Source organism: Nostoc sp. (genome assembly GCF_036916975.1).
In the GTDB taxonomy this organism is placed as follows: Bacteria; Cyanobacteriota; Cyanobacteriia; order Cyanobacteriales; family Nostocaceae; genus Nostoc.
Genome location: NZ_JBALFF010000015.1, coordinates 1 through 57671 on the forward strand (window position 1 = coordinate 1; position 57671 = coordinate 57671).

The 57671-nt window shown below is 41.9% G+C and carries 41 protein-coding genes, 1 tRNA gene and 1 pseudogene (1 of these 43 running past the window's edge); 22 read left to right on the forward strand and 21 right to left on the reverse strand.

The window, feature by feature from the left end; translation table 11 throughout:
* Positions 1-482: 482 nt before the first annotated feature.
* A complete protein-coding gene (locus V7K73_RS03405; RefSeq protein ID WP_334877147.1) occupies positions 483-929 on the forward strand; it encodes a Fur family transcriptional regulator in 447 nt (148 codons plus the stop codon).
* A 43-nt stretch (positions 930-972) separates the two neighbouring features.
* Here V7K73_RS03405 and V7K73_RS03410 read toward each other — a convergent pair whose 3' ends face one another.
* Positions 973-3987: a pentapeptide repeat-containing protein gene (locus tag V7K73_RS03410; protein WP_334877149.1), complete on the reverse strand. Its 3015-nt coding sequence runs from the start codon at positions 3985-3987 to the stop codon at positions 973-975.
* A gap of 143 nt (positions 3988-4130) precedes the next feature.
* Between V7K73_RS03410 and V7K73_RS03415 the strand changes: the two genes are divergently transcribed.
* Both V7K73_RS03415 and V7K73_RS03420 read left to right on the forward strand, forming a co-directional pair.
* Positions 4131-5897 carry a DUF3685 domain-containing protein gene (locus tag V7K73_RS03415; protein WP_334877151.1) on the forward strand — a complete coding sequence of 589 codons (1767 nt, stop codon included), beginning with the start codon at positions 4131-4133 and terminating at the stop codon, positions 5895-5897.
* Between the two features lie 133 nt (positions 5898-6030).
* Positions 6031-6738 (forward strand): diacylglycerol/polyprenol kinase family protein, encoded by a 708-nt coding sequence (locus tag V7K73_RS03420; RefSeq protein ID WP_334877153.1) that lies wholly within the window; start codon positions 6031-6033, stop codon positions 6736-6738.
* Positions 6739-7401: 663 nt separating this feature from the next.
* On the opposite strand, the gene V7K73_RS03425 is transcribed toward V7K73_RS03420, so the two are convergent.
* The 4 genes from V7K73_RS03425 to V7K73_RS03440 form a co-directional block, all read right to left on the reverse strand.
* Complete coding sequence (locus V7K73_RS03425) at positions 7402-8856, reverse strand: dihydrolipoyl dehydrogenase family protein (RefSeq protein WP_334877155.1); 1455 nt, start codon at positions 8854-8856, stop codon at positions 7402-7404.
* Between the two features lie 204 nt (positions 8857-9060).
* A complete protein-coding gene (cobD, locus tag V7K73_RS03430) occupies positions 9061-10119 on the reverse strand; it encodes a threonine-phosphate decarboxylase CobD (RefSeq protein ID WP_334877157.1) in 1059 nt (352 codons plus the stop codon).
* Positions 10120-10145: 26 nt separating this feature from the next.
* Entirely contained in the window at positions 10146-10430 is a 285-nt protein-coding gene (locus tag V7K73_RS03435; RefSeq protein ID WP_010998076.1) for an HU family DNA-binding protein, read from the reverse strand.
* A 391-nt stretch (positions 10431-10821) separates the two neighbouring features.
* A complete protein-coding gene (locus V7K73_RS03440) occupies positions 10822-11466 on the reverse strand; it encodes a Uma2 family endonuclease (protein WP_334877159.1) in 645 nt (214 codons plus the stop codon).
* A 108-nt stretch (positions 11467-11574) separates the two neighbouring features.
* Here V7K73_RS03440 and V7K73_RS03445 point away from each other — a divergent pair, with 108 nt between their 5' ends.
* Positions 11575-12252, forward strand: a complete 678-nt coding sequence (locus V7K73_RS03445) for a Uma2 family endonuclease (protein ID WP_334877160.1) — start codon at positions 11575-11577, stop codon at positions 12250-12252.
* Between the two features lie 1061 nt (positions 12253-13313).
* On the opposite strand, the gene V7K73_RS03455 is transcribed toward V7K73_RS03445, so the two are convergent.
* The 4 genes from V7K73_RS03455 to pilM all read right to left on the reverse strand — a co-directional run bounded on the left by V7K73_RS03455 (position 13314) and on the right by pilM (position 18692).
* Positions 13314-15836 (reverse strand): AMIN domain-containing protein, encoded by a 2523-nt coding sequence (locus V7K73_RS03455; RefSeq protein WP_334877162.1) that lies wholly within the window; start codon positions 15834-15836, stop codon positions 13314-13316.
* A gap of 195 nt (positions 15837-16031) precedes the next feature.
* Complete coding sequence (locus tag V7K73_RS03460; protein ID WP_334877164.1) at positions 16032-16808, reverse strand: pilus assembly protein PilO; 777 nt, start codon at positions 16806-16808, stop codon at positions 16032-16034.
* Positions 16805-17581 carry a PilN domain-containing protein gene (locus V7K73_RS03465; protein ID WP_334877166.1) on the reverse strand — a complete coding sequence of 259 codons (777 nt, stop codon included), beginning with the start codon at positions 17579-17581 and terminating at the stop codon, positions 16805-16807. The genes V7K73_RS03460 and V7K73_RS03465 overlap by 4 nt, the downstream gene beginning before the upstream one ends.
* Before the next feature lie 4 nt (positions 17582-17585).
* Positions 17586-18692 (reverse strand): type IV pilus biogenesis protein PilM, encoded by a 1107-nt coding sequence (gene pilM / locus V7K73_RS03470; protein WP_334877168.1) that lies wholly within the window; start codon positions 18690-18692, stop codon positions 17586-17588.
* A 154-nt stretch (positions 18693-18846) separates the two neighbouring features.
* Here pilM and V7K73_RS03475 point away from each other — a divergent pair, with 154 nt between their 5' ends.
* Entirely contained in the window at positions 18847-20145 is a 1299-nt protein-coding gene (locus V7K73_RS03475; RefSeq protein ID WP_334877170.1) for an ABC transporter substrate-binding protein, read from the forward strand.
* A 321-nt stretch (positions 20146-20466) separates the two neighbouring features.
* On the opposite strand, the gene V7K73_RS03480 is transcribed toward V7K73_RS03475, so the two are convergent.
* From V7K73_RS03480 to V7K73_RS03490, 3 genes are all read right to left on the reverse strand, one after another.
* Positions 20467-21765: a bifunctional folylpolyglutamate synthase/dihydrofolate synthase gene (locus tag V7K73_RS03480; protein ID WP_334877172.1), complete on the reverse strand. Its 1299-nt coding sequence runs from the start codon at positions 21763-21765 to the stop codon at positions 20467-20469.
* Between the two features lie 108 nt (positions 21766-21873).
* Complete coding sequence (locus V7K73_RS03485) at positions 21874-21999, reverse strand: photosystem II protein Y (protein WP_012411301.1); 126 nt, start codon at positions 21997-21999, stop codon at positions 21874-21876.
* Between the two features lie 236 nt (positions 22000-22235).
* Complete coding sequence (locus V7K73_RS03490; protein ID WP_334877174.1) at positions 22236-22763, reverse strand: gamma carbonic anhydrase family protein; 528 nt, start codon at positions 22761-22763, stop codon at positions 22236-22238.
* 242 nt (positions 22764-23005) lie between these two features.
* Here V7K73_RS03490 and V7K73_RS03495 point away from each other — a divergent pair, with 242 nt between their 5' ends.
* The 4 genes from V7K73_RS03495 to map all read left to right on the forward strand — a co-directional run bounded on the left by V7K73_RS03495 (position 23006) and on the right by map (position 29259).
* Entirely contained in the window at positions 23006-23515 is a 510-nt protein-coding gene (locus tag V7K73_RS03495; protein WP_442936731.1) for a TIGR02652 family protein, read from the forward strand.
* A gap of 488 nt (positions 23516-24003) precedes the next feature.
* Positions 24004-24447, forward strand: coding sequence for a VOC family protein (locus V7K73_RS03500; protein WP_334877178.1), 444 nt, complete (start codon positions 24004-24006; stop codon positions 24445-24447).
* A gap of 322 nt (positions 24448-24769) precedes the next feature.
* Positions 24770-27532, forward strand: coding sequence for a M16 family metallopeptidase (locus V7K73_RS03505; RefSeq protein WP_442936730.1), 2763 nt, complete (start codon positions 24770-24772; stop codon positions 27530-27532).
* An 899-nt stretch (positions 27533-28431) separates the two neighbouring features.
* The gene (map, locus tag V7K73_RS03510) at positions 28432-29259 is read left to right on the forward strand and encodes a type I methionyl aminopeptidase (protein ID WP_334877180.1); all 828 of its coding nucleotides are present in this window, start codon (positions 28432-28434) and stop codon (positions 29257-29259) included.
* Positions 29260-29767: 508 nt separating this feature from the next.
* On the opposite strand, the gene V7K73_RS03515 is transcribed toward map, so the two are convergent.
* Positions 29768-31033, reverse strand: a complete 1266-nt coding sequence (locus V7K73_RS03515) for a hypothetical protein (protein WP_334877182.1) — start codon at positions 31031-31033, stop codon at positions 29768-29770.
* Between the two features lie 247 nt (positions 31034-31280).
* On the opposite strand from V7K73_RS03515, the gene V7K73_RS03520 reads away from it, so the two are divergent.
* Entirely contained in the window at positions 31281-32678 is a 1398-nt protein-coding gene (locus V7K73_RS03520) for an amidase (RefSeq protein ID WP_334877184.1), read from the forward strand.
* A gap of 347 nt (positions 32679-33025) precedes the next feature.
* The gene (locus V7K73_RS03525; RefSeq protein WP_334877186.1) at positions 33026-33469 is read left to right on the forward strand and encodes an acyl-CoA thioesterase; all 444 of its coding nucleotides are present in this window, start codon (positions 33026-33028) and stop codon (positions 33467-33469) included.
* A 40-nt stretch (positions 33470-33509) separates the two neighbouring features.
* Here the strand turns inward: V7K73_RS03525 and V7K73_RS03530 are convergent, their stop codons facing one another.
* Genes V7K73_RS03530 through menA form a run of 3 tightly spaced genes read right to left on the reverse strand, consistent with a single transcriptional unit; the run spans position 33510 to position 36900 of the window.
* On the reverse strand, positions 33510-34904 hold the full coding sequence (locus tag V7K73_RS03530; protein WP_334877230.1) for a 2-succinylbenzoate--CoA ligase: 1395 nt from the start codon (positions 34902-34904) through the stop codon (positions 33510-33512).
* Entirely contained in the window at positions 34889-35962 is a 1074-nt protein-coding gene (locus V7K73_RS03535) for an o-succinylbenzoate synthase (RefSeq protein ID WP_334877188.1), read from the reverse strand. Before V7K73_RS03535 ends, V7K73_RS03530 begins: the two co-directional genes overlap by 16 nt.
* Before the next feature lie 41 nt (positions 35963-36003).
* Positions 36004-36900 (reverse strand): 2-carboxy-1,4-naphthoquinone phytyltransferase, encoded by an 897-nt coding sequence (gene menA, locus V7K73_RS03540; RefSeq protein WP_334877190.1) that lies wholly within the window; start codon positions 36898-36900, stop codon positions 36004-36006.
* Between the two features lie 331 nt (positions 36901-37231).
* On the opposite strand from menA, the gene V7K73_RS03545 reads away from it, so the two are divergent.
* Together V7K73_RS03545 and V7K73_RS03550 are read left to right on the forward strand one after the other, a co-directional pair.
* Positions 37232-38644 carry an isochorismate synthase gene (locus tag V7K73_RS03545; protein WP_334877192.1) on the forward strand — a complete coding sequence of 471 codons (1413 nt, stop codon included), beginning with the start codon at positions 37232-37234 and terminating at the stop codon, positions 38642-38644.
* Between the two features lie 493 nt (positions 38645-39137).
* Positions 39138-39248 (forward strand): annotated as a pseudogene (locus V7K73_RS03550) (hypothetical protein); the annotation flags it as partial.
* 313 nt (positions 39249-39561) lie between these two features.
* Here the strand turns inward: V7K73_RS03550 and V7K73_RS03555 are convergent.
* Positions 39562-40869, reverse strand: coding sequence for a glutamate-5-semialdehyde dehydrogenase (locus tag V7K73_RS03555; RefSeq protein WP_334877196.1), 1308 nt, complete (start codon positions 40867-40869; stop codon positions 39562-39564).
* A 412-nt stretch (positions 40870-41281) separates the two neighbouring features.
* On the opposite strand from V7K73_RS03555, the gene V7K73_RS03560 reads away from it, so the two are divergent.
* On the forward strand, positions 41282-43264 hold the full coding sequence (locus tag V7K73_RS03560; protein ID WP_334877198.1) for a zinc metalloprotease HtpX: 1983 nt from the start codon (positions 41282-41284) through the stop codon (positions 43262-43264).
* Positions 43265-43499: 235 nt separating this feature from the next.
* Here the strand turns inward: V7K73_RS03560 and V7K73_RS03565 are convergent, their stop codons facing one another.
* The 4 genes from V7K73_RS03565 to V7K73_RS03580 all read right to left on the reverse strand — a co-directional run bounded on the left by V7K73_RS03565 (position 43500) and on the right by V7K73_RS03580 (position 47910).
* A complete protein-coding gene (locus V7K73_RS03565; RefSeq protein ID WP_334877200.1) occupies positions 43500-43856 on the reverse strand; it encodes a hypothetical protein in 357 nt (118 codons plus the stop codon).
* 15 nt (positions 43857-43871) lie between these two features.
* Positions 43872-46166: a PAS domain-containing hybrid sensor histidine kinase/response regulator gene (locus V7K73_RS03570; protein ID WP_334877202.1), complete on the reverse strand. Its 2295-nt coding sequence runs from the start codon at positions 46164-46166 to the stop codon at positions 43872-43874.
* Positions 46167-46475: 309 nt separating this feature from the next.
* The gene (gene mazG / locus V7K73_RS03575; RefSeq protein WP_334877204.1) at positions 46476-47294 is read right to left on the reverse strand and encodes a nucleoside triphosphate pyrophosphohydrolase; all 819 of its coding nucleotides are present in this window, start codon (positions 47292-47294) and stop codon (positions 46476-46478) included.
* Positions 47295-47322: 28 nt separating this feature from the next.
* On the reverse strand, positions 47323-47910 hold the full coding sequence (locus V7K73_RS03580) for a metal-binding protein (RefSeq protein WP_334877206.1): 588 nt from the start codon (positions 47908-47910) through the stop codon (positions 47323-47325).
* Between the two features lie 292 nt (positions 47911-48202).
* Here V7K73_RS03580 and V7K73_RS03585 point away from each other — a divergent pair.
* From V7K73_RS03585 to V7K73_RS03620, 8 genes are all read left to right on the forward strand, one after another.
* Positions 48203-48275: transfer RNA gene (locus V7K73_RS03585), tRNA-Val, on the forward strand.
* A 158-nt stretch (positions 48276-48433) separates the two neighbouring features.
* On the forward strand, positions 48434-48583 hold the full coding sequence (locus V7K73_RS29775; protein ID WP_442936732.1) for a helix-turn-helix domain-containing protein: 150 nt from the start codon (positions 48434-48436) through the stop codon (positions 48581-48583).
* A gap of 257 nt (positions 48584-48840) precedes the next feature.
* Entirely contained in the window at positions 48841-49635 is a 795-nt protein-coding gene (rpsB, locus tag V7K73_RS03595) for a 30S ribosomal protein S2 (protein ID WP_334877210.1), read from the forward strand.
* Between the two features lie 217 nt (positions 49636-49852).
* The gene (tsf, locus tag V7K73_RS03600; protein WP_334877212.1) at positions 49853-50797 is read left to right on the forward strand and encodes a translation elongation factor Ts; all 945 of its coding nucleotides are present in this window, start codon (positions 49853-49855) and stop codon (positions 50795-50797) included.
* 315 nt (positions 50798-51112) lie between these two features.
* On the forward strand, positions 51113-51958 hold the full coding sequence (locus V7K73_RS03605) for a hypothetical protein (protein WP_334877214.1): 846 nt from the start codon (positions 51113-51115) through the stop codon (positions 51956-51958).
* A 137-nt stretch (positions 51959-52095) separates the two neighbouring features.
* On the forward strand, positions 52096-54591 hold the full coding sequence (recG, locus tag V7K73_RS03610; protein ID WP_334877216.1) for an ATP-dependent DNA helicase RecG: 2496 nt from the start codon (positions 52096-52098) through the stop codon (positions 54589-54591).
* Positions 54592-54635: 44 nt separating this feature from the next.
* Entirely contained in the window at positions 54636-55100 is a 465-nt protein-coding gene (locus tag V7K73_RS03615; protein ID WP_334877218.1) for a hypothetical protein, read from the forward strand.
* Positions 55097-57671: the 5' portion of a KGGVGR-motif variant AAA ATPase gene (locus V7K73_RS03620; RefSeq protein ID WP_334877220.1), read on the forward strand. The gene runs 206 nt beyond the window's last position; the window shows 2575 of its 2781 coding nt (coding positions 1-2575); the start codon lies at positions 55097-55099; its stop codon lies off the right edge, out of view. Before V7K73_RS03615 ends, V7K73_RS03620 begins: the two co-directional genes overlap by 4 nt.

Consider the following 57671-nt stretch of genomic DNA (forward strand, 5'->3'; position numbering starts at 1 on the left):
ATCTTTATCCGGATGCGCTAAAGCGCAACTACGAGCCAAATACAGAGATTTTACTTTTCGTTACATAGTTTGGTTTTATCTTGCCTACCTACTTAGGAATAAGAATTAAATAACATACAAATTATGTCCCTGGGTTACCTCACCCTCAATCCCTCTCCGATATATTGGAGAGGGAAGCTAGATAGAGGATGAAGTTTTGCATTTTATTTAATCTACGTTCCTTACTTGGGCAGGCGTTGCTTTTCCCAAGGTGGACATTTATAGCAATTTTAAGTTAAAGTTGTAATGAGTTTGTTTTAGATGAAGGTCTGTCAAAGTAGCCATCAATAATCCAAAAAATCATTATCGCAACCTGTAACTTCCGCAGCATCAAAAGCCAAAACACAATTACAGGTGAAAAAGTAGTGTGCAATATCATTGCATATAAATAAGCAATAAAGATTTAAATGGGAAAATTCCCTCAACAGTTAAGAAGCTGTAATATGCAAAAACAAACAATTTCTCCAAAACCAATTCGTTCTCTAGAAGATGCGCTTGAGCAGTGCCAAATACTGGGTATGCGCGTCAGCCGCCAGCGTCGCTTTATTCTGGAATTACTTTGGCAAGCAAATGAACATCTTTCTGCTAGAGAGATTTACGATCGCTTAAACCAACAAGGTAAAGATATCGGTCATACCTCTGTTTATCAAAATTTAGAAGCATTATCCAGTCAGAGCATCATTGAGTGTATTGAACGCTGTGATGGGCGTTTATACGGCAATATCAGTGATTCTCATAGTCATGTAAACTGTATAGATACAAATCAAATTCTTGATGTTCATGTGGAACTGCCAGAAGAGTTAATCCGCAAAATTGAAGAAGAAACAGGAGTGCGGATTACTGATTACAGTATTAACTTTATTGGCTACCGGAACCCGGAAGGGGGATGAGGGCGATGAGGGCGATGAGGGGAATGAACTGATTCCCGATTCCCTATTCCTCAATAGAATTATTGCCAAAAATTGTCTCATCATCGGTATGATTATCGTCATATAAATCTCCTGGTAAAATTGTGCCTTCAGAGCTTTCAATTAGTCCGATCGCAGGGAGTTTGTTCCAATTATTATCTGTGTTTGTGACAATTTTGACGGTATTTAAGAAAGGCTGCTGCAATCGCAAATGCTTCAATCTTTCAAACGATCCTTGGGAGAAGAAAGCATCATTATCGATGATTAATTTTTTGTCAGTCTCAGCGATAATGGCATCAAATAAGCAGGCGTTAGTGAGATTGGCAGAATTAAGATTTGTCCCCATAAGATTTGCCTGTTGCAGGTTTGCACCTGCGAGGTTTGCTTGTTGCAGGTTTGCACCTGCAAGGTTTGCTTGTTGCAGGTTTGCCCCTGCGAGGTTTGCGCCTGTAAGGTTTGCACCTGCGAGATTCGCCCCGATTAACTCCGCATTGGATAAGTTTGTCTGCTCAAGATTTACCCTAGTTAACATTACTTGTAACAAAGATGCTCCTGATAAATCGAGTCCAGCCAGAGACTTAATTCGGGTTACGAAGGCACTTTTATGCAAAAGGCTTGTTCTAGCAATCAGCGCACTTAAAGCCTCTGGATTGAATTCTGCCAAATTGATTGGATTCCCACAAGGACAAAAGGGAACTTTTGTTTCTCGGTAGCAAGCACAAAGCAATAAAAACACATTCAGTCCCACCGCAGCATTCACCTGCTCAACATTCACCGGGTTTTGTAGTGCGTGAAAATAAGTCAAAGCTTTGTGGGCTATCCCTTCATCGAACCAATAGCCTTGACAGTAAGCACGCCAGAAAGATAAAAGCCGTTGGGACAAAACTTCAAAAGAAAACTTGTGCTTTTGCTCCCGGCGTAAAATTGCGTAGGCGCAGCCCCCCGCAGGCATCGCCAATTCCTCAATTTCTTGGCTAAGTATGCCGTAACCCAGTAAATTATAAATACGCTGGGCTACATCATGAGGAGAATCAACCACAAAAGTGGGCCTGCCATAAACCTCATCTTGGCACTGAGTTAGTAATTTTAACTCAGCAGTCACAGCCTCTGCACAAAGGTATTCTCCTAACTTGACATGCGAAAACTCAATTAAACTAGTTTTTGCTGGGCTTTCTAAATTCCGAATTTTAAAATAAAACTCTGGTAGAGGATGAAATTCACCAGGCAAAATAATTTGATGACGTTGTGAGTGTAAAATTTTCAGAGCGATCGCTTGCATCTGCTCAAGTAAATCTTGGGGATGACGATTAGCGAGTAAATTAGCGATCGCTTCTGGAGTCCGGTGGATATGAGCCAATCCCGATCGCAGTAGCATCGTTTTAATACCGCCAGTTAGCGGATAGCCCAACAACCATCGACTCAGGCGATGATGAATTTCCCATAAAAGAGAAGACTTTGGGTTATTAGCAGCTAAGTCTAATAGTTCATCATCTAGCAGTCCCTCTCGGTGTAAAATGCCCAACAAATGCAGTATCAGGGGTTGATGGACAAGCACAGATAATTCTCTTAACTTTGATTGACTGTTAAGTAAGCCCGCCTGTTTTAAGAATATAAATAAATTTTGAGCGATCGCTAACGATTGTACTTTTGTCCACTGCTGAAACCATTGTTTGAGTTCCTTTCCATCTAACGGCTGAATGATAATTCGCTTCAATGGCAATGGTATTTCTGGAGCAATTTCTGATAATGTCGTTGATCGACTCGTTAAGAAAATTTTGTGTCGGTACTGAAATTGAAAGTTCAGTAATTGCTGAATAAAAATTGCTTTTGCCCTGATACCATGAGCCGAAGGGGGTAGTTCATCCAAACCATCCAGCAGCAACAAACAAGGGAGATTTTCTTGCTGTAACCAAGTTAAAAGATCAACACTAAAGGCAGAATTTAGGGTTTCGATGAAAGTTTTGCCATAAGTTACATCTCGTAACCTAATTAGTATAGGCATCCAATTAGGGTAAAATTCTTGTGCTACCTGTGCAGCCCAAAGTTGACAAAAACTAGTTTTTCCATAACCAGGTTCCGACTCAATCAGAGCGATCGTTTCTAAATCAGCTAGTTGTTGCTGCGCCCATGTTTTTAAATCAACTGGCTTAAGAGTTTTTGTATCTTGCTCAGAAATACTTTCGTCTATTGGTAAGCCTTTTTGTGCAACATAGATATCCTTGAGGGCAAAGGATTCTATCAGCAAAGGCATACTGAGGTTTTTAATCAAACTTGCACGATAATGTTCTCGGTGCAAATCAATTTTATCAGTGGCTATAGAACCCACTTCTGCGGCGATCAAATTGGGAGATAATGAAATCCCTAAACCAAAAAATTTTTGCAGTTGAGCTAAAGGTGCAGCATTCTCACTAACAACTACCAGTAAGTGACCAAAAAGTGAGTTGAGCAAACGCTGTGTTAACAGTTTAGCTTCCGGTTTCTCTGCACCATTGGCAACTAACCAAGCTATTGTAGCGTTATTTATTTGTTGCATTAGTAATGAATCGGCAACCAAAGACAGCGCTTGTTCAGCTTGAGTGTCAGTTAATTTACCTGCACTGAAAGTTTTTAGTAACCCTTGCAATTGCCGATCTTGGAGGGTGATACCCACTTCCTCCTTCGGTATGGGTATATTTGCTCGGTCTAACCACGGTCTTTGCAAGCTTGCTTCCTGCTCTATAATTGCTTGCAAAGCTTGGAGATAGGCAATTTGAAAGGCTAGCCATGTACTTTCGTTAAGTTTTAACAGGGTTTTTTGGCTGAGGCTACGCAACAGGTTTGCTGTCAATTGGGAAATGACATTGATTTCTTGCCAAACAACAGCTAAAGGCAGTTCTAAAACCTCTACCAAAGTACAGATATCAAAAGGCATCAAGCTTTTGACTTCCATCTCCTGAACAATCCGGTAGGCAATACCTGCCAATTGTCCCGCCGAAAATCCTCTAATTTGATTGATTGTGATATAGCGTTCTGCCAACCAGTGCCGAATACTCAAGTTCATTTAATTACACAGTGATGGCTGCATAAGGCAATTATGATCGATTTATCAGTTTGCGAAAACAGGTAACAATGGGGAAGACAAAATTTTGTATCAAAGTTGTTTTCTGATTGGTAAAAAACAGTGCTTGTGTAACTGAGTAGACTATGAGCGATCGCCCGATAAAATTATTGTTAATCGATCAAGACCCGATTTTTCGTTTGGGATTACGGGTAGCTCTAGAAGCAATTCCTAACCTAGAAATAACAGCAGTGGTAGAAAATGATACTACTGCCTTGCAGATTTTAGCAGAAATTGCCCAAGAAGACCCAAATCAGGTAAATTTGGTAGTTTTGGAATTCGGTAATGGTCGCTCCACCACCAGTCAGCAGCTAGGTTTACAATTCTGTCGCCAACTCAAAGCCTTATATCCCAACCTGCCAATTTTGCTTCTCAGTTCTATTCAAGAACAAGGACTGCTATTAGCTGCCAAATCTATTGGTATTAATGGCTACTGCCCCAAAGGTACACCACTTCCTGAATTAGTCGCCGCCATGCAAGAAGTTGCAAATCGTGGTGATTATTGGTTCCACGACACGCAAGCAATAATAACTCCCAACTCCCCCCTCCCAACTCCTAACTCCCCCCTCCCAACTCCTAACTCCTCCCTCCCTTTATATAGACTCCGAAATAATTTCCGTTTGTCAGGAATTGCTCACATTGAAGCTAGCCTAGCCGCAGTAACAGCACAATTACAAGTTCCCGGACTACCAGTATTAGATCGAGCAATTCTAGCTGGACAGAGGCGAGAACTGCTAGCGGCTCGTTGGTTGCTAAATCGATTGTTGGTTTCATCACAAGAAAAGCAATCAGATATTCCCGTTGCTGATGAGCCGCCTCTCAATCCTTTGTTGAGTAGTGCCATTCAACAAAGGCAAATGTCACCTTTACTTAGTCCGGGAACATTACAATCTGCATTATTTGCATCTTGTGTTACCAAACTTCAACTTCCTTTAAGAAATGTCACAGATATACCTTTAGAAATTGACATATTTCGTGAAGATAAAAAACGAGAATTACTTTATATTATCCTGCAAAAACTGGCTGAACAGTTGGATGAATTGGGTGCTTCTAAAATAGAGATGAATCAATTATATGAAGTCAGATTTAGATTATTAAGCGAGTTATGGCAAGCAGCAATTACAGATTTTTTTGGCAAGTTTTCTCGGATAAACGTAGGAAATCAAAACATAGAAATTGTTAATTATTTATTGCCAAGTATAGAAGTTGTGCAAAGAGATATTCTTAATAAAATTCCCTTAGTTTTTGAATTGTATTCCTATCTGATGTTTCAAACAGAATTGAACATTGATAATACCTCTTATCCAGTAGTCAGCGCTGAAGCCAAGTCCCAAGCATTAATGATTTTAGAGAACTTATTGATTCAGGTAGCGAATGGGGTAGCGCAACCACTGTTAAATTCTTTAGCAGATGTAGAGGCGATTAAGCAAAATTTTTATGGACGGCAATTAATTTCCACAAGAGAGATTGAACGATTTAGAAATGATTTGTCGTGGAAATATCGATTAAAAAATTATATAAGTGAGCCAAAAGCCGTTTTTGAAAGTCGCTACGAACTATTTGTAATTGCGCCTCGTGGTATTGCCAATACATCAGTTTATGCTCCGCGAAATCAGGAATTAGGAAAACTTTCTAATATTCCTTTAGTAGTGACATTGCTTTTAGAATTTAGTGATGCGATCGCACCGCGTTTAAAATCACTATTAGCTTTTATAGGTAGCGGTATCGTCTTCATTCTCACCCAAATAATTGGTAGAGGTTTAGGTTTAATCGGTCGTGGTATTCTTCAAGGTATTGGTAGTGTTTCGTTAGTAGAAAAAAACTTGAGACGAAATAGCGATCGATCTAAGTGAGGGAGATGAGGCGAATGACAAATGACAAATGACCAGGACTTACGCACAGGTAAGGGAAAATCGAACCACAGAGACGCAGAGGACACGGAGGAATAAGAGTTTGAGAGGTTTTTTGCGTAAGTCCTAATGACAAATGACAAATGATTTTATCGGGCTAGCAATTTCTTATATTTACGCGACTAGTCTGCTCGTTATTGGCGAGGGACTGCGTAGGCTGTTTGGTGTAAAGCCGGATTTGACCCGGAAGGTAATCCATATTGGTGCAGGGATGTGGGTTTTCGGTGTCCTGCTGCTGTTTAAGCATTGGGAAATTGGAATTATACCTTTTGCGAGCTTTATCGGACTCAACTACCTGTTTTACCGCTACCGAATCATCGGCGCAATGGATACCCAGGATAGCTCCCCTGGTACAGTTTATTTCGCTATCTCAGTGACACTGCTTTTCGGGCTACTGTGGCGACCAGATGGGCCAGTAGATAGCGTTGCGATCGCAGTTGCTGGGATAATGGCGATGACCTGGGGTGATGCACTAGCAGCATTAATCGGTAGACGCTTCGGGCAGCATAAATACCAAGTGGGAAATTCTGTGCGTTCCTGGGAAGGTTCAGCAACAATGTTTGTGGCGAGTACAGTAGTGATTTTCTTAGTGCTGTTGCTACTACCAGGTTCCTCGCTGAGTCCCCTAGCAAAACCTTTTAGTTTGGCATGGGCCTTATTGACGGCGGTAATAACTGCTACTTTCGCCACCTTAGCAGAGGGAGTCTCACCTCACGGCACAGATAACCTCAGTGTGCCTCTAGTAGCGGCTGGGGTAGTGTGGCTAATAATGCAAGGGTTTTAAACCAACTTCCGAGTTCAAAGGCTCAACTTCCGATAATAACAAAAGTCTTCTGTTGATGACTAAATATCCCCAAAAATCTTTAGTCTACTTCAGTAGACTTTAGCTGTTAGCCTTGAACTTCAGTTCCAGGCGGGTGAGTTAACCCAACAGTTAAATAATTCGTAATTCGTAATAGAGCCTCCGGCACGCTCCGCGTTAAGCCAAGCGTTGCCGTAGGCTTTACGTAAATTTTGTTTTGTAATGAAGAGTGCTGTTGTGGGGACCGTTTCCGACTCGCATTACAACGTGCGATTTAGCGCAAAGTGCGGTCTTGGGGTTTCCCCCGGCGCAGGATGCGCGGAGCGCACTACAGGAGCAACTTTGCATTCGCAGTCCCCAATCGCATTACTTGCTTTTTTATTGAACCGGGGGACTTCAACCCACGGACAGCAGTTAAGGAATAAGAATTAAATAACATACAAATTATGTCCCTGGGTTACCTCACCCTCAATCCCTCTCCTTATAAAGGAGAGGGAAGCTAGATAGAAGATGAAGTTTTGCATTTTATTTAATCTACGTTCCTAAACTAAATTAGCTTAAATATGGCACCAATGGGCATTGCCTGGCCTCTACGAGAAATCTATATGTATCAGGAGGATTTTCGTGAATTGGTATAACTCCCACTCACAAATTCCAATTGCGGCGAAAATGGAAGAAGCCTTCTAAAAACTCTTGCAAAGCCATATTGCTATTTAACCTTTGCTTACTCCACTCTCTTGCAGCTTGTTCGAGAATTTCTGAAAAACTCGGATACACAGGAGATAAATTTGCTAAATCTTTGACTTTAATTTTTTGGGACATTCCCAAGGCAATCAAATTAATCAACTCTCCAGCTTCTGCCCCCAATATCGAAGCTCCCAAAATTTCACCGTTGTCTAGCACAATTAATTTACACATCCCAGTGGTTTCGTTCCGAAGTTGGGCTGCTGCCACTGTTTTAAAATATTGTCGCAAAACTAAAACTTTATCTCGACTAAAAAAACGTTTTGCCTGCGCTTCTGTTAAACCCACTTGCGCCACCATCGGCACAGAAAACATTGCCCAAGGAATGAAGCGATAATCTACTCGTAACCTGGGGAAAAACAGGGCATTATTCAAGGCAATTTTTGCTTCATAATTTGCGATATTGGCAAAGTCGTAACCACCAATTACATCACCAGAGGCGTAAATGCGGTGGTTAGTGGTTTGCAGTTTATCATTAACTACCAAGCTACGCCGATGCCATTTCACACCTACTGTTGCCAAATTTAGAGATTCAATATTCGGCTGTTGTCCAGTCGCCACTAAAATTTCATCAGTTTCAATAGCTTTATCTCCTGCTTGAACCCACTTTTTATCCTCAATTAGTCTTACCTGAGTCACTGGTTTATCAGTGAAGACGCGCACACCTTCGACTTCCAACTGTGCCTGAAGCAATATGGCTATCTCAGGGTCAATATTGGGTAAAAGATATGGATGCTTGACTACCAGCGTCACACTGCAACCAAACCGCGCTAAAGTTTGAGCAATTTCAATGCTTTGGGGAATTCCGCCGATAATTACCCAATTTTTGGGTAATGTCCCTCCCTGGAAGGATTGCCAAATATTAGATAGCGTAAAGTAGCCAGTGGTTTGCAATCCTTCAATATCTGGAATTTCTGGACGCGAACCACAAGCTAGCAAATAGGTACGGGCGCGTAATAGGCGATTGTTAACCGCAAAAGTCAGTTGTGGTGAAGATTGAAATTGACCACTGCCAAAAATAACATCGACTCCCTGCGCGGCTAGGATGGCTGGAGAATGGTGTTCTTTGAGATTTGAGGCGACGCATTGAGCATACAGCATAGCTTCTTGCCATGCCATAGATATGTGGCATTTTTCTGAGGTATCAGTGTGTGTGGCATGAATCCCAAAACTAGCTGCATCATTCAACTTCTGCGCTAGTTTCCCGATTTCGGTAAGAGCATGGTGATTAGTCAACCCGTAGTCTACTTTAGGTTCCACCAGGGCAACTGTAGCATGTAGTTGGGTTGCAGCAAGAGCAGCGTAGTATCCAGCAAGACTGCCGCCAATAATTACAACATCGTAGTCAACGGTCACGTTAATTTAAAGTTAGGAGTTAGGAGTTAGGAGTTAGGAGTTAGGAGTTTGGAGTTAGGAGTTTGGAGTTAGGAGTTTGGAGTTAGGAGTTTGGAGTTAAGAGTTAAGAGTTAAGAGTTAAGAGTTAAGAATTAGGAGTTAGGAATTAAAACCCTTCTTCAATTTATAACTCCTAACTTATAACTCCTAACTCTCTTTCAACTCCTAACTTTCTTTTAACGCTGTTAGTAAGCGTTGATTATCGGCGTGGGAACGTACAGCAACCCGGAAAAAGCGATCGCCTAGTTCTTTAAAACTAAGGCAATCGCGGATTAAAATCTGGTAATGCTGGAGTAATTGTTGCTGTAACTGCGATGTAGACTGTTGAGACTCAACCAGTAAAAAGTTAGCAGCACTTACTTGGGGTTGTAATCCTGGTATTTCAGCCAAGCCCTGAAAGAGTTGGTTTCGTGCAGGTGGTAGCCATGCCCAGGTTTGCTGCTGAAACTCCGTATCCTGAAGTGCCGCAATTGCCGCCGCCGCCGCTAGGGTGTTTACAGGCCAAGGGTCACGCCATAGCTGCCATTTAGCTAGGCAGTCGGGGTGGGCGATCGCATATCCTAATCGCAGTCCAGGAAGACTGTAAAATTTGGTTAGCGATCGCAATACTACTAAATTCCTATATTCCTGCACCACCGGAATCAGGCTTTGTTCCTCATTAGGCGGCACAAAATCCATAAATGCTTCATCCACCACCACCAAAGCAAATTGCTCCAGGTAGGGCAAAATAGACTCCCGCGAGAATAGTTTTCCGCTTGGGTTGTGGGGATTATTCAGCAATAGCCCTTTGTCCTTTGTCCTTTGTCCTTTGTCAATGACCAATGACCAATGACCAGTGACTAATAACAAAGGACACTCCAGCACTTTAGCGTTGTACGCCTTCAGGGTTCGGTAGTAGTCGCCAAAGGCTGGAGTGATTAAAATTGTCGCGGCTAATTGAGCTAATTCCCTACCTATGAGAGTGAGTAATTCTGCGGAGCCATTACCCGGCAGAATCCACTCAGGCGGCAATTGATGGAAGTGACTGAGAGCTAGTCTCAGTTCACTATAGTTGGGGTCTGGATAGTGCTTAAGATTACCAATTTGGGACAGTATAGCAGCGATCGCGCTATTTGGAGGCCCCAACGGGCTGATGCTAGCAGAAAAATCCAGAATAGCATCAGGGGGACAGCCAGCCAGTGCTGCTGCCCAGGCTAAATTTCCCCCGTGTGCAGGTTGCCGCATTAAAAAAGGGTTCCCGAAGACAGAACCTATGCTTTTGGGGGTGCTACCTTTTCTCTAAACAGTTTTCCTGCCGAGAAGGCAGGAACCCTCGTCGCTGGAATTTCCATTTTTTCATTTGTTTTCGGGTTGCGACCTTCGCGGGCTTTACGTTCCCGTGATTCAAAAGAGCCAAATCCCACTAATGTTACCTTATCACCAGAGGAAACCGCTTCAATAATCGTTTCCAAAGCGGCAGTTAAGACTGCATCCGCTTGTTTCTTGGTAACACTAGCTTTTTCAGCTACGGCATCAACTAATTCACCTTTGTTCATATCAAACTCCTGAAGGTTTACTTGAGATTCTTTACGGATGCACCCTGATGCATCTGTACTGAAATCTTTGTTTGCGAAAATACAAAAATCATCCTTTGGGGGTAGCTTTACTCAAAACGCCTGTACATCCCATCGGCTCGACTTTTCAATGAATCATTCTAAGGTGTTGTAGCCTGATGTGGATAGATGAAACCATTAATTTATATAGATTTCAGGTTTTTTTGTAATTTTAGGGTGTTGTTTCACTCAAAACCACCCCAAAACTAGGAAAAAATACCTAGTACAAACCCCCATTGCCAAGAAAACAGGATAGTGATGAGGTAGAGGATGCTTAGTATTTGTTGGGATTTATTACCGATGGTGAAGAGTTATTGCTGAGATTAATTAATATTTACTGTTTCCCACTAGAAATTTTTTGTTGCACCCAAACCCGAAAAGCGCCGGTAGTAGCAATTTCCCCATTCTTCTTCGCTTCTTGAATAAACCGAGGAATCTCCTTCACCGACACAGGCGCGAAAGTAGGGCTGGTTTGGACTTCTGAATATTGTCCACCAGCAAGGGTGTAGACTCGCAATACACTGCCGTTATAGCGCCAAAACTCCGGGACTCCCATCGCAGCATAAAGCCTGAGCTTGTCTATTGCAGACCTGGAATATTCTACCTCTACCACCAGGTCAGGGGGTGGGTCGGTGGCGATGTCAATATTTTCTTTATCTCGAACTAACGCTTCATTTTGAATATAGTAGCTACTATCTGGCTCGGCTCCCTTCTCTAAATCATCTCGCGTTAAAGTTAATGAACCAGCGCGTTTAATTTCCCAACCCAACTCTTCGCACAATACACCAACAAAAACTTCTATTAAGCGATTTGAGTTCTCGTGCGGCATTTGTGGGGTCATAATTTCTATCGTTCCATTGTCATAAGCAAATCGGGAATTACGTTCTGAACCCATTTCAGCCAGCATGGTTTTAAATGTCTGCCAGCTGATGTTTTGGAGTAAAACCCGATTTTCGGCGGATGTTATTATTGCCACCATAATTTAGTTCTTTTCAACAAATTTCGAGTACTGTACCCTTTAATATTACTGTTAAGGCTGAACCTAAGAAAGCGATATAATCGAAACGACTAATAGGGGTAATAAATTATGACTCAAGCCATACCAAAACTAGTAACATTTGAAGATTTTGCAGCCTGGCGACCCGAAGGTGGAAGATATGAATTACATGATGGAGTGATTGTTGAAATGGCACAACCAGTAGGAGACCATGAGGATATTGTTGGTTTTATAGCAAGAAAACTAACAGTAGAATTTGACCGATTAAATTTACCTTATACAATCCCCAAAACTGCGCTCATTAAACCAACTAATTCCGAATCTGCCTATTCCCCAGATGTGCTATTACTCAATCGCCCTAATTTAGTGAATGAGCCGCTATGGAAAAAACAATCAACTGTAAGCCTTGCAGCATCAATTCCTTTAGTAGTTGAGGTAGTGAGTCAGTGCGTTGCGCGGGTTCCCCGCGTTGAAGCAACTGACGAACCCGTAAGGGGTAGTACCAACTGGGATGATGACTACTACACAAAACAGGGTAAGTATGAAGGTATTGGAATTCCTGAATATTGGATTATAGATTATCTCGGTCTAGGCGCTAAAAAGTTCACTGGCAACCCTAAACAGCCTACTATATCTATTTATCAATTAATCGATGGTGAATACCAAGTGACTCAATTTAGAGGCACTAATCGCATCGTCTCGCCTACTTTTGCGGAATTGAATTTAACAGCCGAACAGATTTTTCAAGCTGGAGGTCTACCAACGTAGCCACAATCTTAATTGCTGTTTTATACTATTAAAGAATGTGAGTTCAAGAGGTGTAAATATGAAAACAAAAGAACAACTTATCGAAGAAATTGAATCAGCACCAGATGCGCTTTTGACTGAAACGCTTAATTTTTTACGTTTTTTGAAAACAAAGCAAACCCAAATATAACCAACACAATATCAAGTAGAATTTGCTAGTCATACTACTATTAATTCCACAGGAAGCTCACTTCTAGAACATCTGAAAACTATAGGGACTTGGGAAGGTGATGACTTAGAAGAGTGTCTGAACCTAGTAATAGGTAGCCGTGGTCAAGCAGAATTCAATGAAGAGAATCCTTTTGAAGAATGTACCTAATCGATACAAATCACTGTAGTCTAGCTATTTTAGGTAATGTCAATATATTAAGTCGCCTTGCTGAGGTTGAAAACAGTCTAGTTTCAACTTGTGTCATTGTCGAGGGAGAATTAATAGATATGGCAACACGTTCTCAAAGGCAACAAAGTAATTTAGCATTAGTACAAAATTTTATTAGAGGTATTTATATTTACAATATTGATTAGCAAACTGCTAATATTTATGGTCAACTCAAAGCTGCTTTATTCAATCAATTTGCACCAAAAGAAAAAAGCAAGCGCAGAAAAACTAAGATAACTGATTTAAGTTTTGGTGAAAATGACTTATGGATTGCTTCTATTGCTCTGCAACAAAATCTCACCATTATCTCAGCCGATAGCGACTTTCAGCGTATTCAACAAGTCAGAACATTATCTGTTGAATCTTGGCTTACAATCTCAAAAATCATATTTTTTAAAATCTTTTTGAGGCTTTGATTCTTGCTCCCCTTCCCTAGTAAGGAAGGGATTGGGGGTTAGGTCTGAGCATCAGGTACGAAATGTAGGGGCAATTCATGAATTGTCAGACGGTAAATCAAGGCGCTTTCACTGGCTTTTTGCGTAAGTCCTGATTTAATCTTACTTGTGAACAAGAAGATCCCCGACTTCTTAAAGAAGTCGGGGATCTGAGTTTTTGCCAGAACTAACTCACCTGCTCATTATCTTTATTGCCTGCCAGGAACCTTCAACCCTTGACGCTCAAGGATTTGCCGCACTTCTGGGCTGGGGGTGTAGTTATAGCCGTAGGAGGAGTTATCAGTGTCATCCATAATTTGAGGCGTGAGTAATACAATTACCTCATTGCGTTGGTTCTGTCTGTTTGTACTTCTAAACAACGCACCAAGTAGGGGAAGATCACCCAAAATAGGAATCTTGGAGATAGTTGTCCGATCTTGGTCTTGAATAATGCCTGAGAGAATTAATGTCTGACCATCTCGTAAGCGAATTAAGCCAGAAGTAAGAGAGCGCTCAGACACTAAAATAATTTGTCCATTTCCAGTATCTTGTGAAGCTGTGGGAGCGCTGACAGTAGGAGCAACCGATAGAGAAACGAAACCATTATCATCAATCCGGTCAATTTTCACATTCAAGGTTAAGCCAACTTTTTGTTTTTGAATTGTTCTTTCTGTCCTAGAACCACCAGAAGTATCTGTTGTTTGGAGGGTTATATTTCCCACCACTTCCTGGGTCAGATTGACAAGAGCCTGCTGACCTTCTTGGACAATTAAGGTTGGGTCAGTCAAAATCTTGGCATTGCCATTTGTCACTTGAGCTTGCAAGCTAGTGAGAAGACGTTTGGGGAATTGGTACAGAGATGGTAGAGCAGATGTTGCTGTTCCCAAAACTCCTGGTGCGAAGGTAGTAACTCTACTGGCTGGAGTACCAGCAGTAGCAGGAACTGCTGGTACAACCACAACACCTTGTGCATTAACAACAGCAGGAACAGCAGCAGTACCAGCAACGGCAGGAACATCTGTAATAGTGGTTACATTTGGTGTTCCCTGGGTAATGTCAGTAATACCCCCTTGAAATGGATTCCCTGAAACCCCCGCTCGACTGTTATAGAATGATTGAGATCCTCCTGGTATATCGTTTGTTAACTGCCCATTCACAATTGTTCTGTTGCCTATTCCAGTTCCTGCAATAGAAGTGGAGTTATTTAAATCCAGGAAAGTATTACTACCACTATAGGGATTAGCAGTAACAGGCGTACCACCGCTTAGATTGGTTCTCGCTTCAACACTAGTAACTGGCCTTGAACCGCCAAAATTTAAACTTGCTGCACCGCCATCATTGCTAAAGTAGTTGTTGCCAATCCCAAAAGAAAAGCTAGTGTTGTAGTCCTGGGTGTTATTGAGATTAACATCGATAATCTTGACGTTAACTACCACTTGACGACGGCGGATATCAAGCTGAGTTAGTTGAGCCATCGCCATATCAACTAGCCGGGGAGAACCAATCAAGGTTAAGGAATTGGTGCGCTCATCTCCTAATGCCTGTAGACCTCTAAGTAATGGGTTAGAGTCTGTAAAAGTAACACGTTGAGTTTCAACTCTGGTTTCCGTCGTCGTCTGAGTTTGGGTGATAGGCGTAGCTCCAGCCCCAACAGGTACAGCATTAACGCTGGTAACTTGTCGTTCGCGGCTGACGGCACTTTCTGCCCCCAAACCAACCAAAAAGTTCAGGGCTACTCCCACTGAAACTTGATTGAGTCGCAGACTACGCATAACCATGTCACGGGTGGAATTGGGTAGTTTAGCCCCTACAAAAATTGTGCGATTACTGCGGTTAGCTTCTAAACCACTCAAGCGCAAAACGTAGTTAAACACATCTTGGACTGGCTCGTTTTCTATATCTAGAGAAATTGTTTGAGAAACTGCTGGTGCATTAGCAGCAGCACCTTGTTCACCTCCCACGTAAGCCAGGTTTAAATTAGCAGCACGGGCAAGCAGTGACAAAACCTCACGCACAGGCGCATCTCGCAGCACTAGACGGGGTACACGTTCTTGAGTTCCTAAGTCAATGCTGCTAGGAGAAGCATCAGTGGCGGATATGGCAATATCTCCCACTGGTGGGGCGACGGCTCTAGGTAAGAAAGTTGGAGCCTGACTCGCCTGACTCAGAGGTTGACCTGGGCCAGCAGCTTGTGCCGGTTGTCCGTCAATAGTGATTTGCGGGTTAGGAACGAGAACATCTGGCTTTTGACCAGGTTGGGCTGGAGTAGTAGGCGCTGCTGTCGATGTTGGCGCTGTTGGCGTTGGTGCTGATGCTATAGTGCCACCCGATGGGCTAAAGCTGAGTGTAATTCCATTTTGCGATCGCACCACAGGTTGACTGCTAGGTGTATTATTGCTGCCCGTTACCGTCACCCGGATACTATTGGCATCAAGCTGATTAACCTCAACAGATGCAATTCCTGGTGCTGGGCTATCTTGACGAAAACTCTTACCTTGTGGTAATCGTAATTGAGTATTGATGATATCTGCGACTAAAGTCTTGCCTCTTTTTGTAGTGAAAACTTGGGCGTGCGACCCTGAAGAAGTTTTCAAAGCAACGCTAATTCCACCGTTAACTGGATTTAACTGTACATTAGTAACTTGAGTAATTTGTGCCGAAACTGGTTGAGTTGCCAAAAATACAAAAGCGGCAGTACCTAATATAAAACTATTACCGTGAAGCTGTTTCACAGTTCATTCCTCACCTTATAAAACCTTGTTTACAAACAATTCTGAGAAGGCGGTTAGAAACCGCATCTACACAAGCAAAACCCACCTCCGTGGGTTTCAAACCCTCAATTTCTCCTTAGTCCGCGGAGGCGGACTTTGCCTGTGTAGCCGCGAATTCTATTCGCCCCTTGGTTATTCGCCCTGGCTCTAAGTTGACTACTTTTTCGGAGCAGTTTTAGCTGCTGCGGCTGCTGCTGCGGCTATTTCTTCTGGAGTAAGTGGCATCAATACCTGTAACTGGAATGATGTATTAATCGCTCCTGGGCCAACCTGCGCCGGCGTTTTATCCAATTCGGATTTTGACTCTACTGGAGCCAAGGTTGATTGATAATCTTTAATTATTAACAAAGGCTGTAAACGCTCAATGTTACGAATTATCGATTGTGTTTGCTCATAAGTTCCTGTTATTTCAGCATTGATATTGCTGCGTTGCAGCTTACCGTCAACCTGTAGTCCTAGAGTTCCATCAGTAACTGGTTCTGGTTTTTGGGAAACTGGCATAAATTTCTTCAGTTTGGCTCTGACTACATTCATAGAAGTTGGAGTATTGCCAGACTCAATTAAGCGGTTCATATCCAACAGCAATGTATCTAAGCTTTTTTCGTTAGCGAATAAACCTAAAACCTGAACTTTTTGCTGTTTTGCCTGTGCTAGCTCATCTTTAACTTTGCTAATCTCTTTGATACTGGCTTTTTTTTGGTCAATTTGCCCTTGCAGTTCAGAGGTTTTGGCTTGCTGTTGCTGATAGCTTTCCAAAGCTGGCATCAGCAGGTTTAACAATATATAACCTGCTGATGCCAAACCAATTACTGCCACTATGATGCCAATAATTTTTGGCGTGAAAGCAATACCAAATAGCATAGGGGATGCTGGCGTTGCCTGCTCGAATTCCCCACTTTGTTCGGCAAAATTTAAATCATCACTCAGCGTCATTTTGAAATGACTCCTGTTTGTTGCATACTACGAATTCGAGTCACTAACCCCACTGTGCCTTTTTTTTCCAATTCCTGGATTAATTCCGAAGCTGGAACATCGTTCATACTCGATTGGATAGTGTATTCAACTACTTGGGGCAGCTTAATTGTTACAGCATTAGAAGGTTTACCCATGCCTGGTGGTAAGGGAGCATCTACTAACGTTGCTGTGACAATTCTGCTTTCTGTGGGCTTCAAGAATTGAGACTGTTGTAAACTCAATAAAAAATCATTGACATCGTTAAAAGAACGAGCCAATCCGATAATTTGTAATCCCCCGGCGCGATTGGTTGGTGGTTGCCCTGCCTCTGGTACAATTGGTGGGGTTTGCCTGATGCTCTTAATTTGCACTGCTGCTGGGATGCGATCGCGCAAATCTTGCAACATTGCTGACCAAGGTCGAATTTGATCAAATACAGTAACTAAAGCTTGGGTTTCCCCTTTAATTGCCTTCGTCTCGTCTTTGATTTTATTAATATTCCCTATTTCTGTATCTAGCTTCTTGCTTTCTTGGTCTAGTTGTGCTATGCGACCATCTAATTCACCAATCTTCCCTTGCAACAACCAGCAACCAAGCCCCAATAAAGCTGGAATACCTACACCCACTGCAACTCCCACATACAGTAGTGTCAAATCCCCCGTAGGAAACTTTAGGGATATTCCTCCCTTTCTCTCAGGCTTTTTCTGGTATTCTGGGCGATCTTTAAGAAAGTTAACATCTAAGCTGTACATTTTGTTACACCTCCCGCATTCCTAAACCAAGTACGATCGCCAAGCCAGAGCGTTGCACCTGTGGATATTTATCAGTATCAACTTCCAAGGACAGAGCTAGGATTGGATCTATTTGGGTAGTTGGCAAGCTTAATCGTTGGGTAAAGAATTCATCTAGCTGTTGAAGTCCACCTCCAGGCCCTGCTAATATAATCTGCGCTACCTCCAAATTTTCACTTTGATTGAGGTAAAAATCGATGGAACGGCGCAGTTCATCCGTTAGTTCTCCCAATACTCTCAATATGGCTGCCATACCAGGATTGATTTCAGTAACCCCAGTTTTCCCGCCGTCTAGAGAACTTGGGGGAATCACCATTCCGTGTAACAGTTCCATATCTCGTGATGTGGGTAAGCTCATTGCCCTTGCTAAGGCAGTTTGCATTTGATAAGTGCCGATTGGGACTGTGCGCGAAAATTGCGGCACTCCGTTAACGATGATGGCAATTTCTGTACTGTCGAACTCTATATCAACTAGTACAGCTGCTTCTTGCGGCCCAAATTGTCGCAATTGCTCACGAATAGTCCGAATCAGAGCAAAACTGTTAATTTCTAAGATATCGATTTGTAATCCTGCCTGCTCGAATGTACTTATATAGGTATTCGTTATCTCCTTGCGGGTAGCAACTAAAAGTACGTGTACTTTTTCAATGCCATCTTCATCTACAAAATACCCAAGTTTCTGATAATCTACATCAGCCTCTTCACGAGGATAGGGTAAATATAAACCTGCTTCATGGTTGAGAACCATTTCTCGCAGTTCTTTATCATCTAACTCTGCTGGCACTGGTATGATCCGAACGATAGAATCTCGCCCTGGTACACCAGTGGCAACGCGAGAAGTTTTGATTTTGCTCTCAGTTAGCGCCTGCTGGATTAATAGCGCCATTGCTGCGGGGTCGGTGATTTGACCATCGGTAACTACACCATCTGGAACTGCTACCGATGTAAAGGTTTCAAGTTTCAAGCCTTGACCCTGCTTGCGTAGCTGAACTACATTCACCCGTTCGGGAGCAAGTTCAATGCCGACTCCTTTTTTTGATTTGCCAAACAGACTTTTGAAGCTTTTTACCACAGTTATGCCCGATGGACTGCTAAATTGAAAATTTAAATTTGTTGTACGTACAGAGGTAATATATTACGTCTCTACGGATAATTTATTTAGCCTATAATCTCGACAATTTTGATCTAAGCTTTTCACACTGAGCAAGCGTAAAAATACTGGGAAAATGATCCAATTACGAAAATTTAAACAACTTGTTGCTTTTACACTACTTGGCTTATTAACCAGTTGGATTGTAAGTTGCAGCACAAGTAATGTTGGTACAGGTACAAAACAGGCTACTTCAGGAGGGGCAACTATTGAGTTTTGGACGATGCAACTCCAACCTCAATTTACGGACTACTTCAAAAACCTAATTGCGAATTTTGAATCGCAAAATGCAGGTATAAAGATTAACTGGGTCGATGTACCTTGGGCGGCGATGGAGAACAAAATATTAACAGCTGTCTCAGCAAAAACGCCACCTGATGTAGTTAACCTGAATCCGGGTTTTGCTTCCCAACTTGCGGGACGAAATGCCTGGTTAGATTTAGATGCGAAAGTCCCAAACGATGTACGTTCCTCCTATCTACCGAATATCTGGCAATCTGGTACGCTTAATGGCAAGAGTTTTGGGATTCCCTGGTATCTCACCACACGGCTAACCATTTATAACACCGATTTATTAAAACAGGCAGGTATCAATAAACCGCCCGCAACCTACGCAGAATTGGCACAAGTAGCGCCACAAATTAAAGCTAAAACTGGCAAATATGCCTTTTTTGCGACTTTCGTACCGCAAGATTCTGGTGAAGTGCTGGAATCTTTCGTACAAATGGGAGTTACTCTAATAGATGCACAAGGAAAAGCGGCGTTTAATTCAGCACAAGGTAAGGCAGCGTTTCAGTATTGGGTAGACTTGTATAAAAAAGGGTTACTTCCTAAAGAAGTTTTGACGCAAGGACATCGCCACGCGATTGATTTATACCAATCTGGAGAGACGGCGCTTTTAGCTTCTGGGCCGGAGTTTCTGAAAACGATCGCAAACAATGCCCCTAAAATTGCTCAAGCTACGGGAATTGCACCTCAACTCACTGGTGACACAGGTAAGAAAAATGTCGCGGTGATGAATATGGTTATTCCCCGTGATAGCAAACAACCAGAGGGCGCTCTAAAGTTTGCTTTATTTGTCACCAATGACGAAAATCAGTTAGCCTTTGCTAAAGCTGCAAATGTCTTACCTTCTACAATCAAAGCTTTATCTGATAGTTACTTTAAAGATGTTCCAGCTAATGCTTCAACAATAGAAAAAGCGCGAGTGATGAGCGCTCAAGAATTGCCAAAGGCAGAAATATTAACCCCTACTTTGAAGGATTTCAACAAATTGCAAAAGGCAGTTTATGAAAACTTGCAAGCGGCAATGTTAGGGCAGAAGACTGTGGATAAAGCTGTAGAAGATGCGGCGCAGGAGTGGGATCAAAGGTAGAGTTAGGAGTTAGGAGTTAGGAGTTGGGAGTTGGGAGTTAGGAGTTGGGAGTTGGGAGTTGGGAGTTGGGAGTTGGGAGTTGGGAGTTGGGAGTTGGGAGTTGGGAGTTGGGAGTTGGGAGTTGGGAGTTGGGAGTTATATCATGTCCGCTTGATTGCTTCTTAAACCCGAAGAACCCCACCCCTTAATCCCCTCCCCGCCTGCGGGGAGGGGAGACAAAGCATAGCTTTGGCGGGGTGGGGTTCTTTTATTATGGGTAATTTGGCGGACTTGATATTAGGAGTTTGGAGTTTGGAGTTTGGAGTTTTTTAATCAAAATTTCTAACTTCTGTGTATTCTCTGAGTCTGAGCGGTTGCTAAAAAATCGCCGACTAGATAAAGGGAACCACATAAAACGATTAAGTTTTCTGTGGTTGAGGTTGCGGCTTCTAGTGCTGTGAATAAATCTGGATGGATTTGCCGATCGCTTAATTGGGGACAAATATTATAAGCTAGGTTGGCTAAGTAGTCTAAATCGGCAGAAGTTCTACCTGGCCAAGATTCTATTCGTATTGGTACTAAATAAAGGCGATCGCCTGGGCGCAATAAAGCAGTAAAAATATCAGCATGATCCTTATCGGAAAACATTCCCATAACCCAATTGACGGGTTTGGGGTTAACTGCGTCTAAGCTATCGACATACTGGCGAAGAACTTGGGCGGCGGCGGTATTATGAGCGCCATCAAGTAATAATTTATGGTTGTTCCAGGTAGTCCATTGCATCCGCCCTGGCCATTTAGTTTTTGCCATACCGTTACTTATGGCTTCTTCGGAAATCTGCCAACCTGCTTGTTGGAGAATTTCTAAAGCTGCTATTGCCAAAGCTGAATTTGCTAATTGAATTTGTCCGGCTAATGGCAAAGGGTATTTAATTAACTTTGAATTTTGAATTGTTTCATATTCTGCCCATCCTGTAGCGATTTGACGGGCCCGTTGAGGGGTAAAAATCGGGCATTGTAATTCTAAAGCACGCGATCGCACAACTTTCTCTGCCTCTGGTGGCAATGCTCCAACCACAACGGCACATCCACGTTTAAGAATACCTGCTTTTTCTCTCGCAATATCAGCAATGGTAGGGCCAAGTTGCTGCCAGTGTTCCCGGCTGATGGAAGTAATGATCGTAACGAGGGGTTCCAAACAGACATTTGTAGCATCTAGTCGCCCTCCTAGTCCGACTTCTACCACAGCCACATCAACTTCCTGCTGGGCAAAATATAACCAAGCAGCCGCCGTAATTACTTCAAATTGAGTTGCAGATTCCTCTTCAGGGCGAATAACCGCTTGGACTTGTTGGAATAATTGACTCAATTCCTCAGAAGAAATTGGCTGTTCATTCAAACAAATACGTTCCGTCCAATCAACTAAATGGGGGGAAGTATAGCGTCCTGTACGATAACCAGCCTCAGTAAGTACTGAGGAAAGATAAGCACAAACTGAACCTTTACCATTAGTGCCAGCAACATGAATTACCGGGACTTGGTGATGAGGATTACCAAGATTTGCTAAAAGGTTGAGGATGCGATCGAGTCCCAGATGGACACCAAAGCGTTGCAGGGGTTGTATTACAGAATCGATGTTCAAAGAAGGGAGTGGGGAGTGGGGAGTGGGGGGATGAGGCAGATAAGGGAGATGAGGGAGAAATAACCAATGCCCAATGCCCCATGCCCCATCCCCGATTAATTAATGAATTTAAGCTTCTCTATCCAAAAAGCCTTGAATTTGTCTTAAAGCCGCAGCGCCAATATTAAATACTGCCCAGCTAGCAGCAATGACAACTGGTGCTAAAACGATCGCTATACGGTAATCGATATCCATATCTAGAACCCCTCTCTTAAGTAGAAATTAAAGTTTTATCAACTGCTCTCATTTTTATTTTTAGCTGAAGTGGGCAACTTTTCCAAGTAGATATGTAAAGAATGTTTAAATTAGTGGGCATTGGGCATCAGGCATGAGGCATTGGGCATTGGCAAGAGGGGCCTTGGTTACGAATTACGAATTACGTTCGCGCAGCGTGCCGGAGGCTCTATTACGAATTACGAATTACGAATTATTTAAGCCTTGCTAAACCCAATATCAGTACCCTTCCCAGCATGAACTAAAGCTAATTTTTGGTAACGTTTAGCGTGTTCAATGAGTTCTGCGGCTTGAATTTCTGTTACTTGGCGCTGTACTTTGCCAGGAATGCCCACAACTAGGGACAAAGGCGGTACATTTTTAGTTACCACTGCACCAGCACCGATAATGCTACCAGCGCCTACTCTTACCCCGTCTAAAATTACTGCGCCTATGCCAATCAAACTCCCACGCTCAATGTAAGCGGAATGTATCACAGCGCGATGTCCGACAGTGACATGATCCTCTAAAATTGTCGGAAAACCAGGATCGCTATGTAAAATTGCACCATCTTGAATATTTGTGCATTCGCCAATTTCAATCCGTTCTACATCTCCCCTAACCACTGCTCCATACCAAATGCTCACCCCTGCTGCTATATTTACCGAACCCATAACAACAGCATTGGCTGCGATGAAGGCAGCTTGAGAAAAATCAGGAGATGTCCAGTAAGAAACGGTAGACACGATAGAATATGAATATGGTACCCAGGAACACTGGAGAAACTCCAACCTTTGAGGCTGGTTGCACAACTAGGATATCACAGCGTCAAGCCTCTACACTGAGGAAAACACTAGTGACCATTGTGGCTGCCGCAACTCCGTGTCTGTGCAGCAGTGACCAAGTAACCCAAAGTGATGGAGTATAAGTGTATAATACAATACACTGATGCTGGTGAAGACAAAATTATGTTTGTACGCACTTCATGATGAATCCAGGCTTGCAGTACCCGATGTTTGGGCCTGAAATACAGTGTCCCCATTGTCGCCAGACTATTCCGGCGCTGACATTAACAGATACCTATTTGTGTCCGCGTCATGGCGCGTTTGAAGCTAATCCTAAAAATGGAGAGTTAGTCCATTTGCAATCGGGGCGTCATTGGCGGAGGTGGAATAATGAATGGTATAGACAGCATACTCATCCCGATGGTATTCGGTTTGAGATTCACGAAGCATTAGATAAGCTATATACCCAAGGCTTTCGAGCAACAAGAGTAATTATTGCTCGACGCTATCAGGAATTGATGAGTGGCTACTTGGAACGCAGCACACCTTGGCGTTCTGGACAACCAGAAGTTACTGCTGCGCGTTTATACGGCTTACCCGTGGAGTTTAGCCCCGACACCTCAGATGATCCCTGTTGGGAAGTGATCAATTTTGACTTGGAAAAAGAGCCTGGTGTCCCTGTACGCTACCCTTATTTCCGGTTGTTTGAATAAAGTTAGGAGGTTGGAGTTAGGAGTTAGGAGTTAGGAGTTGGGAGTTATGAGTTGGGAGTTATGAGTTGGGAGTTGGGAGTTATGAGTTGGGAGTTAGGAGTTAGGAGTTGGGAGTTAGGAGTTAGGAGTTAGGAGTTATGAGTTAGGAGTTGGGAGTTGGGAGTTAGGAGTTAGGAGTTATGAGTTAGGAGTTAGGAGTTAGGAGTTATGAGTTCGGAGTTAGGAGTTAGGAGTTAGGAGTTAGGAGTTGGGAGTTTGGAGGTTGGAATTTATACCGATTACATCTGAAGTTGCTCCAGAAAAATTGACTTAAGCCAATTGTTTCACCAAGCTTCATCTTGTGCAGTTTCACAAAGAGTTAGTATTACGAGTTAAATTCAATTCATAACTCCTAACTCCTAACTTTACTCATAACTCCTAACTCCTAACTTTACTCATAACTCCTAACTCCTAACTCCTAACTTTACTCAAACCTCCTAACTTTTTTTATGCACCACGCTTCTATTCGGACTGCGAATATTCATCGAGCGATCGCTTTCTACGAATATTTAGGGTTTACAATCTCAGAACGCTTTACTACAGGCTACACCCTCGCTTGCTGGATGGAAGGATTGGGCGGCAGAATTGAACTAATCCAAATTCCCGAACCAAAACCAGCCCCAGATGCCTTTGCGGATGAGCATTATGTAGGGTATTATCATCTCTCGTTCGATTTAACTGAAATTACACCAGATTTACCTAAGTGGTTGACAAATTTACAAGAACGTGTATTAGTGGCATCTGAGAGTCAACCTGAAGAATTACAACCGTTGAAGGTACTTTTAGAACCGACACAACAGCAAATAGGCGATCGCATTTACGAAGTGGCTTTCATTGCTGATACCGATGGCTTACCTCTGGAATTCATTCGGGTTTTAGCAAAACTCCCATAATTTAGCTTTTTTATTACCTTTATTGCTAATATATTGTTTTTCTGTATTGTTACTGAGGTAACAGATTTTTTGGACAGATTAAACTATCGTCACTTTCCAAAATAACTTTGTAATATTATGTCCGGTGAATCAAGCTGAATAAAAAATGTTCGTAGTAAGGACTTTAGTCCTGGCTTTGGGGACTGAATTCCCCACTACAAAATGTTTATTATGGGTGATTTGGCGAACATTATGTAACTGAATTTACAGATATATCTGCTAAATACATGTATGGATTTTCCCGATTTTATAAATATCGCTTGCCGTTATTATTTTTAAGCTTATGGCTAGTAACAGTTTTTTATTAAGCAATAAACCTGCTACTAGGCAACATGCAGCCATATTTAATAAAGAAAAATATCAATCAACCTTGCTAGCAAAAAGAAGAATGCCCTCAACACTGACACAAAATGTCCGTAAGACAGTGCTAGAAAATGGTCTAACTGTTCTGACTAAGGAAGTGCATACTGCGCCAGTAGTAACGGTGCAGGTATGGTACAAGGTTGGCTCACGCAACGAAGAACCGGGCGTGAATGGCATTGCCCACCAGTTAGAACACATGATGTTTAAAGGCACTCTAAACCGTCCAATTCAATTTGGCCGTTTGTTTAGTGCTTTAGGTAGTGATTCCAATGCTTTCACCAGCTACGATCAAACTGCATATTACGGTACTGTCGAACGAAACAAGCTGAAAGCGCTCTTGGTATTAGAAGCTGACAGGATGCAAAATTCCCAGATTGAGCCAGAACAACTGGCGAGTGAGAAGCGGGTAGTAATTTCTGAGTTGCAGGGTTACGAAAATAGCCCCGAATATCGCCTCAACCGCGCCGTTATGAAAGCGGTGTTTCCCAATCATGCTTATGGGTTACCTGTAGGTGGCACGAAAGCTGATGTCGAGAAATTTGAAGTTGAGCAAGTAGAAAAATATTACCGCAATTTTTACAGTCCCGATAATGCCGTCTTAGTAGTTGTTGGAGATTTTCAAACTGCCAATACCCTGGAAACAATTAAAGAGGTGTTTGGCAAACTACCAAAGAAAGTGAGGAGTGAGGAGTTAGGAGTTAGGAGTAAAAATACTTTTACCTCATCCCGCTCATCGCCGATAATATTGCGAGAACCGGGAGCAGGAAGGCTGTTACAAGTTGTCTATCCACTACCAGATGCAAATCAACCAGATGTACCGGCGCTGGATGTGATGGATTACATCTTGACAGAGGGACGCAATTCTAGACTTTATCAGGCATTGGTGGAATCAGGTTTAGCTAGTGAAGTTACAGCCTCTGTTACTAGTTTGCGAGAATCTGGCTGGTATGAAGTGTTGGTGACGGCTGGTTCTAAACAAGATTTGAAGAAAATTGACTCAATGTTGAGTAGCGCGATCGCTAATGTAGCAGAAAAAGGCGTAACATCTGAAGAAGTAAAACGAGCCAAAACCCAATTAGCAGCAGATGTAATTTTGAGTAACCGTGATATCACCTCTCAAGCAATGCGCTTAGGCACTGATGAGACAACTGTTGGTGATTATCGCTACACAGACCGCTATTTGGCAGCTGTTAGTCTGGTGAAGCCGACGGATGTTGTCGCAGTGATTAACAAATACCTCAAAAAAGAAGCCAAAACAGTAGGCTTTTTTGAACCAACTCAGAAGCAGATAACAGAAGTTGGTGACAAACCAGACTCAACGCAAACTAAAGAGAATTTTTCTCCTGGCGTACCTGTGCTTCCTTCTGAGGTGATAAAATACTTACCACCTGTGGATTTAGCTACAAATGCAATCGCCCAAGTGTTACCACAGGAATTTAAATTTACCAACGGATTGCGGTTATTACTGTTACCCGATCGTAGTACTCCCACGGTTACCTTGAGCGGACACATTCAAGCCGGGACGGAATTTGATCCAGAGAATAAAGCTGGACTGGCTGCTTTTGTAGCAGACAATTTGCTAAATGGTACTAATAGCAAGGATGACTTAACTATTGCCAAAGTCTTGGCAGAACGAGGGGCGAGTCTCCACTTTCAAACCTACCGCGAAGGGGTGCATATCGAAGGTGATAGTTTAGCTCTTGATTTGCCGATACTGCTTGAGATATTGGCAGATGTTGTTAAAAATAGTACCTTTCCAATCAAAGAGTTGGAATTGCATCGCCAACAAACTTTAACTGACTTGCAAGTAGAATTAGATGAACCATCAGAAGTAGCCAGAAGAATATTTGTTCAGTCCATTTACCCGAAAGAACACCCCTTACATACTTTTCCCACAGAGGAGAGTTTACAGCAGATTCAGCGCCGGGATGTGATTGATTTCAAAGCTAAACATTATCGTCCAGATACGACAGTGTTGGCGCTGGTGGGAGATTTTGATCTAGACATTGTGCGATCGCTGATTGAAAATGATTTTGGTAACTGGGAAGTTAGCGGCCAAGCACCCACATTAAAATATCCTCCAGTCTCTTTACCACAAAAAATAGTCAGTGTCAACCCAGTTTTACCAGGTAAAGCCCAAGCTGTGACATATATGGGTTACACAGGCATTAACCGTTACGATCCTCGATTTCATGCAGCCTTAGTATTGAACCAGATTTTGGGAGGCGATACCTTATCTAGTAGACTAGGTGCCCAAGTGCGCGATCGCCAAGGTTTGAGCTATGGAATTTATAGCTCCTTCCAAGCCGGGAAGAATGCAGGCACATTTTTGATAGAAATGCAAACTAGTCCTGAAGATAGCAGTAAAGCGATCGCTAGTACCTGCGAAATACTACAGCAAATCCATCAACAAGGCGTTACCGCGCTGGAAGTAGAAACAGCTAAACGCACGCTTATCAGCAACTACAACGTTTCCCTGGCAAACCCAGAGCAATTAACAGATACAATTCTGATGAATGAGGTGTATGGACTAGATAAAGAAGAATTGCACTCCTTCACTGACAAAATCCAGAAAGTCACTCTTACGCAAGTTAATCAAGCGGCTCGTGAGTTACTCCACCCAAATCAAATTGTAGTCGTTACTGCTGGCCCACCTGTGTTGGCAGAAAAAAGCATTAGGTGAGGGCAAAAACTACGGTTCTCAACTTATATCAACATTATATCGCCAGGTGTAGGGGCATGGCGCAATGCCCATTGGTGTCAACTTAACGTGAAAGCGTTGTCTTGCAAGGAACTGAAGTTCCTCTCTTATAGCGAAACTCATCTCTTGATGACTAAATATCCCCAAAAATATGAAGTCTACTTCAGTAGACTTTAGCTATGAGCCTTGAACTTCAGTTCAGGGCGGGTGAGAAAGCCAACAGATAAGCCATTTCTAGACTTAAGTTGACACCAATGGTCTAAGACAAGCCCCTACGGATGTACCTCACATAAACGAGAACCGCTATATAACTTGCACAATCAGGGCGGGCAAATCGCCCACCCCACAACCATGTTGAAAAAATATTAGTGCAAATTAAAGCTGCAACAGCTTAGTAGTAGAGATCGGCATTAGGCATGGATAATATAAAGAATGGGTAAGTGATTTTTCACGCCACCTATTAATAGCATTGCCTTTTGACAAGTACCGATGAAAATTTACAACCATTTATATCAAATTAGTAATTGCATCTGTTATTCCCCATTACTGCTTGGCTACAAATATTACGACGAAACTAAGTAATATTAACGTTGTTACTGAACTTAAAAATTATCTACCTCAGTATTTGGCAGCGATCTAATGTTTCAATTAAAGATAATTTATCTCAGTCCCATAGGTGCAGCTAATAATAAGCTATGGCAATTTTGATTCAAGCCCAACATATCAGGAATAGGTAATATGTTATTATATATACGTTAGCGGCTAAACTGGAAAAATCCCTATCAGGGATTAAAATAATTTAAATTATAGATATTATTTCTCAATTAATCTAGAGAAAGCATTGATACTTCAGCGTCAGAGCCACCAGTAATTATTAACCTATGAACATTTTCAGTAACTTACTTCCTCAACCAACTCAGCCTGGAACATCAAAAAAACAGCGCCGAGGAATTGAAATTAAATCACCGCGTGAAATTGAAATCATGCGGCAATCAGCGACAATTGTGGCAACTGTCCTAAAAGAAATTTCCCAGCTAGTAAAGCCAGGAATGACCACGGCTGATTTAGATATTTATGCAGAAAAACGTATCCGCGAAATGGGTGCAACACCGAGCTTTAAAGGATATCACGGTTTTCCTGGTTCTATTTGCTCCAGTATTAACAATGAAGCAGTGCATGGCATTCCTAGTCCCAAGAAAGTGATTCGCGTGGGGGATGTATTAAAAGTAGATACAGGCGCTTATTATCAAGGCTTTCATGGTGATTCTTGCATTTCAATTGCTGTCGGTGAAGTGACCCAAGAAGCTGCTAAATTAATTTGCGTAGCAGAAGAAGCTTTATATAAGGGCATTGAACAAGTTAAGGCGGGTGCATATCTACTTGACTTAGCTGGAGCAATTGAAGACCATGTAAAAGTTAACGGCTTTAGTATAGTCGAAGAATTCACTGGCCACGGTGTCGGTCGTAATCTGCATGAAGAACCTTCAGTATTCAACTACCGGACCCGCGAGATGCCAAATGTTAAACTCCGTGCGGGAATGACGCTGGCAATTGAGCCAATTTTAAATGCGGGTTCTAGACACACCCGGACATTATCTGACCGTTGGACAGCTGTCACAATGGATAATTCTTTGTCGGCTCAGTTTGAGCATACAGTGTTAGTAACAGAGACTGGTTATGAGATTTTCACTGACCGTTCAAAGGTATAATTGTTAGTTGTAATTATCTGTAATTAAAAGAGGTGAAGCGTCAAAAAAGGGCGATTTGCCTCTTGATTTTTTTATGGAGAAAGGCTCGGATTCGTGACTTCTTAGAGGATGAATGAACAAGTTTTGGGCGAATAAAATAGAGCCTCCGGCACGCTGACGCGGTAAGCGAAGCTATGCCGAAGGCTTTACGCTACTACACAAACGAAGTCCACCTCCGTGGACTAATACACTCATCAAGGGTTTTTAACCTGCGGAGGCAGGTTTTGTCTGTGTAGCCGCGGTTTCTAACCGCCAAGGCTAGTAATAAATTAGACTTGTTCATTTAAGCTCTTAGATAAATCATAAATATCGTAATCGGTTTTTAGTTTTGAATTATTTATCTGAACGCGGCATAGTTAGTTTTATAAATAGGAAGTGTTTCTTTTGATTTAGGGATTGTAAAGATTAGTAATTTATTTTTATAATTTTCGGAGTTTGTACTTAAATTTAAAATATCTACCATTGCTAGTTATTGGGCTGATTCTAAGTTTGCTAGGGCTTTCTTTTCAACTAAAACTCTTTGACTGATAGATTTATAGTTAATTTGATAATAAGCCAATTTCTTCTTTGCTCGATCAGAAACTGATGTTTCATTAGGAATACTATCTAACAAGATTATTGCCTGATGCCATTTGTTTTGTGCTTGTTGCCAAACTTTTAGAGGATGCGGTGGTTTTTGAACTAAAGAAGCAGCCTCAAGACCAAGTTTTTGAGCAGATTTAAACTTTGCGATCGCACTCTGTTCTTGAGTTAAACTTAGACTGATCTTTTGCTCTCTAACTTTCCAACCACCAAAACCCAAGATTAGTAAACTTGAGGCTATGAACAAAGCCGAACGGACTATTTTTTGTGTCGAAAACTTTGGTACTATTTCTACATCCTGGCTAATAATTGGCTCTTTACTACTTTCCTGTTCAATCTTTTTTAAGGCTTGTTCTGCCTGTTCCCTTAAAGTGTCACCCTGGATAATTAAAGCAGCAATTTGTTCTTGGAAATAATCACAATCATTGAGAATATCTGTCAGTTCTTGAAATTTTTCCTGACTCGATATAATTAATTCGTGGTCATCATCTAACCATTCTAAAGCAAACCCAGATTTACCATAAAAAGCAGATACACCTAATAAAATATTTAATAATTTGTGACTATTTTTGATAGTATAAAAAATATAATTTAATTTTTCCTGTAACTCTAACAATTCCTTTTGAGAATTCCTAATTTTGTAAATTTGACCTTGTAAAATTTTAGAGTTACTAAAGTCGAAGTTAATGTTTAAGCTTTCAGTAATTCCCTGAAAGTGGGCGCTGAGGCTTAAATGATTAATATCAGAATTTAGTTGATTGACCAACTGAAGATCGCTGAGAATATCAGTAGCTATTGCCTGCAAAAAATAGCCCCATTCAATCCAGACATCAATTTTTGATTGTAGTTCAGTTAATGAAATTTGAGTTTTTGAGAGGCCAAATTTTCCTGCGATCGCAGGATCTACTAATCCCATACTAGGTATAAACAAACTAGCTACAGCACCTATTCTAGGAAGTGTAGCGATCGCAGAATTTTTGATATTCCCAAATTTCAATTCCTGAGCAATTAATTTCTTAATATTCCGTAGTTGTTCCTGAGCATTATTGATCAGGATAATTTGCTCCATAATTTGATTAGAATCGCCAATAGTCAGTTTTAGATTCTGAATCAGTGTTGGCAATTCACTAACAAGTATTTCTAGGTTAGCCATAAATACCCTTTAGGGATTTGTCGAAAGTTTATGCAAAACAATTAAAATGGCTTGAAAAAGAGGCAAATAAGTAGGCGACAAGGTGACAAGAGGTGATAACTCGCAACAACTCTTTCCCGTCCCCCTCATCCCCCTTGAGTGGCAAATCTCAGCAGCTATAAAATGTATAGTTCCCGCAAATCCTGCTAAAGTAACAATTTAAGTTTCAAAATCCCAGAGAAACCCAAAACTACCCATTCACTAACCTATGAATGAAGTTGATTTAGCATTTACCCCAGCCCTAGAATTGGCGCAATTAATTCGTCGCCGGGAAGTATCACCGCTAGAGTTAGTGGAAATATATTTAGAACGGATTGGGCGGTTGAATCCCCAATTAGGAAGTTATTTTACAGTGACGGCAGAATTAGCGGCAGCAGATGCCAAAGCTAAAACAGAATTATTGACAACTACTTCAGAACTACCGCCATTTTTTGGTGTGCCGATTTCCATTAAAGACCTTAATGCTGTAGCGGATGTTACTTGCACTTATGGAAATCCAGCATTACTGAATAATATCCCTAACTATGATGATGGGGTTGTGACGCGGATTAAGCAAGCGGGATTTACTATTCTCGGTAAAACAGCTACTTCTGAATTAGGTTCGTTTCCATACAGTGAACCTATGGGTTTTCCCCCAGCTAGAAATCCGTGGAATTTAGAATACACCCCAGGCGGTTCTAGTGGTGGGGCGGGGGCGGCGGTAGCAGGGGGATTATGTGCGATCGCTCAAGGTTCTGATGGCGGTGGCTCAATTCGCGGGCCTGCGGCTTGTTGTGGTTTGGTGGGAATCAAGCCATCCAGGGGCAGGGTGAGTAAAGCACCCGTAGGCGATCGCCTCGCGGGAATTGCCGTCAACGGCCCGATCGCCCGGACTGTGGCTGATGCTGCTGCCCTTTTGGATGCCATCTCTGGCTATACAACAGGCGATCCTTATTGGTTGCCAGATCCTGAACCATCCTTTCTCGCCGCCACTGGGGCAAAACTTGGTGCTTTGCGGATTGCTTTTGAAACTAGCATTTCTCCTTTGGGAGAAGCTGACGCCAATTGTCAGCAAGGAGTCCGCCAAACAGTTGAGTTATTAGAACAACTCGGCCACCACGTTGAACAGAAATCTCCAGATTTTAGCGGCTTAGTTGAACCATTTCAAATCGTCTGGCAAGCTGGGGTCGCTGCATCAGGACTTCCGGTTGAAGCCATGCAGCCCGTGAATCGCTGGTTATTTGCCCGCACAGGTTCTGTTGCCGAGTACCTGCAAGCAGTTTCTCAAATGCAGATAGTAGCACGGCAAATTGTAGCGTTTTTTGATACCGTGGATGTGCTGGTATTGCCAGTTTATTTACATTCACCTATCCGCGTTGGTGAATGGGCTTCTCTGAGTCCAGAAGAGACATTCCAAAATATTATTGAGTGGGTTGCCCCTTGTCCGGCTGCGAATGCAACTGGACAACCTGCGATCGCAATTCCTGTAGGCTTTGATAGTAATGGTTTACCCATCAGTGTGCAGCTAATTGGCAAACCTGCGGCTGAAGCCACACTCATCAGTTTAGCAGCACAATTAGAAGCAGCTAACCCTTGGATACATCATCGTCCAGCCTTTGCAATATAGGGCTAACCATGCCTTGAATTGTCAGCTAATCATGCAACCCACCTTCGGCACCCTAACTGTCACAAGTACTAATGAACTGTGAACTATAATCAGGAGTAGCATTGTAAACGATATCCCGCCCAGAACTGAAGTTCTTTGGCTTTTAGCTGAAGTCCACTAAGTGGACTAAACGAACAATTTAGTCCACTTAAGTGGACTTCAGCTATGAGACTCGGAATTTATTCCGAGGCGGGATAGAAACGCAGTACGAGATTTACGAATACCCGTATTCTATGCAATTGGGAACCGCTATAGTTTGTACAGGCGATAAACCTGCTGTTTTTTCAATCAATATTCAACTATAAAAAATGCCTTTTACTTATAACCGCACGGTTCGCTTTCAAGATACTGATGCTGCTGGAGTAGTTTATTTTGGTAATGTTTTGGGTATTTGCCATGAAGCTTATGAAGAATCTCTAGAAGCATCAAATATTAATCTCAAAGATTTTTTTACTAATCCATCTGTAGCTTTCCCGATTGTTCATGCTAGTGTCGATTTTTTGCGCCCTATGTTTAGCGGGGACAAGTTACTAATTAGTTTAATTCCTCAAAAAATAGGTGGTGATAAGTTTCAAATTAGTTACGAAATTACAGTGGCTGAGGTGGTAGTTGCTAAGGCTATTACTAGACATGTTTGTATTGATGTGAGTAGTAGAAGTAAGCAGGAATTACCTGATGAGATTATTCAGTGGTTGGAGACGAACCACAGAGACGCTGAGAAGCCAGTGCGTTGCGGGGGTTCCCCCCGTTGAAGCAACTGGCGCGAAGCAGAGAGAAGAAAGTCTAGAGAGATTATGTGATGGAATTTTGGAGGAATTCTCTGGCTATTTGCTGTAACTCTTGGCGGTTGATTTTACCTTGGGAGTTGCGGGGTAGGTTTTGCTGGGGAATCCAATATTTGGGAATTTTAAATTTGCTGAGTTTGTCTTGGAGTAGAGTTTGGATTTTTAAGGCAGAGGTATTTGATTTTTTGGGAATATAAATCGCTGTTAAAGCTTGTCCCCAATGTTTATCTTGGATACCGATGACACAAATATCGGCAACCAATTGAGTTGCTTGTATAGCTGATTCAATCTCTGCTGGGTAAATATTTTCTCCACCTGTAATAATTTTGTCGCTATTACGTCCGACAATATTTAAATGACCTTGCTCGTCTAAAAATCCTAAATCATCTACTTGGAAATCAGCTTGATTTTCTCTGGTTATCGGATAGTAGCCCTTGGCTAAAGATTGAGCATAAATCGTAATATTTCCGATTTGATTGGAATTTAAAATCTCACCTTGCTGATTGCGAATAGTTACTTTTGCATGGGGAAGAATTTCACCACTGCTAATTTTACCCCTGAGAAAATCATCGGGTTTGAGGGTAGCAATTTGAGAGGCTGTTTCTGTCATGCCATAAGTAGGCGCTAACCGAATGCGATTAAATCTAGCTTTTTCTAATAGTTCGTTCCATGCTGGCGCACCTCCCAGAAGTACAGTATTAAATTGAGATAGCCATTGAGTTAATTCGGGATTTTGCAGGAGTCTTTGTAACTGCGTTGGGACTAAAGATATTAAAAATTCTGATTGTTTAATGTTGAATATTTGACCTGTTTCTACTGCTTTGAATGGCAGAATAGCCAGTTTACCCCCGGTGGTGAAAGAGCGCATAAATTGCATTAAACCGCTAACGTGATATAGCGGCAATACACAAAAAGAATTGACTTGTTTTAGTTGAAAATATTCTGTAAATCCTTGTACAGATGCTATAAGACTTTCCCAAGTATGGATGACAAATTTTATTTGCCCAGATGAACCACCTGTGGGAATCATGATGAGTGGGGAATGGGGGGATATGATAGTAATTTCTTCGCAATTCCGATTCCCGATTCCCGATTGCCTATTGCCTACTCCCCAAATAATATCTGGTTTTACTAAATCAAAGACTTGCTGCCATTCTTCTTTTACCCAGTCGGGGTTACAAAGAAAAACTGGACAATTAGCTGCACAAGCGGCAATAAAACTTGCTAAAAACCGTAATGGTTCACGTTCGGCTAAGATGATTTTTGGTGGGATTCTATCTGCTGATAATTGTGTTAGTTCTAAATATAAGTCTTGAGCTATTTGATTAAATTGACGGCTGTTATAACCAATAAACCAATCATTTTCAGACAGGTTATTAAGATAGTCTAAAGGTCGTTCCATAGACTTTGAAGCCATGTTTCTTCTTGTTCAAAAAAATGGTCAATGCCAAAACCAACTGCCCTATTGTTTCGGGATAATTCCGCTGCTAGCTGGAGTGCTGCAAGTCTACCGATCGCAGTTTCAAATACTGATGAAAATACAGTATCAATTTTATGCTGCTGGCAAAACTTTCTCAGACGAGATGGAGATCCAACTATCCCAGGCTTAATCACAAAAATTCCTCGCCAACCTTGTTGATAACAGGCGGCGAGTTGCCTAAGTGTGGCGACAGATTCATCTATTGCGATCGCAGTTTCATAACTCTTACTCAATTTCAACATCTGCTGAAATTGCTCAACGGGTAACGGTTGTTCGATAAATTCAATTTCTAAGGATAGTTCTCTATTCGCCTTAAAATTGTCGCAAGTTTGCAGCCATAAGTTAGCTTCTTCATAGCTGAGTCCACCGTTAGCATCTAATCGCAGTTTGGTAAAGTCTGGTAAGGTGTATATCAGTGACTCAAAAATTTCTAGTTCATCAGCGATCGCATACACACCAATTTTCCACTTAAATGTGTGATATCCCTTCTCCCACAAAGTTTCCCATTGATTTAAAGCCCCTTCCCCAGCTGGTAATAAAGCACTGAAAAAGAGTGAGTTAGGAGTTAGGAGTGAGGAGTTAGGAGTTTGGAGTGAGGAGTTAGGAGTTTGGAGTGAGGAGTTAGGAGTTTGGAGTGAGGAGTTAGGAGTTATAAAATTATCCCCCTCATCCCCCTCATCCCCCCACTCCCAAGCTGACTCAAAGCCAAATTGACAAGCAGGTAACTCATCTGGGATGGAGAAAATTATCTCGTCTGCGATTTTTTTTGGGAGTTGGCGACAAAAATCTAAGGCTTGTTCTAGGGTTTCGGAACCGAACCAGCTAATGGGGGCAATTTCTCCCCAGCCTACTTTACCTGATTCATCGGTAAGCCGGAGAATAATACCTTCACGAATATCCCAATTACCATGATTGGTGGTAACCGATTGCAGAAATCTTCGCTGATAAGGACGAAATTCAAATCTGTAGTCATTAGTCATTAGTCATTCTCCCTTTGCCCAATGCCCAATGCTCCATGCCATTAAAGCATAAATCCCAGTCCAAGCAGCAAGCAAGCACAAAAATGCACGGCTACGGCGATAAATTTACAGTTACTAACTTTATCTGGCTGGTTGTGATTTTCTTGGACATGGCGACATAATTTGACAGCAAAGGGTAAACTTGCCCAACTCAATAAAGTCCAAGGTGGAGAAATTCCCAATAGTACAAACAGCAAGCTTAGGGGATAAATGCTACCAGTAAACCAAACTAGGAGTTGAGCCCCTTTTTGAGTTCCTAGACGGACGATAGGCGATCGCTTGCCTGCGGCTATGTCATCCTTAACTTGGTGAAAGTGTGAGCAGAATAAAATTAAGGTTGTGGCAATACCGACAATGACTGAGACTGCTAAACAAGTCATTGATAAAGTTTGGGTTTGGCTGTAATATGCTGCCTCCACTGCTAAGGGGCCAAAGGCAAAAAAGCAAAGAATCTCGCCTAAACCCTGATATCCTAAGCGAAAGGGAGGCCCTTGGTACATATAGCCTAAACCACAGCATAGTAAAATGATGCCGATAACAGTTAGGTCTTGTTGCCAAAAAGCGATCGCTAGTATGCCCAGCAATCCCAAACCTAAACACAAATTTCCTATCCAAAATATTAATGACTTATTATCTGTTAAGTTAACCAGAGAATGGTGCTTATTTTGATCGATACCGGTTTCGGAATCAAACACATCATTACTGATATTTTCCCAGGCAAGAATTAAGATTGCCGCAGCTACAAAAGTAGAAAATACTGTACTATTAAAAACTTTAGTTTCGGCGAATGCTACTGCTGTTCCTACCCAAATGGGCATAATGGCAACGCTGTACATTGGCGGTTTAATCGCTGCCATCCATAACTTACTGTTAGGATATAAAATCTGCTTGGTTGTCATTAGTCGTAATTAATTAAATTGCCAGAAAAATACTTACACTTAAGATTTTATAATTTAAAGAGACGCACCGTTACGCAAAAGTCAGGCATTCACGCATTCAAAAGTTAAAAAACTTATAATTTGGGCTTTTTAACTGTTGCAATGGTAGCTTTATCATTGCCCTCTCACATTCCAGGCTTGGGCTATAACTGGCTTGTCAGGGTCTGGGAACACCATAAACAACGCAAATCCTCCGCTGGTGAAATGATAACTTAATATGTCACCTGTAGAAATACGACCACGATTAATTACACTTTAGGAAGTTAACTTAAAAAAAATTTACTATAGATCCATGACAGTTTCACCATGTCGTAGCAACCTCTTTGTACACAAAGATTTATATCAATTTTTGGTAGCAGTGCAAGAAAAGTGCGTCAAAAGTAATTGCAGGCAAATTGTCAGTATCTCTCAGGAGATCGATTTAGTTGACCCTTTACTAGTATTAGATAAACTAACACAAGCAAATGAAATAAATTTTTACTTTGAGGATAAAGGTAAAGGAGAAGCGATCGCGGCAATTGATGCCGTGGCAAAATTACAAATTGATGGTATAGATCGTTTTACTCAAGCTGAACATTTTATCAAATCTTGTCTAAAAAATATAATTAACTTTGGTAACGTTAACCAACCTTTTTCTGGCCCTCACTTTTTTTGTTATTTCAGCTTTTTTGATAAAAATGCCCAAATAGATTATCCGTTTCCATCTGCTACCATCTTTCTTCCCCGTTGGCAAGTAGCTGTTAAAAATCAACGTTGCATATTAGTAACAAATATAATTATCAATGAAAGTGTAAATATCCCAAGGTTATTGGAGAATGTGCAAAACAAAATTGAATTTCTTCAATCTTTAGAATATTACTCTGCTAATATTGATTGTTTCCCAGCAAACTTTTACAAGAAATCTGTCACCAATGCTACTGGGTTTAAACGTTCAGTAGTATCTGTTCTGGAAAAAATTAAGTCTAGTCATTTAAGCAAGATTGTTCTCGCAGATATATTAGATGTAAAATCAAGCAATCACTTTGACTTAGTTAAATCCTTAAATAATCTTAGACAAATACATCCTAATTGTTATATTTTTTCTACAAGTAATGGCAAAGGACAAAACTTTATTGGTGCAAGTCCAGAAAGATTAATTAGTATTAATAATCAACAGTTAATTACTGATGCTTTAGCTGGTTCTGCACCACGAGGTAAAACCCCTGCTGAAGATGCAGCTAATGCCAATCGCTTGCTTAATAGTGAAAAAGAAAAGCACGAACATTCACTGGTGCTTGATTTCATTACACAACGCCTATGCCAGCTAGGTTTATTACCCCAAATATTAGCACCACGGCTGCGACAATTATCGAATATCCAGCATTTATGGACACCAATTAGTGCTATAGTTCCTGCAAACATCCATCCATTAAAGATTGTCGCCCAATTGCATCCTACACCAGCTGTTGCCGGTGCAGCACGAGATGTAGCCTGTGCGGAAATTCGGCGTTATGAAAACTTTGAAAGAGGTTTGTATGCTGCGCCTCTGGGTTGGATAGATTCTCAGGGTAACTGCGAGTTTATTGTGGGAATTCGTTCAGCATTGATTGATGGCGATCGCGCGAGATTGTATGCTGGTGCTGGTATCGTCGCTGGTTCTGATCCTGACAAGGAGTTTGCAGAGGTGCAGCTTAAACTTCAGGCGTTACTTAAAGCATTAGTTTAAAGTTAATTAGTAATTTTGTATGCCAGCTAAAGATGTTTATCACAATTCTGTAGTAAACTATTAAGTAATTATCACCTTAATAGTAAGTAAATTTAACATTAATGTTAATTATAATTTTATTAACAGTAATAGTTGCAGCATTTACAGGAGCAATATTTCTTTTTGTTGCTATATGGCGTTTAGACTCAATTGAATATGGATTATTAACGTTCTTGTGGTCATTTATTGTTGCTTTACTAGGTGCTATTGCTGGTTTTTGTCTGGGGTGATTATGGTATAAATGGCAACTTAAAACTCATCCAAGTTATTCAAATCCCGACCTGAATGGCCTAAGTCTAGCGATGATAGGGCTAGAGTTATTTTTTGTTCGGCTGTGTTTTATTCAGGCTGGAACCATTCTAGGTGCGATTTGGGGCGGAGTCCGTAGTTTAAGGTATTATGAAACACGTAGTAAACGTACCTGAGCGATCGCATTTTTACCTTTAAATCTAGCGATCGCGCGAGATTGTATGCTGGTGCTGGTATCGTTGCTGGCTCCGATCATGACAAGGAGTTTGCAGAGGTACAGCTTAAACTTCAGGCATTACTCAAAGCATTAGTTTAATAGCTAATTTATCAGCCACCGATGATTTTGCAACACTCAATCACTAAAATTTGCTTGGCCATATCTTTATTAATAAATCTCGCACTACGTTTCTATCTCGCCTCGGAATGAATTCCGAGTCTCATAGCTGAAGTCCACTTAAGTGGACTAAATTAATTGTTCAGTCCACTTAAGTGGACTTCAGCTATTAGCCCAGAACTTTAGTTCTGGGCGGGATGTCGGTGAGCGTGAGAGTTTAACTCTGACAAAATGTGGATAAAAGAGTTGAAACCTATGTGGACAGCACTTGTGTGTACTACTATCTGAGAATACTTTACCCCAAATCTTGATGAGTAAAAGCTTTAGCATTCGCACCGGTGTAAGTAGCTACAATATGCCCATTGCCAGTCATTTGATATTTGTATGTAACTAATCCTTCTAAACCAACAGGCCCACGCGGTGGCATTTGTTGCGTACTAATTCCGACTTCTGCACCGAAACCATAGCGGAAACCATCAGCAAATCTGGTAGAACAATTGTGGAATATATTAGCGGAATTTACCAATCCAAAAAAAGTTTCTACAGATGTTGAATCTTCAGTAATAATCGCGTCAGTATGACGAGAACCATATTCGTTAATATGCGCGATCGCACCTTCTATAGAGTCTACAATCTTAATAGACAAAATATAATCGCTGTATTCTGTTTCCCAATCTATTTCTGTTGCAGCTACAATATTAGGTAAAATTTCTAAAGTGCGTTTATCACCTCTTAATTCTACATGCCTTTCTTGCAAAGCCTGGGCAACTTTTGGTAAAAATTCACTAGCAATTGATTGGTGAACTAGCAAAGTTTCAATCGCATTACAAACAGCCGGATATTGCGCTTTTGCATCTACTGTAATCGGAACTGCTTTAGAAATATCGGCGGCTTTATCTATATAAAGATGACAAATTCCATCGGCGTGGCCTAATACCGGAATCCGTGTATTTTCTTGCACAAAACGCACAAAAGAATTAGAACCTCTGGGAATAATTAAATCTACATATTTATCTAACTTCAAAAGTTCTAGAGTTTCTTCTCTAGTTGTGAGCAACTGTACCGCATCAGGGTTAACAGCAGTTTGAGATAATCCTTGTTTAATTGCCTTAACTATTGCTTCACAAGAACGCACCGCTTCTTTTCCACATTTGAGAATCACACCATTACCCGATTTTATCGCTAAAGAAACAATTTGAATCGCCGCTTCTGGACGGGCTTCAAAAATAATTCCTAAAACACCTAAAGGACAAGTAATTCGCTTCAGAATTAAACCAGTGTCAATTTCTCGGTGAATCTGTACTTTACCAATAGGATCGGCTAGCTTACCAACATCTCGTACCCCTGCGATCGCATCTCTTAATTTATGTTCATCCAACTGCAAGCGTTTATAAAGCGGTTGGGGAATTCCTTCAGCATCAGCAGCTTCACAATCAGTAACATTTGCTTGTAAAATTTCATCTCTAGCTGATTCTAAAGCTTCAGCGATCGCCACAAGGGCCTGATTTTTCGCCTCAGTGGAGAGAATCGCTAATTTACTTGCAGCTTGGCGGGTTTGTCCTGCGATCGCAATTAGGGGAGAAGCAATGTTAAGAATAGTCATAGTACAAATCTTTACCTTTTCCTCATCTTATCAATGTGAGTTGATCATTGCTTATCGTCTTCCCCCAATCGGGTGAACCATCTGGGTAATCAATGATTACTCCAATCGGGTGAAGCAAAACTTGGTTCAAAACATTTAGTCTATGATTATCGAACACAGACAAATTAAAGGTACTAAACTTACAGCATTCAAAATATTATAAGTATTGTTACATAGCTCTATTTTAAAGTCTTAAAAATGATTTATGCGTACCGGAGACTAGAGAGACATCTTAATGTATGTTTCTCTAGTCTTTTCCTTAAGTAAATAATTTATACTGCCAATATTTAAATTTTTACGAAATTGTGATGACGATCGCTGGATCTATTGAGTATTCATGGATCAAATACCACTCCTTTGCTAGGGAGATTTTATGTCATTGCAATCTGGATTAGATGCCTTAAAACAGAAACGTTATCAAGAAGCGGTTGAATTACTCGAACAATTCTGCCGTGATTGCGTTGAACGTGATTCCTCAGATTATCTTTCAGCACAGATGTGGCTGATCAAAGCCTATCAAGCCACAGGCGAAATCGAAAAAGCCAAGATTCTCTGTCAAAAGTTAATCATGAGTGAAAACCCACAGGCTCGCAGTTGGTCCCAAAAAGCTAGTCAATCTTTGGGTCAAACCCCATCTAACGCCAGCCAAAAAGCTAGTCGCGCCGCCACTACTGGGATAAAGTTAGCGATGGGGGGTGTGGGTGGTAGTTTGGCGTTAGCTTCTGGTGTCACCATGACCTTGCTATTTGGCATGGTCTTCGCTTTAGGTTTGAGTTTAGTATTTATTTTGGGTAGCGACAATCCCCAGCAAGGACTAGCGATCGCAATTGGTATTACCCTAGTTTTTAATATCGCCGCCTTTTTCTTGTCTCCATTTCTCATGGACTTAACCCAAAGCTGGCTTTACCAAACTCGCTGGGTAGAGTTAGCAGAAGTTGAAAACCTCAGTCCAGAGACGGCTAAAGTTATTCGCCAAGTCTGTGAACAGAAAAAGTTAAAAACGCCCCGTTTGGGCATCATTAACGACCAAAACCCCACGGCTTTTACTTATGGCTCATTACCTAACAGCGCCCGTTTAGTAGTCAGTCAGGGACTTTTCACATACCTGGATGACGATGAAATTGCTACCGTCTACGCCCATGAATTGGGGCATATCGTCCACTGGGACTTCGCAGTGATGACAGTAGCTTCTACCTTAGTGCAGATTTGCTACCTGATTTACAGCACAGCTATAAGATTAGGGCGTGGTGGCGATCGCAAAATTAAAGATGCGATGCAAACTGCTGCCTTAGTCGCCTACGTGTTTTATCTTATTGGTACTTACTTACTGCTGTACCTCTCTCGCACACGAGAATATTTTGCTGACCACTTTGCAGCAGAAAGTACAGGTAATCCCAATGGATTATCCCGCGCTTTGGTAAAGATTGCCTACGGGATATTAGAAGAAGGTTCACGGACACAAGAACCCAGCCGTTTAATTGAAGGCACTCGCGCCTTGGGTATCTATGACCATAAAGCCGCGGCTTCCACAGGAACCGCTTACCGCATTGCATCCGATCCGCAAAAAGTTGGTCGCGTCTTTTTGTGGGATATGTTTAACCCTTGGGGCTGGTGGATGGAATTAAATTCTACTCATCCATTGACAGGAAAACGAGTTCGTGCATTAAGCACCTATGCCGAACAGTTGGGTTTACCGACTGAGTTCGATATGGGGCGAGTTATCAAAGAAGGCAAAACTCTGAGTAAGAGTAGGCTTTACAGCAACTTTTTTTTAGATGTTGTGCTGTATGGTGCTGAAACTATAGGTTTCTTCATTGGCTTGATAATGGGTGTGATTCTGTGGTCAAGTTCCCCAAACACAGGTTTAGCATTTGGTGCGCCACTAATTGGCTTAGGGATGGGGATTATTGTTAAAGCCTTGGTGATGTTTCCCGATTACAAACAAGCAGCAGAAACCGATATTCTCACCCTGATGTCAGACCCTTACGCCAGTCCGTTACGTGGACAACCTGCAAAACTTAAAGGTCAACTAATTGGTCGTGGCGATGCTGGTTATAAATTTGGTTCCGATTTAAAAATTCAGGATCGTACTGGGATGCTTTATCTGCGTTACGCCTCACGCTTTGGCCCTATCGGCAATTTCTTGTTTGGGATGAAGCGAGTCAAAAGCTTGATTGGCGAACAAGTTGGGGCGGTGGGTTGGTTCCGTCGGGGTGTTGCACCTTGGATGGATTTGATTCAACTTCAAAGTGAAAATGGCACCATTGTTAATAGTTACCATCGCTTTTGGTCATTCATCCTTGGCGGTGGATCGATTATCCTGGGAGTGGTCTTGATTATGTTCTTGAGCAGTTAGCTGAGTTTCTCGCCTGCTGTCAAAGCATTTCTCAGTCCATCCAAGCTTTAATTTGTCAGGAGGTAGTTATTAACTACCTCCTTTTTTTATGCAACTTATAAATTATACTAATTCACGGAAACCCTGATATATAGCGGTTACCACTCAGATGCGGTACAAAATTATATCGCAAGGTTTAAGGGCAATTCATGAATTGCCCCTACGGGTGTACCTCACATGAACGAGAACCGCTATATTATAGATTTACCGTAGGGGTATGGCAAAGACAAGCCCCTACTAGGGTTAGATCATTTGCTATATCAGCGATCGCATTTGCTATATTAGCGATCGCATTTGCTATATCAGCGATCGCATTTGCTATATCAGCGATCGCATTTGCTATATTAGCGATCGCATTTGCTATATCAGCGATCGCATTTGCTATATTAGCGATCGCATTTGCTATATTAGCGATCGCATTTGCTATATTAGCGATCGCATTTGCTATATTAGCGATCGCATTTGCTATATCAGCGATCGCATTTGCTATATCAGCGATCGCATTTGCTATATTAGCGACAACATTTGCTATATCAGCGGCAGGTTTTACCAAAAGCTTAATTGTGCATTAAACTTGTTGGCTGCCTTTAACCAGGTTCGCCACCACACTCACTAACTTCTCTGGCTCGATTGGCTTGGAGAGATGAACGTGGAATCCAGCTTGCAGAGCCAGCTTCGACTCTTCATCTCTAGCAAAGGCCGTCAGTGCTACAGCTGGAATTTTTTTGAATCGAGCTACTTCGCTGATTCGCACTTTGCGAATCAGCGCATAACCATCTTCATTTGGCATTCCGATATCACTGACTAAAACATCTGGTTCCAATCGTTCCAGCGCTTCTAAAGCTTCAGCTACTGAGCTAACCGATATCACCTCTGCTCCAGACTGTTGCAGAATAAACGAAACTAACTCGCGTGTATCGGTATTGTCATCCACAACAAGTATTTGTAAGCCTCTGAGCGCTAAGAGGTTATCGGCTTTTACTTCCCTCTCTTTAATTTGCTCCTCTTGTTGCGATTCTATGGTGGGTAACAGCACTGTAAATGTTGCTCCCCGTCCTTCCCCTTCGCTAGCTGTGTGGACAGTACCTGAGTGCATTTCTACTATGTAGCGCACAATTGACAGTCCCAGCCCCAAACCACCCTCGGCTCTAGTAGTTGTGCTATCAGCTTGACGAAAGCGCTCAAATATAAAAGGTAGAAAGTCAGTACTAATTCCCTTACCTGTGTCAGACACGCTTATCTGGGCATTTGAGTTTACCTGCTTTAGATGTACTTCAATTAGCCCTCCACTCGGTGTAAATTTCACAGCATTAGAGAGCAAATTCCAGACGACTTGTTGCAGGCGTTCTGAATCACCTATAACTTCACCTACTGAGGAATCAAGGTAAGACTCAACTCGAATATCCTTAATTTCAGATGTGGGATATATAGCTTCAATCGCTGCGTTAATTACAAGTACCAGGTTAACTTTACGGAGATTTAGGCGGATTTTACCTTGTATAATCCGGGAAACATCCAGGATATCTTCGATCAGTCTCCTCTGGAGTTGAGCATTCCGCTCGATTGTCGCCAGTGCCTTAAAGGTACTTGCCTCGTCCAATTTTCGATTACGGATAATTTGAACCCAACCCAGCATAGAGTTAAGAGGTGTCCGAAGTTCGTGAGAAACGATCGCTAAAAACTCGTCTTTAATTCGGTTAGCTTCCTGGGCTTGCCGATAAAGCTGTGCATTTTCAATGGCAAAGGCTGCCCGTTGGGCAAGTTCTTCAGCCATTGCCAGGTCTACAATAGTGTAATGCCGTCCTGGTTGTGCAGATGCAAATACAATTGTCCCCAGCTTGCGTTCACGCACCAGCAATGGCACAGTCATCTGAGATTTAAGTTGGAGTTGGTGCAGCAGACTCAGGTGTTCTTGGTTTGATGCATTTCTCTGTAATGACGACTCAATAATATTTGTAGCCAGTTCCGACTTACCAGTTCGTAAAACCTTCGCTGGCCCATAATCAGCATCAACAGCAATTGGATAGCGTTGTCGCAATTCTCTTACTATTGCTTCCTTTTGCGGTTCAGATGCAGCTATGACTGGGTTATTGAAGACTGCCGAATTATTTTCAACAACATCTACAATACACCAATCGGCTAGGGTAGGCACTGCCAATTGCGCGACGCTGGTTAAAGTGGTACGGTAATCTAAACAAGATGCCAATACATGACTTGCTTCAGCCAAAAAATTAGAACGCCTCTGTGCTGCTTGGGCTGAAATGCGGGCGGCTTGTTCACTGACAAATAACTGTTCGCGTTCCGACTCTAAACGCTTGCGCTTGGTAATGTCGCGCATTAGCCAGCGCAGAGCAACTGGCTTACCTTCCTCGTTACGGACAGTAACTACTGTAAAAGCAACATCAAAACAGATTTTTTCCCGTGGTTGTAAACACACTTCCCATTCCCCGCCCCGGTCTAGATGCTGCAACTGAGTTAGGTAGTTAAAAAAAGGTTGATGATCTGATCTGGCAATGAAAGTAAGTAGCGGTTTGCCAATCAAAAATCGCTGTAAAACATTAAGGTGTATGGTAGCAGCAAGGTTAGCTTCCAAGATAATACCATTCGTATCAGTTACCAAGTAACCATCAGGCGCAAAATCAAATAATTCTTGGTAGCGCTGACGCTCCTTCTCGACTACCATTCGGGTTGCTTGTAGTTCCTCGGAGGCAATTTTCAGTTCTTCTAAAGTGATTTTAAGTTCTTCAAAAGCTTCAGCCGTTAGCTGTTGTTGCAAGTTCGGCTCAGTGGCAGTACTTTGCAATAATCCCGTCACCCGTGAGCTAAATGTTTCTATTTCTTGACTAAAATCGTCTACATTCATGTTGCTCACTTTGCTAAAACTAAAACGCGCACGCCAGAGGAAAAATTAAGCAAGTATAAGCCCAAATCTATGTTAAAAGCTGATCTCAAAGCTATGGCTCAAAAGATAGAGGTTTGTTTTGACAACGCGAGTTCTACAAAGGGGATTAGACACAATAATTATAGTTGACTCAACCTCTGGTAGTATTTTAAAATAAAAATTTTATAAATAAATCCACCTAGAGGGCTGTAGAGCAAGAAACATAAATCTTAAAGAAGGAAGTGGGCAGGGGAGAATAATAATTCCTGACAAATGACAAATGACAAATGACTAATACCCTTCTTGAGCAAGTTGAGCTTTTGCCTGTTGCCATAACTTTTCTAATTCATCCAAACTGTAATCAGAAAGGGGACGGTCAACAACTGCCTCCATTTTTTCTAATCGTTGGACAAAGCGTTGATTTGTGCCTTGCAAAGCGGCGCTGGGGTCAAGATTATGCCAACGGGCTAGCTGAATCACTGCAAATAGTAAATCGCCTAATTCTGCTTGTTGTCGTTGTGGTGTTTCTTCAGCTAAAGCCTGTTGAAACTCCCCTAACTCCTCATAAAACTTATCCCAAACACCCTGAATATTTTCCCATTCAAACCCGATCGCAGCAGCCTTTTGAGAAATCTTCATCGCCGCCGTTAGTGGGGGAAGGGTGCGCCCATAACGAGCGAGTTTAGAACTAAATTTTTGCGCCTCTGGAGATGCTTCGCCTTTCTCCGCAGCCTTGATTTGTTCCCAATTTTGCCGCACCTCATCCACACTTGTCACCGACACATCACCAAACACATGGGGATGACGGCGAATCAACTTTTGAGAAATCCCCTGAATTATTTCTTTGAGGGAAAATTGCCCCGATTCGCTAGCAATTTGGGCTTGCAATACCACCTGTAATAATAAATCGCCTAACTCCTCTCTGATCGCACCCTTATCTCCACTCTTAATTGCATCCACCACCTCATAAGCTTCCTCAATCACATAAGGCGTGAGCGTTTCGGCAGTTTGCGCCAAATCCCAAGGACAACCACCATCAGGGTCGCGCAACTTCGCCACCACCTCAATCAACTCCTGCAACGCCGCCAAAGTCTCATTTTCCTTATCCATACCTCTGCGTCCCTTTGCGTTAAAAAAATCATTTCTTTCCTCTCGCCCGACGACCCCCACCCCTGACTTTCCGCTTCTTAATTTTGCCACTAGGAAGCAACCCCCGAACCCCCTGCTTTTTAAAACGTTTATAAGCCGACCCCCCCCAATCGCTCAGAGAATGACTCATCGCCCCCAATTCCAACCCCAAAAACAGGGCGATATATTCAGTATTGTATTGCACGAGCGATCGCCCCACAGTTCCCCCCAAATCTTGCCAATTAAAACTCAGATTCCATAACCTTTGAGCGATCGCTAAAACAAAAATTGCCACAATAGCTAACAAACACCCCAGATAAAGTATCCGCCCAATCGTGCCAATAATCGGCCCGTGGGATAAAAAAGAACGATGCCGGAGACTTTTTTGATAAGGTAGCCAAATCCAGCGCAATAAACCCCAGCGTTGAAATTGCACAGAGTAAATATCCAAATCCGGGCCAAACATCAGCCCGCCAAAGATAAACCCGCCTGCAACTAACAAAGTCGCATTGCTGCTGCGAGTTTGCCAGAAAGTAACGCCCGCCACCAACGGCAGAGCATACATAGTAATGCGATCGTGCGTCCGACCAGAGGGCATCCTAAATCCTAAGTGCTGACTAACGGGAGCATCCCAATTTTGGCTTAAATCTTTTCCCTCACCCCCAGCCCCTCTCCCATTTTGGGGAGAGGGGAGACATAATTCTAGTTCCCCCTCTCCCGTTATATGGGATTCGGGGTTAGGGGATGAGGGCAAACACAAAGTTTTTGCACCTGACGGGATGCTCTCTGAGTAACTGAATACTGAGTCAGTATAAGAGAAAAAAAGATTTTCTTAAAAATACTAGCGCAATGCGAAATGTTTTGCTATATTAGTTAAGGATTGAACAAAAGGGCGGTTAGCTCAGTTGGTAGAGCGCCTGCCTTACAAGCAGGATGTCATCAGTTCGAGTCTGGTACTGCCCATTAAGTAAATAAAGGCTAGAGACAGCTTAGATGCGGTTTCTAGCCTTTTTAAATGGATTCACAATCTCTAATTGACCACAAAACTTTGCTTTACTACGTCGCATTGCTCTTAATGCATTAGAGCGAGAATCATCTTTTCGTCGCAGCATTCGCCAAAAATCACAACTGGACTATCGCCTTATCAATATGTCCTTTGGTGTCGGCTCGAACTTGCCCAAAAACTCTTACAAAACCAAAAGCGATCGCTGGCACAGGTAGCAGCAGAAGCAGGATTTGGTAACCAGAGTCACATGACATCTGTGTTTTAAAGAATCCTACACACAACTCCCAAGCGTTATCAGCAAGAAATGGGTAGTATTTTAGACCATACATTAAAACGTTATGGCTTGCCTAGTTGTTGAGTGGGCAACGCTATTTTCTCGCCTTCATGTCAACCAACTAGAACTCTTCATAATATGCTAACCTAGTATGGTTAACTAATCTCGCACATCTAAGAATTCGGGTGTTTCCCAGTAGGGAAATGCACTTGGATGGAGGTTTAACCCGAATCGGAGTTGAAAAATATATGCCAGTAGTTTCATTGGCTCAAATGATGGAGTCAGGGGTTCACTTTGGGCATCAGACCCGGCGTTGGAACCCAAAAATGTCTCCTTACATTTATACTTCCCGCAATGGTGTGCATATTATCGACTTGGTGCAAACTGCCCAGTTGATGGATAATGCTTACAACTACATGCGATCGCACGCAGAACAAGGGAAGAAATTTCTTTTTGTCGGCACCAAGCGCCAAGCAGCCGGAATTATTGCCCAAGAAGCCAGCCGTTGCGGTTCCCACTATATTAACCAACGCTGGTTGGGCGGAATGTTGACCAACTGGGCAACCATCAAAACCCGGGTAGACCGTCTGAAAGATTTAGAACGCCGTGAAGAAACTGGCGCACTAGATTTATTACCGAAAAAAGAAGCATCAATGCTACGTCGGGAAATGACGAAGCTTCAGAAATACTTAGGCGGCATTAAAACAATGCGGAAAGTCCCCGATATCGTGGTCATTGTAGACCAACGGCGGGAATATAACGCAGTTCAAGAATGCCAAAAGCTGAATATTCCCATTGTGTCCATGTTGGATACAAACTGTGACCCAGATGTAGTAGATATCCCCATCCCAGCAAACGACGATGCTATCAGGTCAATTAAGCTGATAGTCGGAAAATTGGCGGATGCCATTTATGAAGGTCGTCACGGTCAGCTTGAGGCTGAAGACGATTACGAAGATTACGACGGTGGTGAGTATGACGAAGACTACGAAGAAACCGAATATACTGATGCCGTAATTCCCGATGAGGAAACAGAAGAATAACTAAAGCAGGGGTGAAGGAAGTGTCCGCAGGGTAGGGTGGCTGGCACAATAGCAGCAAGCCGCCCTACAAGAACGGCAAATCTGAGGCTAAGGTAGAGGCGAAAAAACTCATACCTCAAAACTTCGTTATTTTTTCACCCCCAGCCCTGAGTAAGATAGAAATACTCAACACCCGTGAGCGATTACAACTCGAGGTCAAGTTAGGAATTGAGGCAACATGGCGGAAATATCTGCAAAACTCGTCCAAGAGCTACGCCAAAAAACTGGTGCCGGCATGATGGACTGCAAAAAGGCGCTGATAGAGACTGAAGGCAACGTAGAAGAAGCCGCAGACTGGCTACGGAAAAAGGGCATCTCTAAGGCGGGGGCAAAAAGCGATCGCATTGCGGCAGAAGGTCTAGTAGACACTTACATTCAGCCTGGTGGTCGAGTGGGTGTACTCATCGAAGTCAACTGCCAAACCGACTTTGTTGCTCGTAACGAGGCTTTTAAAGCTTTAGTTAAGAACCTGGCAAAGCAAGCAGCGACTGCTGATAGTGTTGAGTCTTTGTTGGCTCAACCCTATATTGATAATGAAAATGCGACTGTAGAAGAATCTATCAAGCAAACCATTGCCACGCTCGGTGAAAATATCCAAGTGCGTCGCTTTGTCAATTTTGCACTAGCAGAAGGCACGCAAGGTGTAGTAGACAGCTACATTCACACTGGCGGTCGAGTTGGTGTATTGGTAGAACTGGGTTCTCAAACTGAGTCAGCCGCTACCAATCAAGAGTTCCAAACCTTGGCACGGAATACTGCAATGCAAGTTGCGGCTTGTCCAAATGTCGAGTATGTGAGCGTAGACCAAATTCCCCCCGAAGTTGCCCAAAAGGAAAAAGATATTGAAATGGGCAAGGATGATTTGGCGAACAAGCCAGATAACATCAAAGAAAAGATTGTTCAGGGACGGATTGAAAAACGCCTGAAAGAATTGACTTTGATCGATCAGCCTTACATTCGCGATCAGAGTATTTCCGTGGAAGACCTCTTGAAGCAAGCAAAGGCTCAATTAGGCGAAGAGATTCAAGTGGCCCGCTTTGTCCGCTATATACTGGGCGAAGGCATTGAAAAGCAAGAAATTAGCTTTGCTGATGAAGTCGCTGCACAAATGGGTACTAAGTAATATTAGTTAGGAGTTAGGAGTTAGGAGTTAGGAGTTGGGAGTTGGGAGTTTGGAGTTTGGAGTTTGGAGTTTGGAGTTTGGAGTTGGGAGTTTGGAGTTGGGAGTTAATAGGAAGTTGCTTGATAATTCATAACTCATAATTCTTAACTCCTAACTCCTTAAAGGACAGGTCAAGCAAATAGCCTGACCTGTATTTTATTATTTAAAGACGCGAAATATCGGATTAATTTAAAATCTAAACTCCTTTGGAAAGTTATTATAAAAATTCGTACATTTGTACTATGTAAGAGTTCACATGGGCAAGAACGAAAAGATATGGCAAGAGCAATCGAGCGAATTGAACGGGATATTGCAGCAATAAAAGAAGCGATTGGGGCGATCGCAGTAGAACTACAAAGCGCTTATGCTAGTTATCTAAACACCTTGGGGCTAGCTGTACGAAAACAGTTGATTCTAGCGAGTTACCACCTTTGTACTCAGGGGTATCCTGAAAACTTTCTGAATTTGTCATTGAATCAGCGCCAGCAATTGCAACAAGCCATCCGTAAGTTAGGGCAAGTGGCGGCAGAGCAGTTGCTTGCTTGTATTAAAAGTGAGGAAGTTGGGGGGGATGAGGGGGATGAGGAGGATAAGGGGGATGAGGGAGTAAGATCCTCTTTATCTTCTGGACTTCTGGATAGTTCTAATTCTCAGTCTTTGGACGCCGATACCTCTAATCCTATAGAACTAGTAAAATGGCAACAGAATTTAGAAGAGGTTACGCAAGAGATACTGAAAAAACTTTCGCATGATGCTAATATTTTAATACAAAAATCTGGGGTATTACCTAAAAAATTACCAGAACCGATTTTAGCAGCTGCGGCTGCGGCGGCATCAGAAGGGTCTGGCGAGGCCATGCCAGGGCCACCCAACTTATTAAACTTAGTAATTGAAATTGAAAATGAGCAGCAGTCAGAAGATTCTGGACTAACGCAAATCATGGCTATTAACCTACGGTTAGGAGAAATTGAATTTGCTGATGTGACACTCTCCTCTGAGCGCAGGCAAATCCGCAGTATTTTAGTTCAGCTAAACAAGCTAGGACGAGAGTATCAAAAAAAACATCGGGAAAAAGCGATCGCTGAAGCTGAAGCTGCATGGCGTGCTAGTTGGTTTGAATAAAGTTTATGAGTTATGAATTATGAGTTATGAGTTATTTATTCCTAACTCTTAACTCCTCAACGCCACTTGCTACAACGGGGGGAACCCCCGCAACGCAGTGGCTCCTCCTAACTCCTAACTCTTAACTCTGCTGATCAATGACTAATGAAAAACCAGATTGGATAAGATTGCACAAAGCCTTGGCAATAGAAGCCGAACGCGGCTTTACAGACTTAGTGGGCAGAGAATACCGTTTCAGTGAATTTTTAAGCCTGACTTTGGGCAAATTTCCAACAGGCTTACCCCAAACTGAACGCCGCCGTTGGCAAGGACTAGCGGTGCAATTTGCTAGTTATCCACATCTAGCACTGGAAGAAAGACAACATTTAGTAGCAGAGACTCGCAGGTATCTTTCCCAATTACAGCAAGAGGAACAGGGGCAGCAGGGGGAGCAGAGCAGCAGAGCAGCAGAGCAGCAGGGGAGAATTTATCAATCCCAAATCCCAAATCCCAAATCCCAAATCATCCCTGATGTGAGTAGGAGACTTGCACCGAACATTGACCAAAAAATCAGCGATTTACCAGAAATAGGTTTTAAAAAAGCTGATAATCTAGCACGGCTTGGTTTACATACCGTCCGCGACTTACTTTTTTACTATCCTCGTGACCACATTGATTATGCGCGTCAGGTAAATATCCGCGAGTTAAAGGCGGGTGAGACGGTGACAATAGTGGCGACTGTGAAGCGTTGCAACTTCTTTACTAGCCCGAAAAATCAGAAATTATCAATTTTAGAACTGATTGTCAAAGATAATAGTGGTCAAATCAAAATTGGTCGTTTTTACGCAGGTACGCGCTTTAGCAGTCGCGCTTGGCAAGAAAGTTTAAAACGCCGTTATGCAGTGGGTAGTATTTTGGCGGCGTGTGGGTTGGTGAAAGAAAGTAAATACGGCTTGACACTGGATAATCCCGAATTAGAGGTTTTGGCAAATCCAGGAGATTCGATTGAGTCGCTGAATATTGGGCGGGTGGTGCCAATTTATGGACTTACTGAGGGCGTGGTGGCGAATACAGTGCGACAGGCGGTAATTGCTGCTTTACCTGCTGCGGCTAACCTGAAAGACCCTTTGCCAAGTGGTTTACGACAAAAGTATGGTTTGATGGAATTGAAAGATGCGATCGCTAATATCCATTTTCCCAGTGATAGTGATGCTCTGAAAATTGCCCGTCGTCGCCTAGTTTTTGATGAATTTTTCTATCTACAACTTGGGTTACTGCAACGTCAACAGCAAGCAAGGGCAATTCAAACCAGCGCTATCCTCGTTCCACGCGGTCAACTTGTAGAGAAATTCTACGAAATACTGCCTTTTCAACTCACTAGCGCACAGCAACGAGTTCTCAACGATATTCTCAACGATTTACAAAAACCTGCACCAATGAATCGTTTAGTGCAAGGCGATGTCGGTTCAGGTAAAACAGTCGTCGCTGTGTTAGCTATCCTCGCAGCAATTCAATCTGGCTACCAAGCGGCGCTGATGGCTCCTACAGAAGTTTTGGCAGAACAACATTATCGCAAGTTAGTTAGTTGGTTTAACCTCTTGCATTTACCAGTGGAATTACTGACAGGTTCTACTAAGACTGCTAAACGAAGACAAATACATTCTCAGTTAGTAACTGGTGAATTACCTCTGTTAGTGGGAACTCATGCCTTGATTCAAGACCCCGTAAATTTCCATCAGCTGGGATTGGTGGTGATAGATGAACAGCATCGTTTTGGGGTAGAACAACGGGCGCGTTTGCAACAAAAAGGTGAGCAGCCTCATGTGTTGACTATGACAGCTACCCCGATTCCCCGAACCTTAGCACTGACGATACACGGGGATTTGGATGTGAGCCAGATTGATGAGTTACCACCAGGGCGGCAAAAGATTCAGACAACAGTTTTATCAGGTCAGCAACGCAACCATGCTTATGATCTGATCCGGCGAGAAATTGCCCAAGGTAGACAAGTTTATGTGGTTTTGCCCTTGGTGGAAGAATCAGAAAAATTGGATTTGCGATCGGCTGTTGAGGAGCATCAAAAGTTACAAGAAAGCGTTTTTCCTGACTTTCAAGTGGGATTGCTGCACGGTCGCATGAGTTCAGCCGACAAAGATGAAGCGATTACTAAATTCCGCGATAATCAAACACAGATTTTGGTTTCTACTACTGTTGTTGAAGTTGGTGTAGACGTACCGAATGCTACAGTTATGCTCATTGAAAATGCAGAGCGATTTGGGTTGTCGCAACTGCATCAATTGCGGGGGCGTGTCGGTCGTGGCGCGGCTCAGTCTTACTGTCTGTTGATGAGTAGTTCTAGAAGTCCTGATGCTCAACAACGGTTGAAGGTGTTGGAACAATCTCAGGATGGTTTTTTCATCTCCGAGATGGATATGCGTTTTCGCGGCCCAGGGCAAGTACTGGGAACTCGTCAGTCTGGAGTGCCAGATTTTACTTTAGCGAGTTTGGTTGAAGATGAAGAAGTTTTACTTTTAGCGCGGCAAGCAGCAGAGAAAATAATAGAGATGGATGTTACTTTAGAGCGTTGGTATTTGATGAAAGAAGAGTTGAAATATCGGTATGAGCGATTGATGGGTGGGGCAATTTTGACATAATATAACTGAGTAAATTCGTACTTAACCGAAGTAAAAATAGCTTAATGGCAATACCTTTTACAGATCGGGAAATGGAAAAAGCATGGTCTCAAAATTTGTGCGCTTATAAAAATTCTCAGGAAACATCTCGAACTAACGCCCATCGATTACTCTTATTTTATGCTGTTGAATGTGGTCTTAAGACAATTTTAATGAAGAGGAAAGGTCATAAGCGTAGTGATTCGTGTACAGAAATTGCTGAATGTCAACATAATATAAATAAGTTATTAGACTGTTTAAGTGCAGGAGGGTCTTTAAATCTACCTGAAATATTTATTGGGGAAGTATTCGATACTAGGAATAATAAGGAAGAGAGAAAATTAAATAGTGGACAGATTAACCAAATGTGGCGGTATGGAGGAAAAGTAATTTCTATAGTTACTCAAAAACAAAAAGCAAGCGATGAAGATATAGAGAATAAGCTATTAGCAATATCAAAATGGATTGTGGGAGAAATTGAAAGACTATGAATGCACCAAAATCGCCAAAATTACTCACATGGCTTGATGTCAAGAGAACTATTGGACATAAAACTAATTATGGTAGTAAATTACCAGAAGGGGTAGTAAAAATTCGCTGTTACTCAAATGCTTTAGAAATATATCTAATTAGTGATAAAAACAGAAAAAATGCTGAGGATGCTTTAAAAGAATGGTTCAAAGATTGGTATCAAGAAGAGTCATCTGTGATTTATTTTACCCTTGGTGATGCTACATTATCTGTAGAATTTTTCTCTGGAGACGAAGTTTACAAAACTGATGTTGATGTGCGTCCATTCTGGGAAGAAATTGCTTATTTAGATAGGGAATCAGAAGGAGAAACGGTAATACTAAAACCAGTTAAACTCCCAGAAGCATATATTGAAAAACCTACTTTAGTAGCCTTCTATTCCTTTAAAGGTGGCGTTGGTAGAACATTGAATTTAGCAGCGCATCTTTTTGCTTTACAAGATAGAGCTAAAGAAATAGATATATCTACAACTGTATTAGTTATTGATGCTGATTTAGAAGCTCCTGGTCTTACTTATTGGAACGCTTTTGAAAAACAGCAACCAGCAGTTTCTTTCATTGATTTCCTTGAAGTTTACCACTATTCTCCTATTGAAAGAGAACAAGCACTTTCACTATTTGCACGGGAAGTTAAAAAATCTGCTAAGTATGAAGGTAAATCAACAGTCTATTTTCTACCTGCTTGTCTTGAAGATGAAGAACTACTAGATACACCTATTCTGCCTGAACACTTGGTAAGAAGTCCAGATGGAGCTTGGGAATGTGGTAATGCTATTCATAGTTTAGGTAAGGCTGTTGGTGCTGACTATGTATTAATTGATTTGAGAGCAGGTTTAAGTGAAATATCAAGTCCCATGATTTTCGATCCAAGAATTCAGAGGTTTCTAGTCACAACAATTAACGGACAATCTGTAAGAGGTACGAGTCTTGTTTTGGAACAAATTGCTAGAGTAGCACCGTCAGAAGCAAGTGTAAATGATGAAAGATATTACGATCCGTCTTTGATCATTAGTATGCTAACGCCAGAATTGAGATTATTACCTGCGGTTGAAGATGCATTGGTGCGATTGCAAACTGCTTATTTACAGTCAGAAGAAGATAATTTATATGCGACAAGATTGGATATCAAAGAAACCTATTTTTCCCAAGAATTACTATACATTAATAATTGGGATGATGCGCGTTTAAAACTAAGCCCAACTTCAGTAATGAATGTAGCAAAGGAGTGGGCTAAAGAACAGTTGTTTATAACCAATGATCAGGAATTGAAGTCAAAATCTATAAAAGAACATCAGGGAATTTTTGAGGTTCGTAGGCTCAGAGATTTGTGTCAGCAATATGAGTATGCAGAACAAGGGCGGGGAGAAGATTTATTAGTAACAGAATCCTTGAAGAATTTAGCGACTAATTTTCGAGATCAATTACCTCATGTCGTATCAATTGGAGCTAAAGGCGCAGGAAAAACGTTTAACTATATACAGTTGTCACGTTTCAAATACTGGGAAAGTTTTTTGAATCGTATAGATAATACAATTCAGGAATCACAACTAAAAACACATATCTTTCCTTTCCTTGAATCAAGTAACATTCAAGATAATGCAAAAACTGTGATTAACGAAGCTAGAAATGAGGCGAGATCAGCTTTGGGAGATACTGTTCCTGAGTTTTTACCTTCAGAATATGTGGATAGAATTAAAAGAGCAATTGCAACTGAAAACTGGAGTGAACCAGAATGGACGGAATTTTGGATTGGTCAAATTGCAAAAGCTATAGGTGTGAATCCTGAAACACATAGTCCTAATATTCTTAGCATCATAAATCGTGATTTGAAAGATAGAGGCTTACGTATTATCTTTCTGTTTGATGGATTAGAGGATATATTCTCAAACATTGCATCCAGCAATCAAGAAAAAATTGCTTTAAAAGCTTTGATTGATGATTTGCCAAAAAGGTTATCAGAAATTAGGCAGTCTAATCTTGGGATAATAATTTTTCTGCGCCGTGATTTCCTGCGTTATACAATTACTCAAAACTTAAAACAGTTTGAAAATCTTTACCTTTCTTATGATCTATCTTGGGATCAAGATTCTTTTCTGCGTTTAGTCTTTTGGATATGTAGACAGTCTCAAGTAATAGATGCCTCGCTAGCAGAAATTAGCAGTTTAAATAAACAGAATATTATAGAGCAATTAGAAAAATTATGGGGTAAAAGGCTAGGTTCAGATAACTCGAAAGAAGCATATACAGCTTCATGGATATTTGCAGCTTTGACAGATTTTAATGGTAGGCTTCAGGCAAGAGATATTGTTCGTTTATTGTACTACGCAGCCGATATTACTGTAGAAAGAACTAAAGAAGTACAATTTGAAAAGTGGTCTACCAGCCGTCTTTTACCTCCTCAAGCTATTCGCCGCTCTCTTAAGCCGTGTAGTGAAAAGAAGGTGGAAGAAGCCAAGGAAGAATATCCATCTTTCAAAACTTGGGTTGAGGAAATACTACCTAAATACCTCCCTTCTGAACGAAGAATTCCTT

Excerpts from the sequence above, each read along its gene's own strand:
- V7K73_RS03405 (WP_334877147.1), top strand. The coding sequence starts at position 483 with ATGCAAAAACAAACAATTTCTCCAAAACCAATTCGTTCTCTAGAAGAT.
- V7K73_RS03410 (WP_334877149.1), bottom strand. The coding sequence starts at position 3,987 with ATGAACTTGAGTATTCGGCACTGGTTGGCAGAACGCTATATCACAATC.
- V7K73_RS03415 (WP_334877151.1), top strand. The coding sequence starts at position 4,131 with ATGAGCGATCGCCCGATAAAATTATTGTTAATCGATCAAGACCCGATT.
- V7K73_RS03420 (WP_334877153.1), top strand. The coding sequence starts at position 6,031 with ATGACAAATGATTTTATCGGGCTAGCAATTTCTTATATTTACGCGACT.
- cobD (WP_334877157.1), bottom strand. The coding sequence starts at position 10,119 with ATGCGGCAACCTGCACACGGGGGAAATTTAGCCTGGGCAGCAGCACTG.
- V7K73_RS03435 (WP_010998076.1), bottom strand. The coding sequence starts at position 10,430 with ATGAACAAAGGTGAATTAGTTGATGCCGTAGCTGAAAAAGCTAGTGTT.
- V7K73_RS03440 (WP_334877159.1), bottom strand. The coding sequence starts at position 11,466 with ATGGTGGCAATAATAACATCCGCCGAAAATCGGGTTTTACTCCAAAAC.
- V7K73_RS03445 (WP_334877160.1), top strand. The coding sequence starts at position 11,575 with ATGACTCAAGCCATACCAAAACTAGTAACATTTGAAGATTTTGCAGCC.
- V7K73_RS03460 (WP_334877164.1), bottom strand. The coding sequence starts at position 16,808 with ATGACGCTGAGTGATGATTTAAATTTTGCCGAACAAAGTGGGGAATTC.
- V7K73_RS03465 (WP_334877166.1), bottom strand. The coding sequence starts at position 17,581 with ATGTACAGCTTAGATGTTAACTTTCTTAAAGATCGCCCAGAATACCAG.
- V7K73_RS03475 (WP_334877170.1), top strand. The coding sequence starts at position 18,847 with ATGATCCAATTACGAAAATTTAAACAACTTGTTGCTTTTACACTACTT.
- V7K73_RS03485 (WP_012411301.1), bottom strand. The coding sequence starts at position 21,999 with ATGGATATCGATTACCGTATAGCGATCGTTTTAGCACCAGTTGTCATT.
- V7K73_RS03495 (WP_442936731.1), top strand. The coding sequence starts at position 23,006 with ATGAATCCAGGCTTGCAGTACCCGATGTTTGGGCCTGAAATACAGTGT.
- V7K73_RS03500 (WP_334877178.1), top strand. The coding sequence starts at position 24,004 with ATGCACCACGCTTCTATTCGGACTGCGAATATTCATCGAGCGATCGCT.
- V7K73_RS03505 (WP_442936730.1), top strand. The coding sequence starts at position 24,770 with ATGGCTAGTAACAGTTTTTTATTAAGCAATAAACCTGCTACTAGGCAA.
- map (WP_334877180.1), top strand. The coding sequence starts at position 28,432 with ATGAACATTTTCAGTAACTTACTTCCTCAACCAACTCAGCCTGGAACA.
- V7K73_RS03515 (WP_334877182.1), bottom strand. The coding sequence starts at position 31,033 with ATGGCTAACCTAGAAATACTTGTTAGTGAATTGCCAACACTGATTCAG.
- V7K73_RS03520 (WP_334877184.1), top strand. The coding sequence starts at position 31,281 with ATGAATGAAGTTGATTTAGCATTTACCCCAGCCCTAGAATTGGCGCAA.
- V7K73_RS03525 (WP_334877186.1), top strand. The coding sequence starts at position 33,026 with ATGCCTTTTACTTATAACCGCACGGTTCGCTTTCAAGATACTGATGCT.
- V7K73_RS03530 (WP_334877230.1), bottom strand. The coding sequence starts at position 34,904 with ATGGAACGACCTTTAGACTATCTTAATAACCTGTCTGAAAATGATTGG.
- V7K73_RS03535 (WP_334877188.1), bottom strand. The coding sequence starts at position 35,962 with ATGACTAATGACTACAGATTTGAATTTCGTCCTTATCAGCGAAGATTT.
- menA (WP_334877190.1), bottom strand. The coding sequence starts at position 36,900 with ATGACAACCAAGCAGATTTTATATCCTAACAGTAAGTTATGGATGGCA.
- V7K73_RS03545 (WP_334877192.1), top strand. The coding sequence starts at position 37,232 with ATGACAGTTTCACCATGTCGTAGCAACCTCTTTGTACACAAAGATTTA.
- V7K73_RS03555 (WP_334877196.1), bottom strand. The coding sequence starts at position 40,869 with ATGACTATTCTTAACATTGCTTCTCCCCTAATTGCGATCGCAGGACAA.
- V7K73_RS03560 (WP_334877198.1), top strand. The coding sequence starts at position 41,282 with ATGTCATTGCAATCTGGATTAGATGCCTTAAAACAGAAACGTTATCAA.
- V7K73_RS03570 (WP_334877202.1), bottom strand. The coding sequence starts at position 46,166 with ATGAATGTAGACGATTTTAGTCAAGAAATAGAAACATTTAGCTCACGG.
- mazG (WP_334877204.1), bottom strand. The coding sequence starts at position 47,294 with ATGGATAAGGAAAATGAGACTTTGGCGGCGTTGCAGGAGTTGATTGAG.
- V7K73_RS03580 (WP_334877206.1), bottom strand. The coding sequence starts at position 47,910 with ATGCCCTCTGGTCGGACGCACGATCGCATTACTATGTATGCTCTGCCG.
- rpsB (WP_334877210.1), top strand. The coding sequence starts at position 48,841 with ATGCCAGTAGTTTCATTGGCTCAAATGATGGAGTCAGGGGTTCACTTT.
- tsf (WP_334877212.1), top strand. The coding sequence starts at position 49,853 with ATGGCGGAAATATCTGCAAAACTCGTCCAAGAGCTACGCCAAAAAACT.
- V7K73_RS03605 (WP_334877214.1), top strand. The coding sequence starts at position 51,113 with ATGGCAAGAGCAATCGAGCGAATTGAACGGGATATTGCAGCAATAAAA.
- recG (WP_334877216.1), top strand. The coding sequence starts at position 52,096 with ATGACTAATGAAAAACCAGATTGGATAAGATTGCACAAAGCCTTGGCA.
- V7K73_RS03615 (WP_334877218.1), top strand. The coding sequence starts at position 54,636 with ATGGCAATACCTTTTACAGATCGGGAAATGGAAAAAGCATGGTCTCAA.